Below are 55,555 nucleotides of genomic sequence, written 5' to 3'. Positions count from 1 at the left end.
GCTCCTGCCCCGTGAACGGATCAACGAAACGCAACCCTTGAGCCAGCAGCTTTAAAGGATTCGAGTAATCATCCTCAACATCCCGAAGCACATCCGGATAAAAGGGATCATTGCAGATCCCCGCCCCAAGGGCATTCATGTGAACCCGCAACTGATGCTTCTTACCCGTAACCGGATACAAGCCGTAGCGCCACAACTCGCCGTTCCTTTCCAGCACTTCGATGGCCGTTTCGGTATTGGGCTCGCCGGGGCCTTCCTGCATCCGGAAAAACGGTTCGCCATCGATCATTCGGCTTTTATGCACCCGGGGAAAGGTCAACCCAGGCAATGCGCGGGCAATGGCCTGGTAGCGTTTTTCGATTTGTCGGGTCGGGAACAGCGATTGATACGCCGAGCGGGTGCTCGGGTTGGCCGAAAACAACACCAGCCCGGCCGTATGCCGGTCGATGCGGTGCAGGGGCACCAGATGAGGATTGTCCAGCCGCCGGATCAGCCGTCGCAACAAGGTTTGCTCGACGTATTCGCCCGCCGGAGTGACAGGCAGGAAATGCGGTTTGTCTGCCACCACCAGGTGCTCGTCGGCGTACAGGATCGACTCCAACACCGGAATCGGCTTCTCGTCTGGCACTTCGCGGAAATAATGGATACGCAGGCCTTCGCGGTACGGCAAGTCGACATGGATGGCCTTGCCCTCCCCGTCCAACACCCGACCTCGGGCAATCCGGTCCAACCACTGCTCGCGACTGATGGCGCGGAAATGCTCACACAGGCACTCCAGCACCGTCGGCCAGGAACCGGGCGGCAGATACAGCGTACTGGCCTGATGATGAGCGGCGGAAAACGATGAACCGGACATTGAAGACTCTTGGGCGTTTTTGCAGGACGGCATTATCCGACAGTCGCCCCCGTCAGCCCAGCGATGATTGCTTCATGCCGTGACTGACGTCGGCTTTGCCGCCGCTTCGGTGAACTCCTTCAACCAGCGCAGCACGTCCACCGCCTCCCAGCGGCCAGGATCGTACAGCGCGTACAGCAGGCCCTGGTAACCCACCACATCCAACTGCTTGTGATAGCCGGCGCGCTGGAACAACGCCTCGATCTCAGCGAAACAGGTGTTGAAATGAAGTTTATTGAAGGGTGTCTTGCCTTCGGTCACCAAGCCATCCAGGCGCAGTTCCAGGACCGCCTCACGCACAACGTCCGCGGACATCCGGTTTACGCTGCTTTTCAGTTGTTCGACATTGACCAAGGGAAACACTCCAGATAGCTGTATGAACATACAGTAACCGAAGCACGCCACTTTCGCCAACCGCAGTATCAGGAACCGACGGCAGTACCGCTCAACGGAGGAAGGTCACGATCTGTTCGGCCTCGAAGGGCCAATCCAGCTCGGCACCGGTATCCAGCCGACGCAGCACGGGAATACGCAACCCATAATTGTCCACCCAGCCCTCGCGCTCTGAAATGTCCACCAGCTCCACCAACAATCCATGTTCGACGAAAGGCATCAGTTCCGCTTCGGCGACTTCGCAAAGATGACACCCCAGGGTGCCGAACAACTGGCATTCAGGAAGCATGGCGGGTAGACCTGAAAAAGATAGACGGTCATTCTAGGCCCGCCTCGGAAAACCGTCGAGTCACTGGCTCGCTTCAGGGTGTTTCGGTAAAACGCTGATGCAAATCACTGAACATCAATGCTTTTCCAGCGACGCTTGTCACGTTTTCCCCTCTACGCTTTGCGTTGTAGCCTTGAACCGGAGTTCCCCTTGTTTGCCAACCTGCTGATCATCCTTGCCTCGTCCCTGGTGGTCATCGCGCTATTCAGGCGGCTGCGCCTGCCCCCCGTGCTGGGTTATCTCTGCGTCGGGCTGGCGGTCGGGCCTACCGCGCTGGACTGGATCAACGACAGCGAAGAACTGCCAGACCTGGCCGAGCTCGGGGTGGTGTTCCTGTTGTTCTCGTTGGGGCTGGAGTTTTCCCTGTCGAAAATGCTCGAACTGCGCCGGGTCGTGTTCGGTCTCGGCAGCCTGCAGGTGCTGTGCTCGGGGACGGTCCTGGCGGGATTGCTGGCCTTGGGCGGCGCGCCTGTGATCGCAGCATTGTTGCTCGGTGCCGGGCTGGCCTTGTCCTCCACTGCCATCGTCAGCAAGGAATTGTCCAGCCTGGGAGAGATCTTCAGCAGCCACGGCCAGAACGCCATCGGGGTGTTGTTGTTCCAGGACGTCGTCGCGGTGCTGTTATTGACCCTGGTACCGGTCTTCGCCGGCAGCAGCGAGCACCCGTGGTACTGGGCGCTGCCCTTGACCCTGGGCAAGACCCTGGTGTTGTTCGGGGGCCTGCTGCTGGCCAGCCGATGGCTGCTGCCACGACTGTTCCATGAGGTGGCGGCGTCCCGCTCCGCAGAACTGTTCGTGCTGCTGGCCCTGGTGATCGTGTTGCTGACGGCATGGCTGACTCACCTGCTCGGCTTGTCGCCGGCCCTGGGCGCTTTCCTGGCAGGCATGCTGCTGGGGGAAAGCCACTACCGGCATCAGATCGAGGCGGACATACGTCCATTCCGCGACATCCTGCTGGGGCTGTTCTTCGTCAGCATCGGCATGCTGATCGACCTGCAGCTGTTCCTCGATGACGGCCTGTTGATCCTGGGATTGACCCTCTGCTTGATGCTCGTCAAGGGCTGCGTGGTCGCCGCCCTGGTGAAATGGCGCGGCAGCGACGGTGAAACCGCCTGGCGCAGTGGCTTGGCCCTGGCCCAGGGCGGCGAATTCTGTTTTGCCTTGATGGCACAGATGCAGCAGAACCGCCTCATGCCCGCCGACATCAGTGGCCTGCTGCTCGCCGCGACGTTCTGTTCGATGCTGCTCACCCCGCTGTTGCTGCGCGCGGCGCCACACATCGCCGCGCGCCTGCATCGAAAGCCCAACGAAGAGGCGCAACTGGACCAGATCAGCGCACTCAATGCCGGCTTGTCGGGTCATGTGGTGATTTGCGGCTACGGGCGCGTGGGCCAGTCCATTGGGCGGTTCCTGCGTCGTGAAGGCCTGGCGTTCGTCGCCCTGGATGACGACCCGGTGATCATCCAGGAAGCCACCGTCGGGGAAAAATGCGTGCATTATGGCGATTCGCGACGAGCAGACCTGCTCGCCGCCGTTGGCTTGAGCCGCGCCAGGCTGTTGGTGATCGCGGTGGACAAGACCGACATCGCCATCACCGTGCTCAAGGCTGCCCGACAGGTCAACCAACAGGTGCCGATCCTGGTGCGCACCCGCGACGACAGCCAACTGGCCGAGTTGCAGGCGGCCGGGGCCAGCGAAGTGGTCCCGGAGCTGCTGGAATCGAGCCTGATGCTGGCCTCCCACGCCCTGATCATGCTCGGCCTGCCTGAACAGCAGGTCCGGCATCACGTGGATCAGGTCCGTCACGACCGTTATCGCCTGCTCCATGGCTTTTATCCTGGCAACCAGGACAAGGAGCCTTGATGCGTCGGTCAGTCCTGGCTGATCGCGCCGATCTTGTGAATCGACAGGTCGGCGCCGTAATACTCTTCTTCCTGGGTCAGGCGCAGTCCCAACACCGCCTTGATCGCACCATAGACCACAAGCCCACCGACCAGGGCGATGACGACACCCAGCACCGTGCCGATCATCTGGCTGATCAGGCTGACCCCACCCAGGCCACCCAAGGCATCCTGGCCGAACACGCCACAGGCGATGCCGCCCCAGACCCCACACAGCCCGTGCAGCGGCCAGACGCCGAGCACATCGTCGATCTTCCACTTGCCTTGGGCCGCCGTGAAGCACCAGACAAACAAGGCACCGGCAATGGCGCCGGTGGCCAGCGCACCCACCGGGTGCATCAGGTCGGAACCGGCACAGACCGCCACCAGCCCGGCCAGCGGACCGTTGTGCAGGAAGCCTGGGTCATTGCGCCCGACAATCAATGCCGCCACGGTACCGCCCACCATGGCCATCAACGAATTGACCGCCACCAACCCGCTCACCCCAGGCAGAGTCTGGGCACTCATCACGTTGAAACCGAACCAGCCGACAATCAGGATCCACGAGCCCAAGGCCAGGAATGGAATGCTCGAAGGGGCGAACGCCACCAGGCGACCGTCCCGGTAGCGGCCATTTCTCGGGCCGAGCAAGAGCACGGCGGCCAACGCCAGCCAGCCGCCCATGGCATGCACCACCACGGAACCGGCGAAGTCATGGAAACTGGCGCCGAACCGGGCCTGCAGCCAGGCCTGCAGGCCGAAATTGCCGTTCCACACCACGCCTTCGAAGAACGGATACACAAACGCCACGATCAACACCGTGGCGCACAACTGCGGTGCGAATCGCGCACGCTCGGCAATACCGCCGGAAATGATGGCCGGGATCGCCGCGGCAAAGGTCAGCAGGAAGAAGAACTTCACCAGGCTGTAGCCATGATCGGTGCTGAGCACCGCCGCTGGTTGCAGGAAGGTCACGCCATAGGAAATCCAATAACCAACAAAGAAATAAGCCAGGGTCGAGACCGCGAAATCACTGAGGATCTTCGACAGCGCATTGACCTGGTTCTTTTGTCGGACCGTCCCCACTTCAAGGAAGGCGAAGCCGGCATGCATGGCCAGGACCATGACTGCGCCGAGCAGGATGAACAGTGTGTTGGAGCTGTGGACGAGACTGTCCACGGCACTTTGCATATTTTCCATGGTGTTGGCAGACCTGAAAAAGTTGAAAAAAGCACCAAACCGGTTCGCTCGCGCCACCAGCGCACCAAGTTGAAACGGCTCAATGGCCGGAAACAGGCCGTTGAACTGCTTTGGTGCGCCAGAACGGGCAAGACGAAGTCCCGCTTCGAGATGCTTCGCGGGTTTTGATTATTTGAATCAAGGTTTTGCGGGCTTTCGCCCAGCTTCAGCGCACTGGCGCGGGCTGACGCACCAGTACATGGCAAAGCCTGAGCAAAAGTTGTACCAGCCACTTGCACTGAACCTTCCTGCAAGGCTCATACTCGAACGTTTCAGACGTCACTTACGGAGATTCACCCATGGCCAGAACCCAGGCAAAGACTGCTCAAGAAATCCTGATGGAAGATTTCCAGACGCTGGTCAGCGACACGGAACGCTTGCTCGATCACACCGCGACGCTGGCAGGCGATCAAGCCGATGCACTGCGCAGCCAGATCCACGAAACCCTCCTGCGCGCCCGCGAAACACTCAAGCTGACCGAAGACTCCATGCGCGAACGCGGCCAGGCGGCGGTAGTCGCCACCGAGGAATACGTACAGGCCAACCCTTGGCAATCGGTGGGCATTGCCGCAGGCGTTGGTTTTCTGATTGGTCTGTTGGCGACACGGCGCTGATCATGGGTATCGACGAATCCGGCTCTTCCGAAGCGGGCACACAACCTACAGCGCGCCGCCTGGGCGCGGCATTTCTTGGCTTGCTGCACAGCCACGTCGAATTGTTCGGCATGGAGTTGCAGGAACAGAAAGCACGTACCGTCAGTCTCCTGCTGTTCGCCGGGCTTGCGCTGGTGTTCGGCTTGCTGCTGTTGGTCGGGCTTTCAGCGTTGGTGCTGATCCTGGTGTGGGACACGTATCGCCTGTCGGGCATTATCGGCCTGTGCCTGTTTTATCTGCTGGCGGCGCTGTTCTGCGGCCTGCGGCTCAAGGCAGCGATCTACGACGAGTCCTCCCCCTTCAACGCCACCCTCGAAGAACTGGCCAATGATCGGGAGCGCCTGCTGCCATGAGCCTGCCTGATATCCCTCAAGCCCGGACACGACAGGAAATGCGCAAGGCCCTGGTGCGCCTGCGCATGGAAATGCATCGCCAGGAAATCCGTCAGGAAACCCGTCAGTTGCTGCAGCCCTTGCAACGGGTGCGCGGCCTGACGAAAAGCTGGCACGAAGGTTTCGGCATCAAGCACGCGCCCCTGTGGGGCGTCGCAGCGGTGTCTCTGCTGGGTTTCCTCACCGGCAAACGGACCCGTCATGGCGGAGGTGGCTTGACAGGCCTGATTCGCCTGGCGACGACCTTGCTGCCGTTGATCAAGCTGACCAAGGACCTGCGCAAGCCCTGAGAACCTGCGACCTGCGGTGCGGGAGCCTGCGCCCGCTGGACTGCGAAGCCGGCCTGTTTGCGTGGGCGCCTCGCACTCAAGCGGGAGCAAGCGTCCTCGCCTCGAAGGTTGTGTATCCGGTCTGTGCTGGCCTATAGGCCTTGCAGGGCGCCCCACGAACCGGGAAGCTAGGGCATCGACATCATCGAACGGAGCAACCGGCCTTGGATTGGCATACCCTGCTGACTCGCGAACGTCTCGGAAAACCACTGCACAGCCCCCAAGAGCTGGGCCGTAGCCCCTTTCACAAGGACCACGACCGCATCATCTTTTCCGGTGCCTTCCGCCGCCTCGGGCGCAAGACGCAAGTGCATCCGGTGTCCAGCAACGACCATATCCATACGCGTCTGACCCATTCCCTGGAAGTCAGTTGCGTCGGGCGCTCCCTGGGCATGCGCGTGGGGGAAACCATCCGCAACGCCCTGCCCGACTGGTGCGAGCCAAGCGACCTGGGCATGGTGGTGCAGTCGGCCTGCCTGGCCCACGACATCGGCAACCCGCCGTTCGGTCACTCCGGCGAGGATGCCATTCGCTATTGGTTCCAGCAGGCCGCCGGGCGGGGTTGGCTTGATGCCATGAGCGAAGCCGAGCGCAACGACTTCCTCAATTTCGAAGGCAATGCCCAAGGCTTCCGCGTGCTCACCCAACTTGAATACCATCAGTTCGACGGCGGAACCCGGCTGACCTATGCCACCCTCGGCACCTACCTGAAATATCCCTGGACCGCCCGCCACGCCGACTCCCTGGGCTACAAGAAGCACAAGTTCGGTTGCTACCAGAGCGAACTGCCACTGCTGGAGCAGATCGCCCACAAACTGGGCCTGCCGCAGATCGAGGACCAGCGCTGGGCACGGCATCCATTGGTGTACCTGATGGAGGCCGCCGATGACATCTGCTACGCGCTGATCGACCTGGAAGACGGCGTGGAGATGGATCTTCTGGAATACCCCCAGGTGGAATCACTGCTCCTGGACCTGGTGGGCGACGATCTTCCGGACACCTACCGGCAGCTTGGACCGCTGGACTCGCGGCGGCGCAAACTGGCAATCCTGCGGGGCAAGGCCATCGAACACCTGACCAACGCCGCCGCCCGGGCGTTCGTCGAGCAGCAGGAGGCGTTGCTTGCCGGCACGTTACCGGGGGACCTGGTGGAACACATGCATGGCCCGGCAAAACGTTGCGTGTTGAATGCCAAGGACATGGCGCGCCGCAAAATCTTCCAGGACAAGCGCAAGACCCTACATGAGATCGGCGCCTACACCACCTTGGAAATCCTGCTCAACGGCTTTTGCGGCGCCGCCCTCGAACAGCACGGCGGCCGCACGCCTTCGTTCAAGAATCGCCGTATCCTGGACCTGCTGGGGAACAACGCGCCGGATCCCGACGGCCCATTGCACGGCGCGTTTCTGCGCATGATCGATTTCATCGCCGGGATGACTGACAGCTACGCCAGCGAAATGGCCCAGGAGATGACAGGCCGCACGCGTCAATAAAAGGCACCCTTTGCAGCACCTCGAAAAAATGTGGGAGCGAGCTTGCTCGCGATGACGCAGGCACATCCAGCATCGATGTGCACAGACCCACCGCCATCGCGAGCAAGCTCGCTCCCACAGGGGGACTGGCGGTGCATGTGGGTTTTGTAGCGCCATCCACAGGAGTTTGAAGTAGATAAATACATGTATGGCTTACACAAACCTTGATTAAAACGTTTCCTTTGTTTGCACAAACAACACAGTCAAAGAAATATCCCTTCACACACCGCCAACACTTCCCCCTCTTATTGTCATTCACCGACTAAAAAACCGATTACATCGTAATATCTTGCCTCTTTTTTTGTAGGAAACTTCTGAAATTGAAGTTGCATGCCCGTCTCTTCGTATGGCCCTGGCTGTAAGTGGGCTAAGGTGCGCGCTTTATTCAAGTTCGCAGGGTATTTATTCATGAACTCCGTTTTCATTGTCGACGATCATCCGGTCATTCGCCTCGCCGTTCGCATGCTCCTTGAACATGAGGGCTACAAGGTCGTAGGAGAAACTGACAACGGCGTCGACGCGATGCAAATGGTGCGCGAATGCATGCCAGACCTGGTTATCCTCGACATCAGCATTCCCAAACTTGACGGGCTGGAGATCCTGTCGCGCTTCAACGCCATGACCACGCCGCTCAAGACACTGGTGCTCACGGCACAATCACCGACGCTCTTCGGTATCCGATGCATGCAATCCGGTGCCTCTGGTTACGTTTGTAAACAGGAAGACCTCAGCGAACTTGTCAGCGCGATCAAAGCGGTATTGTCCGGCTATAACTATTTCCCCAGCCAGGCACTGAACCCGGTACACCCGGAAGATCCGCGAAGCCTGGAGCTGGACCTTTTCAAAAGCGTCAATGATCGGGAACTGATGGTATTGCAACTTTTCGCCCAAGGCCGAACCAACAAGGAAATAGCCAAGGGGATGTTCCTCAGCAATAAAACCGTCAGTACTTATAAAAAACGCCTGATGCAGAAACTCAAGGTCAAGTCCTTGGTCGAGCTGATTGAAATGGCGAAGCGCAACGCGCTGGTGTGAGAAAACAGCATGTTCAAACGCATAACCGAATGCCTCCTGATGATCAGCGCAACGTTGTATACAGGCGTGCTCGCGGCGACACCGGATGCGCTTGGGCAATACACGCTGCTGGGGCGTTCATCCATGGCCCAGGCCGAAATCAAGCTCGATGATGTTCACCGCGCCTGGCTAAAAAGCCGGAAGGAACTGGTCCTGGGGACGTCCGCACCGGATTACCCGCCCTTCGATCTCTCCGCCAGCGGGCGCGACTACGAAGGCCTGACCGCCGACTATGCCGATATCATCGCCAAGGCCACCGGCCTGCCCATGAGAGTCCTGCGCTTCGCTTCCCGAGAGGCCGCCATGGCGGCGCTCAAGGATGGGCAAATCGATATGCTTGGCACCGCCAACGGTTTCGAGGCCCGCGACCCCGATGTTGTGCTGTCGACGCCGTACGCAGTGGATCAGCCCGTGCTCGTCACCCGAACGAATGAAAGCCGATCCCTGAATGACGATCTCAAGGGATTGCGGCTGAGCATGGTCTATCACTATCTGCCGCTTCGGGAAATCGAAAAACTCTACCCCAAGGCCATTATCACCACCTACCCTTCCTACCAGAACGCCATCAATGCCGTCGCCTTCGGCCAGGCCGATGTCTTTCTCGGCGATACCCTGTCCACCCACTACATGATCAGCAAGGGTTACTTGAGCAATATCCGCATGGCCAGCTTTGGCAAACATGAGTCCTATGGATTCGGTTTCGCCGTACGCCGAGGCGATGCCCGTCTGCTGGACATCCTCAATGCCGTACTGAACCAGGTCCCTATCGCCGAACAGGCGGCCATCTCCAAGCGCTGGAGCGCGGGCAGCGACCTCTACCTCACAGACCACCGGGTACGATTGACCGACCGCGAGCGACGCTGGCTGGCCCGGCATCCGGTGGTACGGGTGGTGGTGAACGAAACCTCCGCCCCCTTCACGTTCTTCGACTCGGACGGCGATTTTCGCGGCATCAGCGCCGACCTGCTGGAGCTGATCCGGTTGCGCACCGGCCTGCGCCTGGACATCCAGCGCCGCCAGAACGACAGTGAGATGATTGCTGCGGTCCTGAACGATCAAGCCGACATGATCGCCGCCCTGTTGCCCAGCCGGGAACGGCAACGCCAGTTGAAATTCAGCCGCCCCTATGTCGACAGCTCGTTCGTCCTGTTGACCCGCAAGTCGTCCGACACGCCCACCACACTCGATCAGTTCGGCCACGCCAGCCTGGCGATCGCCAAAGGCAATCCGATCATTGAATGGCTACGCAGCCAGTACCCAAGTATCCAGATCATCGAAACGGATGGCCCCTTGCGCGCCGTGGACATGCTTGCCCATGGCCAGGTCGACGGCAGCGTGAACTCGCAGGTGATGGCCAACTACTTCATCTCCTCCCATGCCTGGCGGGACAGGTTGCAGATCAGCAGCACGGTGGGCACCCAACAAGCCCTGTTCGCACTGGCCACGGCCAAGGACGCCAACGAGCTGAACGCCATCCTCGACAAGGCCCTGACCAGCATCGACCCCGACGAACTGGGCGTCATAAACAACCGCTGGCGCGGTTACGTCTCGCCTTCGGAACACACCTGGCGTACCTACAATCGCTTGTTCTTCCAGGTCGTCGCGGGCGTGGGTCTGTTGCTGCTGCTGTCTTTGGCGTGGAACGCCTACATGCAGCGCCAGATCAGGCAACGCCAGCGGGCGGAACTGGCCCTCAACGATCAACTGGAATTCATGCATTCACTGCTCAATGGCACCCCCCACCCCATTTACGTGAGGGATCGCAACGGCATCCTGCAAAGTTGCAACGACAGTTACCTGGAAGCCTTCAACGCCAAGCGCGAAGACGTCATTGGCAAGGACCTGATGCCAGGCTCCATGAGCAACGCCTTCGAAGCGCAGGAGTACCAGGCGGACTACCAACGCGTCATGGCCGAAGGCACCGCCCTGATCGTGGATCGCCCCTTGCACATCGGAGACCGGAAACTGACGATCTATCACTGGATCCTTCCCTACCGAAACTCCGCCGCTGAAGTACAAGGCATCATCGGCGGCTGGATCGATATCAGTGAGCGACGGCAACTGTTCGAGGAGTTGCGCGCGTCCAAGCAACGGGCCGATGACGCGAATCGCGCCAAAAGCACGTTCCTGGCCACCATGAGCCATGAAATCCGCACGCCGATGAACGCGGTGATCGGCATGCTCGAACTTGCCCTGAAACACGCCGACAAGGGCCAGGTGGACCGCTCGACCATCGAAGTCGCCTACGAATCCGCGTCCGGCATGCTTGAACTGATAGGCGATATCCTGGACATCGCCCGTATCGAATCCGGCCATCTGAGCCTGGCCCCCGAACGCGTCAATCTCAGGGCCCTGCTGCAATCGGTCATACGAGTCTTCGAGGGCGTGGCCCGGCAGAAAAGCCTGGTGTTGTCGCTGCAGTTCGACGCCGCCGAGGGCAACCCCGACGTGTTGATAGACCCCTTGCGATTCAAGCAGGTGCTGTCGAACCTGATCAGCAATGCCCTCAAATTTACCGAGCAGGGCCAGGTCGCAGTCAAGGTCCGGCTGTCGCCAACTGACCGGGACGACGTCCAGCACCTGCATCTGGAGGTCAACGACAGCGGCATCGGCATCGACCCGGCCGACCTGCAACGTCTGTTCAAGCCATTTGCCCAGGTCGACAACACCAACCGGATGGCCCGCAAAGGCGCGGGCCTGGGGCTGGTGATCAGTCGCAACCTGTGCCGGATGATGGGCGGCAGCCTGCACATGAGCAGCCAACCCGGCTCCGGCACCCGGGTCCTGGTCCACCTGCAACTGACCGTCCTGTCGACAGCGCCAGTTGACGCCCCTCTTGAACCGCTTATCGAAACGGCCCAGGCCACCTTGAACGTCCTGATCGTGGACGATCACCCGGCCAACCGCCTGCTGATGTCCCAGCAATTGGAATACCTGGGCCACCACTACCAGGTCGCCCACGATGGCGCACACGGGCTCGAGGTCTGGCAACAAGGCCATTTCGATCTGGTCATTGCCGATTGCAACATGCCCATCATGAGTGGCTACGAACTGGCCCGGTCGATTCGGCGCGAGGAGTCCCAACAGCGACGACCACCCTGCACTCTCCTGGGGTTCACCGCCAATGCACAACCGGAGGAAAAACAACGCTGCCAGGAGGCTGGAATGGATGACTGCCTGTTCAAACCGATCAGCCTGAGCGCCCTGAGCCAGTGGATCAAGACGGTCAAACCCAGCGCTCGCCCGGTGGTTTTCAGCATGCACAGCCTCCAGGCATTGACCGGCGCAGACCCTTCGTCCAACCGGCGCCTGCTGGCCGAATTACTCAGCAGCAGCCGCGCGGACCGCCAGGAGTTGCTCGACGTCGCCCAGGGGGCAAACCGCCAAGCGCTGACCGAAGCGGCGCACAAGATCAAAGGCGTCGCCCGCATCGTCCAGGCGACTTCGCTGATCCAGCGGTGCGAGGCGCTGGAGCAGGCCTGTCACCAGGCCCAGGTACCTGAACGAATCAGCGCCTGCATCGACGCCCTCGACTGCGCCATGACCGAACTGGAGCGAGCCCTGGAAATAGAGATCGCCAAGGCAAAATAATCCAGCGTTTACTATGCTATTCCCTCAGCAGTGCGTACCTGGGGGGTTCTCGATCGGTTTCCCTTGCACGCGGGAACACCCATCGAGAACACCCCTGACCCATGGAGTGACTGCAATGCCCAGCGCACCGCGTCCGGACAAACGCCGGTTCCCCCTGCACGTCCACATCAGCGTGATGTTTACCCTGCTTTTGTTGTTGACCGGGGTGGTGCTGGGTATTTTCAATTACCGGCAGACCACGCAAATCATCCTGTCGAGCAGTGAAAAACTGTTCAACCGAATTGAACAGGATGTGCGCCTGGATTTGTATGACACCTACGAACCCATCCGCCACCTGTTGAGCCTGTTGGCCGACTACCCGGCGACACGCACACCGCAGATGGCCCAACGCCTGGCCCTGCTCGTGCCCTTCAGCCAGGCATTGCGGGACAACCCGAACCTGGCGTCGTTGTACCTGGGCGATCGGCGTGGCAATTTCCTGATGGTCCGGCCGTTGCGTACCGCGACGCTGAAAACCACCCTGCAGGCACCCGCCGAGGCGGCCTATCAGGTCTGGACCGTGGAGCGCGCCGCCGAGCAAGGCCCGGTCCATTCCCAGTCGTTGTTCTACGACGAGACCCTGACGCTCATCGATCGCCGGGACATGGCCGACGAAACCTACGATCCGCGCAGCCGTGGCTGGTTTCGCAGCGCCATCGACAGTACCGAGCAGATCACCACCGAGCCCTACGTTTTTTTCTCCACCCACAACGTCGGCACCACCCTTGCCCGGCGCAGCGGCGAGCAGGCGGTGATCGGGGCCGACTTGACCCTGGCGGCCCTGTCCCAGACCCTGGCCAAGCACAAGGTAACCCCCGGCACCGAGGTCGTGTTGCTAGATCCCCAAGGCAACGCCGTGGGCTATCCCGACAGTGACCGGCTACTCGCCGACGCCCAGTCGGCGCGCCTGACCAAGGCCCGCGACCTCAGCCCGGCCATCGCCGCCGTCCTTGCCGACAACGTTGACACGACACGCCTGGAAGCGGCCGGACGCCAGTGGATCGTTTCGCGCAGCCACATGCAGGAAGGCGGTCCCCAAGGCCTGGAACTGGCGCTCCTGGTGCCTGAAGATGAGCTGCTGGACAACGCTTATCGCATGCGTTGGCAAGGCGCACTCATCACCCTCGCCACCCTGCTGCTGTGCCTGCCCCTGGGCTGGCTGACGTCCAGGATCCTGGTCAAGCCCTTGCGCGAACTGGTGCAGGAGGCCGACGCCATTCGCAGCTTTGATTTCAACTATCCGGTGTCGCGCCGCTCCCCGGTGCTGGAAGTCGACCAGTTGAGCGTCTCGATGGCGCGCATGAAAGAGACTCTGGCGAGCTTCTTTGAAATCACCGCCAGCCTGCGCGCCGAAACCCGCTTCGCCCCACTGCTGGAGCGGGTGTTGTTCGAAACCGTGAAAATCGGCCAGGCCCAGGCCGGCCTGATCTACCTGCGCGAAAACGACGACAATCGGTTCAAGCCCTATGGACTGGTGATCGATGGCACGCCCAGGGACCTCGATACCTTCAAGCTGGGCAGTCATGAGCTGCAGGCGGACGACAGCCCGCCATGGCTCCAGCAACTGGCCGCCGCGGACAATCTGGTGACCTCCCTGGGTTTCGAGCAGGCGGCCGACCTGCAGGGCATCCTGCGGGAACTGGACTCGCCTCGGGTCCACCTGATCGGCATCCGCCTGCGCAATCGCCACCAGGAAACCGTCGGCATGCTGGTGTTGCTGGTCTCCGACAGCGGCACCGAAGCCGACCTGGAAAAGCTCCAGCCCGACCGCATCGCCTTCCTGCAGGCCGTGTCCGGTGCCGCCACCGTGAGCATCGAGGGCCAGCGCCTGCAAGCCAAGCAAAAGCAACTGCTGGACGCCTTCATCCAACTGCTGGCCGGCGCGATCGATGCCAAGAGCCCCTACACCGGCGGCCATTGCCAGCGGGTGCCGGTACTGACCCTGATGCTCGCCCAGGCCGCCGCCGCCAGCCAGGCACCGGCGTTCACCGCCTATGAGCCGACGGAGGATGAATGGGAAGCCCTGCACATCGCCGCCTGGCTGCACGATTGCGGCAAGGTCACCACCCCCGAATACGTCGTCGACAAAGCCACCAAACTGGAAACCCTGAACGACCGGATCCATGAAATACGCACCCGCTTCGAAGTGCTCAAGCGCGACGCTTGGGTCGATTACTGGCAGGCCATGGCAAGCGGCGGCGAGTCGTCATCCCTGGCGCAGCGGCGCGACGCGACATTGACGGCCCTGGATGATGACTTCGCTTTCGTCGCCCGCTGCAACCTGGGCTCCGAAGCCATGGCCGAGGCCGACCTGCAACGCCTGCAACACATTGCGCAACGTCCTTGGACCCGGACCCTCGATGATCGCCTGGGCGTTTCCTGGGAAGAGAACCGGCGCCAGGCCCGCACGCCCAAGCCGACACTCCCGGTCACCGAGCCGCTGTTGGCGGACAAGCCCGAACACCTGTTCGAGCGCCACGCGGCCGAACTGATCCCGGCGGACAATCCGTGGGGCTTCCAACTTGATGTGCCGGCCTGGAAATACAACCGCGGCGAGCTCTACAACCTGAGCATCGCGCGAGGCACGCTGACCCGCGAGGAGCGCTACGTCATCAATCATCACATGGTGCAGACGATCCTGATGCTCAGCCAGTTGCCCTTCCCCAGCCACCTGGACAACGTGGCGGAGATCGCCGGCGGGCATCACGAGAAGATGGACGGCAGCGGTTATCCCAAGCGCCTCAAGCGCGAAGAGATGAGCCTGCCGGCACGCATGATGGCCATCGCCGACATTTTCGAAGCACTGACGGCAGCCGACCGTCCCTACAAAAAAGCCAAGACGCTGAGCGAGGCCATGGGCATCATGGCCGCCATGTGCCGTGACGCCCATATCGATCCCGAACTGTTCGGGCTGTTCATCGAAGAAAAGATCTACCAGCGCTACGCCGAGCAGTTCCTCGACCCGCACCAGATCGATGAAGTCGACCCCGACAGCCTGCTGGTCAAGGCCGGACTGAAGGCATGATCAGCAATCCGTCAGGCGCAGGAAGATCGCAGCCAACGCTTCAATACCGGCCTGGTCATGCTCGCTGAAACGCGCCAGTTTCGGACTGTCCAGGTCGAGCACGCCGATCAGGCGCCCGTCCTTGACCAGCGGCACCACCAGCTCGCTGTTCGAGGCGCTGTCGCAGGCGATGTGCCCGGCGAAGGCATGGACATCTTCGACGCGCTGGGTCTGCCGGGTCGCTGCCGCCGTACCGCATACGCCGCGGCCAAAGGGTATCCGCACGCAGGCGATCTGGCCCTGGAAGGGTCCAAGGACCAGCGTTTCATGGCGATTGAGGTAGAAACCGGCCCAGTTCAAATCGTCCAGCTGGCTGAACAGAAACGCCGAAAACTGCGCGGCGTTGGCGATGAAGTCACGTTCATCGGCCAGCAAGGATTCCAGTTGTGCCGATAACAACGCGTAGCCATCGAGGCCGACACCGCAGCCCTTCAAATCGATCATGCCTTGTGCTCCAACAATTTCAGGCCTACCCAATAACGGGCAAACTGATAAGCGCAACGTCCGTTGCGGTTGCCGCGACCGGTTGCCCAGCGCACCGCCAGCACATCCAGCGCTTCGTCGCGCTGCCAGGCCAGCCCGGCCTTGGCCGCCAACTCGCCGATCCAGTGTTCCACGACGTTGAGGAAATGCTCCTGGGTAAACGGATAAAACGACAGCCACAAGCCAAAGCGGTCGGACAAGGCGATCTTGTCCTCCACCGCTTCGCTGGGGTGAAGTTCGCCGTCGACCCGTTTCCAGTTCTCGTTGTCGCTTTCCTTTTCCGGCACCAGGTGACGACGGTTGGAGGTGGCATACAGCAGCACGTTGTCAGGCGCCTGCTCCAGGGAGCCATCCAACACGCTCTTGAGCACACGGTAATCGCCTTCACCAGACTCGAACGACAAGTCATCGCAGAACAACACGAAGCGCTGGGGCAGTTTCGCAACCTGCTCGACCACCCGGGGCAGATCGGCCAAGTGATCGCGTTCGATCTCGATCAACCGCAGGCCATGCTGGGCATGTTCGGCCAACAGGGCGCGTACCAGGGAAGATTTTCCGGTGCCACGCGAGCCCCAGAGCAAGGCATGGTTGGCGGGCATGCCATCGATGAACTGCCGGGTGTTGCGGCCCAGTTGTTCGACCTGGCGGTCCACGCCGATCAGGTCCGACAGACGCATGTCGAGACTGACTTGCAGCGGCAGCAGATAGCCGCTGCGCCCGTCACGCTGCCAGCGGGCGGCCAGGGTCCGGGTCCAATCGATAGCCGGCCGGGGCGCCGGCAGCAACGGCTCGATCCGGGCCAGCACGGCATCGGCGCGCTCAAGAAAAGCATTCAATCGCGAGTCCACGTCTTTTCCTCGGACAGGTTCACAGTAATGATGGCGTTCCAACAACGAAACGCCGTATCCAATGGCGGGTCTACTTCACACAAAACCAACCGGTTGCACCGGTATTCAGAGATGATCAGCTATGCTTGACCGGCGAAGGGAAACGTAAGTGGTTCATCACTCAATGGACATCAGATTCACCCAACGGCTTTCCTATAAGCAGGCCCGCCTGACCGTCCTGGTGGGCTTCGTGTTGGGCACCTTGCTCAGCCTGATGCAGATCGGCATCGATTATGCCAGCGAAGACGCATCGATCAACCGTGAAATCCTGTCGCTGCTGGAAATCAGCCACAACCCGGCCTCGCGTATCGCCTACAACATCGACGCCGAACTCGCCCAGGAGCTGTCCATGGGCCTGTTGCGCTCACCGGCCATCATCGGGGCCGAACTGATCGACAACAACAATACCGTGTTGGCCAGCGTCAAGCGGCCCGAACTGCAAAGCAGCTACCGGTTCATCAGCGATTTCCTGTTCGGCGCCCAGCGTCAGTTCGAAGACCGGCTCTACCTGGACCACTTGCCCACCGAATCCCTGGGCATACTGCGACTGGACGTCGACACCTATGCGTTCGGCAGTCGTTTCCTGCGTCGCGCCGAGGTCACCTTGCTCAACGGCTTCGCCCGCAGCCTGATCCTGACCGGCCTGCTGCTGGCGCTGTTCTACGTGATGCTGACCAAGCCCCTGGTGCGGGTCATCCGCGAGCTGAGCAGCCGCGACCCGAGCAGCAGCGAACAGAACCGCCTGGAATGCCCTTCCGGCCACCAGTACGATGAAATCGGCGTGCTGGTTTCCGTCGCCAACCAGCAGTTCGAAAATATCTCCACGGAAATCCAACAGCGACGCACGGCCGAAAATCGCCTCACCGAGTACCTGGCGCAACTGGAGAACATCGTCTCGGCACGCACCGCCGAACTCAAGGCCATCAACGCCCGCCTCAGCCAGTCCAACGAGGAGCTGGAAGTGGCCCGGCGCACCGCCCTGGACATGGCCGAAGCCCGCTCCGTGTTCCTCGCCAACATGAGCCACGAGATCCGCACGCCACTCAACGGCCTGCTGGGAATGATCGCCCTGTCCCTGGACGGTCCCCTGACGGCCGAGCAACAGCAACAGCTCTCGATTGCCCATGACTCGGGCAAGGTATTGGTCGAACTGCTCAACGACATCCTCGACCTGTCGAAATTCGACGCCGGTCAACTGGAACTCGAACGCATCCCGTTCGACCTCGGCGCGCTGGTGGAGGATACCGCCAACCTGCTTTCCCAGAACGCGGCCCCCAGTGTCGAACTGGCCTGCCTGATCGACCCTCGGTTCCCGGCGCAAGTGATCGGCGACCCCACCCGGGTGCGCCAGATCGTCAGCAACTTGTTGTCCAACGCACTGAAGTTCACACGCTTCGGTCGGGTCGACGTGAAGTTGAGCCCGTACGCGGGTGGCGTGCGAATCGAAGTCTGCGACACCGGTATCGGTATTCCCCAGGAAGCCCAGGCGAGAATCCTGCAACCGTTCACCCAGGCCGGCGCCGGGATTACCCGCCAGTTCGGGGGCACCGGGTTGGGCCTGGCATTGACCTACAACCTCTGCGAAGCCATGCTGGGCCGGTTGACGATCAGTTCCGAAGCCGGCTTTGGCAGCCAGTTCTGCGCTGACCTGCCCCTGCCCTGCCATCTTCCGGCAGCGTCGGTGGAACCGTTGCGCGGCAACGTCGTCGCCATCACCGCCAGCAGCAGCGGCCTGGCCGAGTTGCTGGGCATGCTGTTGCCGGAGTGGGGCCTTGATTATGTGCAACGCTCCATCGATGACGGATTGCTGGGGCTCAAGCCTGACGTGCTGATCACCGATTGCCCGGAATGCCTGTTCAACCTGCGGCCAACCTTCGATGCGCCGATCCTGCTGGTGACGGCCTATGGCAGCTTCATGCCCAGCGAGGAAGCCATTGCCCTCGCACCGCTGATACAACAAGCCCGACCGCTGGCACGCCATGCGCTGTACCAGATTCTGCGGCGCGCCATGCAAAGCGAGGCGACCACCATCAACGATGCACACATCGAAACCCTGGCGCCGGCCAGGCGTGGGCGGGTACTGCTGGTGGAGGACAATCCGGTCAACCAACTGGTGGCCAAGGGCATGTTGGTGAAACTGGGCTGCGAAGTCACCGTCGCGGCCCATGGCGTCGAAGCCCTGGACCAGTTGGAACAGCAAGTGTTCGATCTGGTGTTGATGGACTGCAACATGCCGGTGATGGACGGCTACGAAGCCAGCCGGCAGATTCGCCGCAGCGGGCGCTGGTCGGACCTGCCGATCGTTGCGCTGACGGCCAACGCGATGCCCGAGGAACGTGAGCGTTGCCGGGCGGCCGGCATGAACGATTACCTGTCCAAGCCGTTCCGCCGCGAAGAATTGGCGGCCGTGCTGGACCAGTGGGTGCCCACTACGTCAGCGCTTTGATCTGGCCCAGCAGATGATCGAGACCGTCTCGCAACGCGCCCAGGCGGTCCAGGTCGACACCGCTGTCGCATAACAGGCGGGCCTTGAGTGGACCGACCTGTTCGCGCAAGGCCCGCCCAGCCGCCGACAGGCTCAAGTGCACCTCCCGCTCGTCCCGGGCAGAACGCTGGCGCTGGACCAGGTCCAGCTGTTCCAGACGCTTGAGCAGTGGCGTCAGCGTGCCGGAATCCAACAGCAAACGTTCACCCAGGGCTTTGACCGTCGGCTGTTGCGGCGCCGTGTCCTGCCATTCCCACAACACCAGCATCGCCAGGTATTGCGGATAGGTCAGGCCGAGCTGATCGAGCATCGGCTTGTAGCCACGGATCACCGCACGGGAAGCGGCGTACAGCTTGAAGCACAACTGACTGTCGAGCTTCAGCGAATCGGCTGACAGGTCACTCATTTGAGCAGCGCTTCGATCTCGCCGGTCAGGTCCTGGGGTTTGGTGGTCGGGGCAAACCGCTTGACCACTTGACCGTCCTTGCCGATCAGGAACTTGGTGAAATTCCACTTGATACCTTTGGACCCCAGCACACCGGGGGCCCGCTGTTTAAGCTGGATGAACAACGGATGGGCATTGGCACCGTTGACATCGATTTTCTTGAACAGCGGAAAACTCACGCCGAAGTTCAGTTCGCAGAACTCGGTGATCGCCCCTTCGTCGCCCGGCTCCTGCTTGCCGAACTGGTTGCAGGGAAAGCCCAGTACCACCAGGCCCTGGTCCTTGTAGGTCTGCCACAATGCCTCAAGTCCCTTGTACTGTGGGGTGAACCCGCACTGGCTGGCAGTGTTGACCACCAGCACGGCCTTGCCGGCGAAATCGGCGAGGGTCTTTTGCTCCCCCTTGATGGTGGTGCACGGGATGCTCAGCAGGGTGTCGCTCATGGCAAGGCTCCGAAGAATGGGACTGGCGTGCAAGATAGCGATCAATTCAATTGTGTGCAATTTAAATTATCGAGCGAACTAATGCTGGATGTGGCAAAAAATCGTGGCGAGGGGATTTATCCCCGTTGGGCCGCGAAGCGACCCCAGATGGTTGGATACGATCAGCCGGATACACCGAAGCGATAGCTATTGGGCTGCTGCGCACCCCAGCGGGGATAAATCCCCTCGCCACGGAGGACCGCGTCGGCTTTATCCGCGGGGAACGAGATCCAGGCATACCGAGTTGATGCAGTAGCGCAAACCCGTGGGCGGCGGGCCGTCAGGGAAGACGTGGCCCAGGTGGGCGTCACATTTGGCGCAGACCACCTCGGTGCGAATCATGCCGTGGCTGACGTCCCGCACCTCCACCACCGCGCTACCCTCGATCGGCGCGTAGAAGCTCGGCCAACCACAGCCCGAATCGAATTTGGTCTGCGAATCGAACAGCGGCTCGTTGCAGCAGATGCAGTGGTACACACCGTCGGTCTTGGTGGTGTTGTATTGACCGGAGAATGGCCGCTCGGTGCCCTTCAACCGACAGACGTTGTATTGCTCCGGGTCGAGCATGGAGCGCCATTCTTCAAGGGTTTTTTCCAACTTTTCCATCGTCCCACCTCGGCAATTGAAAAAGCCCGATCCGACGCTTTTCCGCAGATCGGGCGGCACGTATGATTGCGCCTCGTCAGACGCCAGTCTGGCAGTCACGTCACGCGCATTCAAACGGATTGTGGCGCCTACACCGCGTCAGGCCTGGGCACAGACGCAGGATTCCCAGTACGGTAGTTCATACGCCGCCTGGATCGTTCATTTTCGGGAACACATCGCCATGCAGGTCAGCAAATCGAACAAGCTCGCCAACGTCTGCTACGACATTCGCGGCCCGGTGCTCAAGCACGCCAAACGCCTGGAAGAGGAAGGTCATCGCATCCTCAAGCTGAACATCGGCAACCCGGCCCCCTTTGGTTTCGAAGCGCCCGATGAAATCCTCCAGGATGTCATCCGCAACCTGCCGACCGCCCAGGGCTACAGCGACTCCAAGGGCCTGTTCAGTGCGCGCAAGGCCGTGATGCAGTATTACCAGCAGAAGCAGGTCGAAGGGGTCGGCATCGAAGACATTTACCTGGGCAACGGTGTGTCCGAACTGATCGTGATGTCCATGCAGGCCCTGCTCAACAACGGCGACGAGGTATTGGTGCCGGCACCGGACTATCCGCTGTGGACCGCTGCCGTGAGCCTGTCCGGCGGCAACCCGGTGCATTACCTGTGCGACGAACAGGCCAACTGGTTTCCCGACCTGGCGGACATCAAGGCCAAGATCACCCCGAACACCAAGGCCCTGGTGATCATCAACCCGAACAACCCCACCGGCGCCGTGTATTCCAGGGAAGTGCTGCTGGGCATGCTGGAACTGGCCCGCCAGCACAACCTGGTGGTGTTCTCCGACGAGATCTACGACAAGATCCTCTACGACGACGCCGTTCACGTGTGCACCGCATCCCTGGCGCCGGACCTGCTGTGCCTGACCTTCAACGGTCTGTCCAAGTCCTACCGGGTGGCCGGTTTCCGCTCCGGCTGGATCGCCATCTCCGGGCCCAAGCACCATGCCCAGAGCTACATCGAAGGCATCGACATGCTCGCCAACATGCGCCTGTGTGCCAACGTACCGAGCCAGCATGCGATCCAGACGGCGCTGGGCGGCTACCAGAGCATCAACGACCTGGTCCTGCCCCAGGGCCGCTTGCTGGAGCAACGCAATCGCACCTGGGAATTGCTCAACGACATTCCCGGCGTCAGTTGTGTCAAGCCGATGGGTGCGCTGTATGCCTTCCCGCGGATCGACCCGAAGGTCTGCCCGATCCACAACGATGAAAAATTCGTCCTCGACCTGCTGCTGTCCGAGAAGCTGCTGGTGGTTCAGGGCACGGCGTTCAACTGGCCGTGGCCCGACCACTTCCGCGTCGTGACCCTGCCACGGGTCGATGACCTCGACCAGGCCATTGGCCGGATCGGCAACTTCCTCAAGTCCTACCGTCAATAGTCAGTCTGCGTGCGAGGCGTCCTCACCTCGCACGCTGTTTGATTCAGCAACATATCCGTTCGGTCGACTCCGTCGGGCCTTCTACACTAGGCACTGGACGGCCAACGCGCATCTGGGCTCAACGTTCACGGGGGGCAGGCACCGCATTTCTTTTCCCTGGTCACTTTCAGAAATGTCTTTCAAACATTTAGGACGCCTGTAGGACACAGTTTGAAATAGTCGGCGAGTTGAATCGCCTGCGGCAGCACCTTATATACCCCGCATAACGCTACATCTTTAGCATGAGGAGATTTTCACCACCATGATGCGCATCCTGCTGTTCTTGGCCACTAACCTGGCGGTCGTGCTGATTGCCAGCATCACCCTGAGCCTCTTTGGCTTCAACGGGTTCATGGCGGCCAATGGGGTTGACCTCAACCTCAATCAGCTGCTGATCTTCTGTGCGGTGTTCGGTTTTGCCGGTTCCCTGTTCTCGCTGTTCATCTCCAAGTGGATGGCGAAGATGAGCACCGGCACCCAGATCATCAGCCAGCCGCGCACGCGTCACGAACAATGGCTGCTGCAGACCGTCGAGCAGTTGTCCCGCGAAGCCGGTATCAAGATGCCGGAAGTCGGTATCTTCCCCGCCTACGAGGCCAACGCGTTCGCCACCGGCTGGAACAAGAACGACGCCCTGGTCGCCGTCAGCCAGGGCTTGCTCGAGCGGTTCTCGCCCGATGAAGTCAAGGCCGTACTGGCCCACGAGATCGGCCACGTTGCCAACGGCGACATGGTGACCCTGGCCTTGATCCAGGGCGTGGTGAACACCTTCGTGATGTTCTTCGCCCGGATCATCGGTAATTTCGTCGACAAGGTGATCTTCAAGAACGAAGAAGGCCAGGGCATCGCCTACTACGTGGCGACCATCTTCGCCGAGCTGGTACTGGGCATCCTCGCCAGCGCCATCGTCATGTGGTTCTCGCGCAAACGCGAGTTCCGCGCCGACGACGCCGGTGCACGCCTGGCCGGCACCAGCGCCATGATCGGTGCCCTGCAACGCCTGCGCGCCGAGCAAGGCCTGCCGGTGCACATGCCCGATACCCTGAATGCCTTTGGCATCAACGGTGGCATCAAGCAGGGCCTGGCACGCATGTTCATGAGCCACCCGCCGCTGGAAGAGCGTATCGACGCACTGCGTCGTCGCGGCTGACCATCAGCACCTCAGAAGCCCGCAGCGATGCGGGCTTTTTTTGTCTGCAGGTTTATGAGCTGTCAGGTCTGGCGTCATCGCGAGCAAGCTCGCTCCCACAGGAATCTTCGGTGGACGCAGACCCTTTATTCACTGCCGATCAACTGTGGGAGCGAGCTTGCTCGCGATGGCGCCAGCATAGACGCACAGCATCAACGACTGGAAATCCGATACACCCGCTCATCCAGCCGGGTCACCCCGGCCTGGAGGAATTTCCAGCTCTCCCCCAACACATCCTGTTCCTGCAAGACCTCCAACTGCCAGGCATCTCCCAGCAGCCGCCGCACCTCATCATCTCCCACGGAGAACGGCGGGCCAGGCATTTCATCCTGGTGATAATCGAGGGTAATCAACAAGCCGACGCCGCTGGGCAAGATCCTCTGCAGGTGAGCTGCGTACCGTTCCCGCATCGGCACCGGCAAGGCGATCAGCGCCGCGCGGTCGTACAACGCCGTGCAATCGGCCACGTCCTCTCGATCCAAGGCAAAGAAATCACCGCAGCGGATCTCGATATCGGCGGCACGAAAGACCTTGAAGACGCCCTCCTCGCTCACGCTCGGCTCAAGCTGATGCTCAAGGAAAAAATCGGTGGCGGCTTTTTCCGACAACTCCACGCCCAGCACCGAGTGGCCCTGATGGGCAAGCCACAGTAGATCCAGGCTTTTGCCACACAACGGCACCAGCACCCGACTGCCCCGGGCCAACCCCAGTTGCGGCCAGAAACGTTGCAGGTAGGGGTTCACCTCCGGCAGGTGAAAACCGATCTGGTTCGATGACCAGCGCTTGTGCCAAAACTCGGGCTCCATGACTTACTCCAAAAATTCGATCAAAACGGGCTAAAACTTATATTAGATTTAGATCATTGACCTGACGGAAGATGACCCATCTTAACGCTCAGGAGTCCGTCATGCTGCCCAGCCTGTTTATCTCCCATGGCTCACCGATGCTCGCCCTGGAGCCCGGCGACAGCGGTCCGGCATTGGCTCGCCTGGCCGCTCAATTGCCCAAGCCCAAGGCCATCGTCATCGTGTCCGCCCACTGGGAAAGCAACGAATTGCTGGTCAGCGCCAATCCGCAGCCGCGCACCTGGCACGACTTCGGCGGCTTTCCACCAGCCTTGTATGAGGTGCAGTACCCCGCGCCTGGCGATCCTCGACTGCCGGCACAAGTAGCCAGCATGCTCAACGCCGCGCACCTGCCGGCCCGCCTCGACCCTCAACGGCCGTCCGACCATGGCGTCTGGGTGCCATTGTCGTTGATGTACCCCGAGGCCAACATCCCGGTGGTGCAGGTTTCCCTGCCCAGCCGTCAAGGACCGGTGTTGCAGACCCAGGTCGGCCGGGCCCTGGCGAGCCTGCGCCAGGAGGGCGTCCTGCTGATCGGCTCCGGCAGCATCACCCATAACCTGCGCGACCTGGACTGGAACGCCGGCCCTGACAGCATCGAACCCTGGGCCAAGGCCTTTCGCGATTGGATGGTCGAGCAGTTGGCCGCCAACGACGAGGCTGCACTGCATGATTACCGCCACTTGGCGCCCAATGCCGTACACAGCCACCCCAGCGACGAGCACTTGTTGCCGCTGTATTTTGCCCGGGGTGCCGGCGGGACATTCAATGTGGCCCATGCGGGGTTCACGATGGGGACGCTGGGGATGGACATCTATCGGTTCGACTGATGCACCGAGTCGCTAGACAAAAAAAAATCCCCGAACCAGTCGGGGATTTTTCATGCTCGATCAATCAGCCCGAGAGCCGATCAATCTTCGCGATAGCGACGCAGCTTGAGCTGCTTGCCCGCTACACGCGTGTCTTTGAGCTTGGTCAGCAACTTCTCCAGACCATCTTCCGGCAGCTCTACCAGGCTGAAGCTGTCACGCACCTGGATGCGGCCGATCGCTTCGCGGGCCAGGCCGCCTTCGTTGAGGATGGCACCCAGCAGGTTCTTGGCCGCGATGCCGTCACGGGCACCGAGTGCAGTACGGCAGCGCGCACGGCCTTCGGCCAGCGGGATCGGCGCACGACGCTCGCGATCACCACGATCCGGACGATCACCGGTGCGCTCAGGACGATCGCCACGGGGTGCATTGTTCGGCACCAGGGGACGTTCCTTCTCGATTGCAGCCAGGTTCAGCGCTTGGCCATTGGTGGCCTTGCGCAGCAGTGCGGCAGCCAGGGCGCGCGGGGTGCAACCGATGTCGGCGGTCAGGCGATCGAGCAGATCACCGTGGGTCGATTCGGCGTCCGCCACCAGGGGCGACAGGCTGTTGGTCAGTTTCTTGATGCGAGCATCGAGAACAGCCTGGGCGTCCGGCAGGCGAACTTCGGCCACCTTCTGGCCAGTCACGCGCTCGATCACTTGCAGCATGCGACGCTCACGCGGGGTGACCAGCAGCAGCGCGCGGCCTTCGCGACCGGCACGGCCGGTACGGCCGATACGGTGAACGTAGGATTCCGGATCGTACGGCATGTCTACGTTGAACACGTGGGTGATGCGCGGAACGTCCAGGCCACGGGCAGCGACGTCGGTGGCCACAACGATGTCCAGGCGGCCATCCTTGAGGGAGTCGATCACGCGCTCACGCTGGTTCTGGGCAATGTCACCGTTCAGCGCAGCGGCTTTGTAGCCTTTGGCTTCCAGGGCGCTGGCCAGGTCCAGGGTCGCTTGCTTGGTGCGCACGAACATGATCAGGGCGTCGAAGTCTTCCACTTCCAGCAGGCTGAGAACGGCGGAAGTCTTCTGGTCAGCGTGCACCAGCAGGTGAGCCTGCTCGATCGCGGTAACGGTCTGGGTCTTGCTCTGGATCTTCACGTGCTTCGGATCGCGCAGATGGCGCTCGGCGATGGCACGGATCGATTGTGGCAAGGTGGCCGAGAACAGGACGGTCTGGCGGGTTTCCGGCATGGCCTTGAAGATGACTTCCAGGTCGTCCATGAAGCCCAGCTTGAGCATCTCGTCCGCTTCATCGAGCACCAGGTGGTTCACGGTGGCGAGGACTTTTTCGTCGCGACGCAAGTGGTCGCACAGACGGCCCGGGGTGGCGACAACGATCTGTGCGCCATTACGGATTGCTTTCAGTTGTGGGCCCATCGGCGCGCCGCCGTAGACAGCCACGACCGTCACGCCTGGCATTTGCTTGGCGTAGGTTTCGAAAGCGGTTGCAACTTGTAGCGCCAACTCACGAGTTGGGGCCAGGATCAGAGCTTGCGGCTCGCGCTTGGACGGATCAATGCGGTGCAGGATCGGCAGTGCGAACGCGGCGGTCTTACCCGTACCGGTTTGCGCCTGACCAATCATATCGTGACCGGCGAGAATGATCGGGATCGACTGCTGCTGAATGGCCGAAGGCTCTTCATAGCCGGTAGCGACTACTGCAGCGACAATATTGGGATGAAGTTCAAGAGCGGCGAAGCCGCCGATTTCCTGGGTCATGGGTCTGCCTCTAAGTGCATCCGCAAAGACCCATGCTCCAAAGCTGCGCATGCCGTGTTGAGACTCAAGAGTCGCCCTGGCAGCTTTGTCGGCGGGGATTTGCGAAAACGAATGAATGAAAAAGAACGTCGTGGAAGCATCCGTTGTGCGGACATGCAACCGAAGCTGGCTTCGGGGAATTGCGCTACCTTGACGCGGCCCGGCTAAAGGCCGGCGCGCACTATACCGGAATTCGCCCAAAAAGGGAGCTTTTTTTATTGCCAAACCCCGTTATGGGGCTCGCTGTCACAAGGCCTTGGGCAGCCAGCTAAAACGGTTCACTTGCGCACGACACAAACTTCATTGTGGCGAGGGGATTTATCCCCGCTGGACTGCGAAGCGGCCCCCCGACTTATCTGAGACATTTGCGAATGACTCAACCTCGATAGGGCCGCTGCGCGCCCCAGCGGGTATAAATCCCCTCACCACAGGATCTTCGTCGTGCTTTGGGTTGGTGTCATGTCGCCGGGCGAATGGCCTTGATCAATGACTGCAACGAATAGCCCAACCGTGGCGCCAGTCCTTCGGCCCTGGCGACCAGGCCTTGCATGTCCAGCGCCTGATCCAGATCCGCTGGCACGATCAGGATCACGTTGCCTTCTTTCACCGGCAGCTCCCAATAATGCCGGTGGTACAAGCCGCGCAAGAGCGCTGCGCCCAGCGGCTTGCCGTCGTCGGTGGCCCACTGGTTGATCACCAGCCAGCCACCGGGGTTGAGACGCTTCTGGCAGTTCTCCAGGAACCCCCAGGCCAAGTGCCCGACGCCCGGACCGACATCGGTGTAGAGGTCGACGAAAACAAGATCCGCCGGCTCCGCCGTTTCAAGCAATTGCAAGGCATCGCCCACACGAATGTACAAACGGGGATCGTCTTCCAGCCCCAGGTATTCCATGGCCAGGCGCGGCACGTCGGGACGCAGCTCGATGGCTTCGACATCTTCCAGCGGCAGGAACTTGAGGCAGGCCTGGGTCAGCGTACCGGCGCCCAACCCCAGGAACAGCGCGCTTTCCGGCTGCTCGTGACACAACGCACCGATGAGCATGGCACGGGTGTAGTCATATTCGAGCCAGCTCGGATCAGCCGTGAACACGCAGCTCTGCTCGATGGCATCGCCAAATTCGAGAAACCGGTAATCGGCCACTTCGAACACGCGAATCATGCCGAACTCGTCGTGCACCTCGGCGAGCAAATGCTCGACGCGCTCCTCTGTCATTTCAGCTCCTGATGGTTGCCATGCCGGCTTGGGCCCGCGAATACGGGGCAAAGGCGCGATTGTCCGCGAAGCAACCGGAACAGGTCACGCACTAATTTGCTGATAACATGGTCGTCCGAGCGTAAATCACCTAGAGATCATGATGAGCCAACCCTGGAGCCCTGACAGCTGGCGCGCCCTGCCGATCCAGCAACAACCCCGCTACCCCGACGCCGCGCACCTGTTGCAGGTGGAGCAGACCCTGGCCAGTTATCCGCCACTGGTGTTTGCCGGTGAAGCCCGGGAGTTGCGCCGTCAGTTCGCCGAGGTGACCCAGGGCCGGGCGTTCCTGCTGCAAGGCGGCGACTGCGCCGAAAGCTTTGCCGAATTCTCGGCGGCCAAGATCCGCGACACGTTCAAGGTGTTGCTGCAGATGGCGATCGTCATGACGTTTGCCGCCGGCTGCCCGGTGGTCAAGGTCGGCCGCATGGCCGGTCAATTCGCCAAGCCGCGTTCGGCCAACGACGAAACCATTGGCGGCGTGACCCTGCCGGCCTATCGGGGCGACATCGTCAACGGTATCGGTTTCGACGAAAAAAGCCGTGTACCGGACCCGGAGCGGTTGCTGCAGTCCTATCACCAGTCCACCGCCACCTTGAACCTGCTGCGTGCCTTCGCCCAAGGCGGGTTCGCCGACCTGCACCAGGTGCACAAGTGGAACCTGGACTTCATCGCCAACTCGGCCCTGGCGGAAAAATACAGCCACCTGGCCGACCGCATCGATGAAACCCTGGCGTTCATGCGCGCCTGCGGCATGGACAGCTCGCCGCAATTACGCGAAACCAGTTTCTTCACCGCCCACGAAGCGCTGCTGCTCAATTACGAAGAAGCCTTCGTGCGCCGTGACAGCCTGACCAACGACTATTACGACTGCTCGGCCCACATGCTGTGGATCGGCGACCGCACCCGGCAGCTGGATGGCGCCCATGTGGAATTCCTGCGCGGGGTGAACAACCCGATCGGGGTCAAGGTCGGCCCGAGCATGGACCCGGACGACCTGATCCGCCTGATCGACGTGCTCAACCCGGACAACGACCCCGGCCGGCTGAACCTGATTGCGCGGATGGGCGCCAACAAGGTCGGCGAGCACTTGCCGCCACTGTTGCGCGCCGTGCAGCGTGAAGGCAAGCAGGTGCTGTGGAGCTCCGACCCGATGCACGGCAACACCATCAAGGCCAGCAGCGGCTACAAGACCCGGGACTTCGCACAGATCCTCGGTGAAGTGAAGCAGTTCTTCCAGGCCCACGAAGCCGAAGGCACCTACGCCGGCGGGATCCACATCGAGATGACCGGACAAAACGTCACCGAATGCATCGGCGGCGCACGGCCGATTACCGAAGACGGGCTGTCGGACCGCTACCACACCCACTGCGACCCGCGGATGAATGCCGATCAGTCGTTGGAGCTGGCGTTTTTGATTGCCGAGACGTTGAAGCAGGTTCGGCGGTGAGTCAGTAAGGCATTCGAAGCCTGCTGGATTGCTTCGCGAGCAAGCTCGCTCCCACATTGGACCGGCGGTGAACACAAAACCTGTGGTCACCCAAAATCCCTTGTGGGAGCGAGCTTGCTCGCGATGGCGATGCCTCAGTCACTCATCGGTCTGAGCCAATGCCACCGCCAACCGAGCGCCACTCACTCGCTGGCAATTGAGCTGAACCCGCTCCAACCCCAACCACCGGGCCATGCGCCTCAAGCTCAACGCCAGGGCCTGCATTCCCTCCTCGTCCAGCCCCGGCGCTTCTTCGTGCACCGCATGCACCGCCAACCGCCCCAAGGCCCGCTCCGCCCGCAAGTCCACTCGCGCGGCAATGCGTTCATGGTGCAAAAACGGCAACACGTAGTAGCCGTAAACACGCTTGTGCACGGGGGTGTAGATTTCGAGGCGATAACGAAAGTCGAACAACCGCTCGGTACGGCCGCGCTCCCAGACCAGGGAATCGAACGGCGACAGCAAGGCACTGGCGGCGACCTTGCGAGGGATTTTTGCCACGGGTCGACACCAGCCCGGGTGCTTCCAGCCTTGCACCTGGCAGCGCAGCAGTTCTCCGGCCTCCTCCAGCTCAGCCAGCCGCGCCCGACTGTCCGCCGGGTCGAGGCGAAAGTAGTCGCGCAGGTCTTTCTCGGTCGCAATGCCCAGGGCTTCGGCGGCATGCATCAGCAAGGCGCGTTGGGCCTGGGCTTCATCCGGCAACGGTTGCTGCAGGATCGAAGCCGGCAGCACCCGCTCCGGCAGGTCGTAGAGCCGCTCGAAACCGCGCCGCCCCGCCACCGTGACTTCGCCCGCCGCGAACAGCCATTCCAGCGCATGTTTCTCTGCGCTCCAGTCCCACCAAGGCCCGGCTTTTTCCTGGCGCGTGGACAAACTGCCTGCACCCAGGGCGCCCTGCTCCCGGACCGCCGCCAGGACGCGGCGGATGACATCCTGGCGTTCCTGGCCGAAACGCGCCAATTGCTGGTAGATCCCCTCGCCCCCCGCTGCCCGATCCATGCGCCAGCGCATCAGCGGATACATCGACATCGGCAACAGGGACGCTTCATGGCCCCAGTATTCGAACAGCGTACGACGTCGCCCCTGGCTCCAGGCTGCTTGATCGAGCAAATCGCGATTGTAGTGACCGAGGCGGGAGAACAGCGGGAGGTAATGCGAGCGCACCAGCGCATTGACCGAGTCGATCTGCAGGACGCCGAGGCGTTCGATCAGACGGTTGAGGCGCGAAGGTTGCACCGAAGCTGGCGGCGACCGCCCATCGAATCCTTGGGCGGCCAACGCCAGACGCCGGGCCTGTTTGAGGGTAAAGGACACAGTCGCGGGCATGGAGATCTCCTTGTCTGCTCGCAACCTACCTCACCAATAAGGGGTTTGTGTAGGAAAGGATGGCTCATTTGTGCATTGGGTCATCCCAGAATGGCCGAACCACTTCCTGCTCCACGTCGGCACGACTCACGCCGATGTCCTTGAGCGCCTCGTCGCTCATTCCGGCCAGCAGTTCGCGCTCGTGGTGCAATTCGTACCAGCGACTAAACTTGTGCAGCAAGGCGCTGATGGAAAAGCCGTGGGAGAGTTTGTCTATCAGTAGATAACCTTTTTGACCTTTCATCGTGATGTCCTCCGTTGGGGATGGCTCAAGTCTCGCGCTACCGCTAAGATCAATCCAACGAATGTTTCTTATGCAATACATCTCGGAGATTGATCAATTGTCGAGTTACCCGAGCATCGATACGGAAGTGCTGCGTACCTTTGTCGCCATCGCCGACCAGGGCGGTTTCACCCGGGCCGGGGAGTTGGTCAATCGCACCCAGTCAGCCGTGAGCATGCAGATGAAGCGGCTCGAAGAAGACGTATTGCAGCGACGGCTGTTCGAGCGCGACGGGCGCCAGGTCAAGCTCACCGCCGAAGGCCAGGTGCTGCTGGGTTACGCCCGGCGGATCCTCAAGCTGCACAGCGAGGTGTTCAATACCCTGCGCGAGCCGCACATGGTCGGCACGGTGCGCATCGGCACGCCGGACGATTACGTGATGCGCTTCCTGCCGGGCATCCTGCAACGTTTCGCCCAGTTCTATCCCCTGATCGAAATCGAAGTGCACTGCGAATCGTCCAAGCAGTTGCTGTTGCGCCAGGACCTGGACCTGTCCATCGTCACCCGCAAGCCGGGGGACGAAATCGGCCAGTTGCTGCGCAAGGAGCGCTTTGTCTGGGCCGAAGCCGCCTGCTTCAATGTCCATGAGCAAACACCGCTGCCACTGGCGATGTTCAACAGTGACTGTTTCTGCCGGCAATGGGCCTGCAATGCGCTGGACGCCATGGGCCGTGATTATCGAGTGGCGTACAACAGCTCGAGCCTGTCGGCGCTCATGGCAGTGGTGGGCGCCGGCCTGGCAATCACGGCGCAACTGGAAAGCCTGCTGACCCCGGACATGCGCGTACTGGGCGAGGCCGAAGACCTGCCGGAACTGCCCGAGGCCAGCATCATGCTGATCCGCAACCTGCACAACCCGTCGCCGATCACCGAGTGCCTGGCCGAACACATCGTCGAAGGTTTCAAACTTTAAAGGCGAGCAACACCGCGCACAGCACCAGGAAACCGCAGAACAACCCGCGCAACAGCCGCTCCGGCAAGGCGTGGGCCACTTTCACACCCCAACTGATGCTCAGCAGGCCACCAACGGCCAGCGGCAGGCCGATGCTCCAGTCCACTTCGTGATGAAACGCATACGTGGCGAGGGTCACGCCGGTACTGGGCAAGGCCAGCGCCAGGGACAAGCCTTGGGCGACCACCTGGCTGGTGCCAAAAATGCTGGTCAGGATCGGCGTGGCGACAACGGCCCCGCCGACACCAAACAGACCGCCCATGGTGCCGGATGCGGCTCCCAGCACGCCGAGCCATGGCCAGCCATGACGCATTTGCGCAGAAGCCGGTACGCTGGCGGCGAACATCCGGACCAGGTTGTAGAGCGTCAGCGCGATCAGGAACGCCACGAAACCGATCCGCATGCTGTCCGCGTCGATGCCTACGGCCCAGATCGAACCGAGCCAGGCAAAGCAGAAACCCATGGAAGCCAACGGCAGGACATGGCGCAATTCGATGCGATTGCGCTGATGATAGCGCCACAACGCAAGCATGACGTTGGGCACCACCATGACCAGCGCCGTGCCCTGGGCCAGTTGCTGGTCCAGGCCGAACCAGACGCCCAGCACCGGAATGGCAATCAAGCCGCCACCGATCCCGAACAATCCCCCCAAGGTGCCCAACACGGCACCGAACACCAAAAACAGTGCAAACTCGAACACAGGCGATTCCCCCTTCCTCAGGGCGCTTATCCTACGCAGTCGGCGCCAGCGGGGAAACGGAACATCTGTCAAAACGCCAGAATTATCTAGCGCATTAAAGGTTCGCCCGCTAGATTTGTAACCCTCATTGATTGAAGGTTTTGCCATGAGCCCCCAACGCGACACCCCCGAAGCCTGCGAAGCCCTGTTGCTCGACAACCAGGTGTGTTTCGCCCTGCACTCCACCTCACTGCTGATGACCAAAGTCTATAAGCCGCTGCTTCAGGCCCTGGGCCTGACGTATCCGCAGTACCTGGCCATGATGGTGCTATGGGAAAAGGACGGATTGACCGTAGGTGAAATCAGTACACGTTTGCTCACCGATCCCGGCTCGCTGACGCCATTGCTCAAGCGCCTGGAGGCCGAAGGCCTGTTGAGCCGCACCCGCAGCCGTGAGGACGAACGTGTCGTGATTGTCGAACTCACCGAACAAGGCCGTGCCCTGCGGGAAAAAGCCCTCGACATCCCCCAATGCATCCTCGCCGCCAGCGGCCAGACCCTGGAACAGCTGAAAAAACTGCAACTCGACCTCCAGGCACTGCGCGGCCACCTGCAAGACAGCCTATAGCCCACCAGGACCTCTGGTGGGAGCGAACCCACTCAGTTCCCAATCGCTGACACACCGCTTTCGCGAGCAGGCTCGCTCCCACAGGGGATTTACGGCCAACCGAGATCAAGGGTGGGAGCGAGCCTGCTCGCGAAAGCACCCACCCAGCCGCCCAAAATCCTCCAGCCCAAAAAAATTTAAACCCCCCGAACAGCTCTAAATCAATACGCTCAGCTCGACGAAGCGTTCTCTATCAAAATTTCTCGAAAAATTATCTTGCGCACAAAATATTTGCGCTATACATTCCTTTCACACCTACTTAGCGCGCAAATATTTAGCGCGAAAACACCACCTGAAACGAGGCTATCACCCATGAACACGCTCAGCAAAGCCCTGACCGGCACCCTTCTCGCCCTCAGCATCAGCAGTGCCTACGCCGACGGCATCGTCGAACACAACACCCAGGCGTTTCTCGACGTGTTGAATGCCGGCACCGGCAAGCCACTGGAACAGCTGTTGCCCAAGGACGCCCGTGCTGTATTGGTGGGGGCCCAGGCGGGGGTGAAACTGACCTTGCCCAAGGCCGACATCAGCGAGAAAACCATCCAGGTCGATGGCCAGCCGATCAGCCTGACCGTCGTGCGCCCCGCCGGGGTCAAGGGTGAATTGCCCGTGTTCATGTTCTTCCATGGCGGTGGCTGGGTGCTGGGCGACTTCCCGACCCACGAACGGTTGGTTCGGGATCTGGTAGCGGGATCGGGTGCTGTCGCGGTGTTCGTCAACTACACGCCTTCACCCGAGGCGCATTACCCGGTGGCGATCAACCAGGCCTACGCCGCCACGAAATGGGTGGCCGAACACGGCAAGCAAATCAACGTCGACGGCAAGCGGCTGGCCGTGGTGGGCAACAGCGTCGGCGGTAACATGGCAGCGGTCGTGGCGCTGATGGCGAAGGACAAGGGCACGCCGGCGATCCGTTTCCAGGCCCTGCTGTGGCCGGTGACCGATGCCAGCTTCGAGACGGCGTCCTACAACCAGTTCGCCGAAGGGCACTTCCTCAGTAAAAACATGATGAAGTGGTTCTGGGACAACTACACCACCGATGCCGGGCAACGCGCCGAGATCTATGCCTCGCCGTTACGCGCCAGCACCGCACAACTCAAGGGCCTGCCGCCTGCGCTCGTACAGACTGCCGAGGCCGATGTCTTGCGCGATGAAGGCGAGGCCTATGCCCGCAAGCTGGACGCAGCCGGTGTGGCCGTCACGGCGGTGCGCTACAACGGCATGATCCATGACTACGGCTTGCTCAACGTGGTCAGCCAGGTGCCAGCGGTGCGTTCGGCAATGTTGCAGGTGTCCGAAGAGCTCAAGCAGCATCTGAAGTGATTTGTGATGAAACACTGTGGGAGCAAGGCTTGCCCGCGATGAAAACAGCGCGGTGTCTCTGGAACCGAGGCGTCTGTATCGCGAGCAAGCTTAGCTCCCACAGGGCAAGGATCAGTCCCCTGCCGCAGTCCCTATCCGGTCCCTCGATCTGAACATGATCCGCACGCATAAAAAAGCCCGACTCAATGGTCGGGCTTTTTCATACACAAGGCTTCGCTTATTTAGCGCGGCCTTTGTAGGAACCGCCTTCGCGGGTATCGATCTCGATCATGTCGCCGATTTCGATGAAGTCAGCGACCGACAGCTCGGTACCGTTCTTCAGTTTGGCAGGCTTCATGACCTTGCCGGAAGTGTCGCCGCGAGCGGAGCCTTCGGTGTAGTCAACCTGACGCACGATGGTGGTCGGCAGTTCTACGGAAACCAGGCGCTCTTCGAAGAACACGGCTTCGCAGACGTCGGTCATGCCTTCTTCGATGAACGGCAGAACGCTTTCGATGTCTTCGGCGTTCAGCTCGTACATGGTGTAGTCAGTGGTGTCCATGAACGTGTAGGTGTCGCCGCTGATGAAGGACAGGGTCGCTTCTTTGCGGTCGAGGATCACGTCGTCCAGTTTGTCGTCGGCGCTGTAGACGATCTCGGTCTTGTAACCGGTCAGCAGGTTCTTCAGCTTGGTCTTCATGATCGCGCTGTTACGACCCGACTTGGTGAACTCAGCTTTCTGAACCAGCCAAGGATCGTTTTCGAGACGGATCACGGTCCCGGGTTTCAGTTCTTTACCAGTTTTCATTGCGAATATCCGAATTTGGATGGGATTTACAAAAATCTAGGCCGCGTATCATATCCAATTTCCATAAAACTTCACCAGCGCTGCGGCAAGATCGGGTCGCGAGGCCTGTTCCAGACACCACGCCTGGGCGTGATCGGCCAGTTCCTGTTGGTGTTGGCAGGTGGATTTCCAGTGCTCGGTCATGTCCTGGCCGGCATTCCAGGCTCGCCAAAGACCGCTGATCGCTTTTTCTGCCGCCTGCGAAAGCCCTCGGCTGTAGAGCCTGAGGAACGCCTCGAGCTTTTCCAGATGAACGTCTTCTTCCTGCTGGTAGATGTGCCAGAGCAGTGGTCGACCGGCCCATTGCGCACGTACGAAGGAATCTTCGCCACGCACGGCGTTGAAATCACAGCACCACAGCAATTTGTCGTACTGATCCTGGCGGACGAAAGGCAGCACCTGCACCGTCAGCGCGCCCCGTCGATGCAGCGCCTCCACCGTCAGGCCTTCGACACCGAGCCAACGCTCGACATCGCCCAACACTCGCCCCTCGGGAACCAACACATGAAATGCCCGGGCATCGGCTGCCATCGCGTCAAACCAGCTCGCCAACCCGGCGTTCTCGTAGGCAAACAGCGAGATCAGGCAGGCCTCTGGTGCCCGCTTGACGCCCAATCCTTGCAGGAAAATGCGCTGTGCCTCGGCATCCTGCTGAAATTTCCGACGCTCATCCAGCAGCCCCGTCTCACGCAGCAAGCCACCCGTTCCCTCCCGAAAGCCCGGGAAAAAGAAGTATTTCTGCACGTGCTTGTATTTGACCGACGGTAAGCCGTGGCAGCCGATCACCCAGTCTTCGGCACTCAAATAATCGAGGTTCATCCACAAGGGCGTTGTCTGGCGCTCGGCCATCGCCTCCATGTAGGCACCCGGCAACTGGCAGGCAAACGCGGCGATCACCACCTCGGCGGCCTCGGTGGCCGGCCAGTCCGCGGGCCAGTGGCGCACTTGCACACCCTGGTGCCATTGCTCGGACAGGGTGACGTCGATTTGCGGACACAACCGCTCGAAGGCACGCAGGTCGTCGACCCATAGCCGCACCGCACATGCGTGCTCGGCCACCAATTGCCGAGCCAGGCGCCAAGTGACACCGATATCGCCATAGTTATCGACGACGGTGCAAAAAATATCCCAGCGCACGGCCATTCCCGACTCCCAGTGACAAAGGCCTGATTGTCCCGAATAAACCGATCGCGCAGAAGGGCCGACGGCGATTAATCTTCATGCGACAATCACTGCCTGCCCATGACCCTGCCAGGAAGCAGCCATGCCTGATCACCCGCCCGCCCCACGTCTTCGCGCCTTGCAATTGACTGTCAGTATTGCCCTGGGCTTGTGGCTGGGGTTTCTCGCCATCGTCCTGACAGGCTGGCTGCTGTCGAAATTCCTGTTCGACGAACAACTGGCGCCCGTGGCCGCCGCGGTCCATCAACTGGCGCAACCGCCGGCGGTGCCACCGGCCCCAGAGCCGCCTACGCCAATGTTCGAGCAATATCAGCAAAACCTGCAAAGGAACGAACAACGCCAGGCGCTTGATCAGGCCCGCAGCAATCCTCGCAACCTGTCCAACCCCAAGTGCCAGTTCTGGTTGCAGCAGGACCAGAATGCGCCCAGTGAAAAAAGCCGCGCCAACGTGCTGCAATTCTGCGAATGACATGAACAAACAGACCGTCCACCAGTTGATTCTCGACAAACTCAAGATTGATCTCGACATCGCCGAACGCGCTGCGCAGACCGCCTACGAAACCGCGACCCACGAAGAAAACATCGCGGAGAACAAGTACGACACCCTGGGCCTTGAAGCCTCTTACCTCGCGGCCGGACAAGCCAGGCGCGTGGAAGAGATCCGCCAGGCCCTCACCCTCTGCCAGAACCTGGCGTTGAGACCTTACGACGAACAGCGCGGCATTCAGGTCGGCACGTTGATCGGCCTGGAAGATGAAGACGGCCGCCAGCAATGGCTCTTCCTGGGGCCGGATGCGGCGGGCTTGAAGGTCTCGCTGGTGGGCCAGCCGATCACGGTCATCACCCCTCGTTCACCGCTGGGCAGAGGCCTGCTGGGCAAGTTCGAAGGGGATGAGGTGGAGATCGTGGTCGCGGGCGCCCGGCAACAGTTCGCTGTCACCGAGGCGATCTAGGAAGATAACGTTTTTTAGTGCACTGGCAGTTCGACGCCGTCGAACAACTCTTCGAGTTCCTGCTTGTTATGGCACTGGATGGCCTTGGCCATGACTTCCCGGGTCAGGTGCGGCGCGAACTTCTCGATGAAGTCACACATGAAACCCCGCAGGAATGTGCCACGACGGAAACCGATCTTGGTCACGCTGGACTCGAACAACTCGCTGGCATCCAGCACCACCAGGTCACTGTCGAGCTTGGTATCGACGGCCATTTTCGCCACGATGCCCACGCCCAGTCCCAAACGAACGTAAGTCTTGATCACGTCGGCGTCGGCGGCGGTGAACACCACTTTCGGCGTCAGGCCACGATGACTGAAGGCTTCGTCGAGCTTGGAACGACCGGTAAAGCCAAAGACGTAGGTCACGATCGGGTATTCGGCCAAGGCTTCGAGGGTCAGCTTCGGCAGCTTGGTCAACGGATGGCCCTGGGGCACGACCACGCAGCGGTTCCAGCGGTAGCACGGCATCATCACCAGGTCCCCGAACAACTCCAGGGCTTCGGTGGCAATGGCGAAATCCACCGTGCCGTCGGCGGCCATCTCGGCGATCTGCATCGGCGACCCCTGGTGCATGTGCAGCGCCACGTCGGGGTATTGCTTGATGAAGTTGCTGATCACAGGCGGCAGCGCGTAACGGGCCTGGGTGTGGGTGGTGGCGATCGAGAGGGTGCCTTTTTTCTCGTTGGAAAATTCCTGGGCGATCTGCTTGATGCTTTCGACCTTGCGCAGGATTTCGCCAGCCGTGGTGATGATGCGCTCGCCGGCCGGGGTCACACGGGTCAGGTGCTTGCCGCTGCGGGCAAAGACTTCGACGCCCAGTTCATCTTCCAACAGGCGGATCTGCTTGCTGATGCCGGGTTGCGACGTGTAGAGGCTTTGGGCAGTAGCGGAAACGTTGAGGTCGTGGTGCGCCACTTCCCAGATGTAGCGCAGTTGTTGAAGCTTCATATGTATCCCTCAAAGCAGTTGGACGCCACGGGCATCAGCGACGGTATATAACTATATGGAAGGTTTCGACAATAAATCTAGAACTTTTTATAAAAACGCCATCATTTAGCCTCAGGCCTCACCCTGGCGTCGACGCTGCACCAGCGGTACCAGGTAGACCGGCACCCGGGATAACTGCAATACCCGTGCGGCGGTCCGACCCAAGGGGGTTTCACCGCTCGCGCCTTGGCAATGACTGCCTACGATCAGCAGATCCACGGAGAGTTTCGCAGCCTGCTCCAGGATGACCTGGGAAGGATCGCCCTGGTACACCCTGACCGACTTGATCAGTTTCAAGTCCTGTTGCCCTTCCCCCAATTCCTCGCGAAAACTGTCGAGCACCCGCTGTTCGATATTGGCCATCACCGTATTCAGACCTTGGCGATGGAATTCGTTCAGCGCCTGCTCGTCGAGATAGCTTTGCAACACCGATTCGGCAAACAGCCCCATCGGTTCTACCGCATGCACTACATACAACTCGGCTTCAAACGTCCGTGCCAGCGCCAAGGCATGCTGCATCACATAAGGGGCATAAAGACCCAGGTCTGTGGCGTACAGCATCGAACGAATCATGTGACCTCCTCGCGTGCCAGAATGGCGGAGATTGATTCAGCTTAGCAGCGCCTTGGAGACTGCGACGTGCGGCCTGACGTCCCGGTCCCGGGTGGTCAGGGCTTTATTTCGTTACTGATGCCATGGGGCACGTGTCCGGTGGCGACCACCTCCCGGGCCAGTTCGCAATGACCGGTCTGGTCATCGAAGAACACATCGGCGGCGAAGGCCTCCAGGAACGCCGATTTCGTCAGGCCACCCAGAAACAACGACTCGTCCAGACGGATATCCCATTCACGCAAGGTCCGGATGACTCGCTCGTGAGCTGGCGCCGAACGGGCCGTCACCAGCGCCGTACGGATGGGGCAGGCGTCCTCGGGAAACTCGCGTTGCAGCGCATTGAGCGCCGCCAGGAAACCCTTGAACGGCCCGCCCCGCAGCGGCTCGCGGGCAGCTTGTCGCTCGCTGGCCTGGAAGGCTTCCAGGCCATCGGCCTGATAGACACGCTCAGACTCATCGGAAAACAACACGGCATCACCGTCGAAGGCGATGCGCAATTCCCCGCTGGCGGCGCGACTGGCCCCACCCGACAGGATGGTCGCCGCGGCAAAGCCGGCATCCAGGGCGCTGCGCACGTCTTCAGCGTGGGTGGACAAGAACAGGTCGCAGCCGAAAGCCTTGAGGTAGGGATAGGGACTGCGACCGCCGACGAAGGCCGCCCGCGAAATCGCCAGCCCATAATGATGAATGGAGTTGAACACTCGAAGGCCGGTGTCCGCGCTGTTGCGCGACACCAGGATCACCTCGACCCGGGCACGTCCCAGGTGTTCGTTGAGGTCCAGCAGTTTCTGCACGAGGGCGAAGGCGTCACCGGGTGCCAGGACTTCGTCTTCATGCTCGATCTGGTATTGCCGATAAGCCTCGACGCCACTCGACAGGTACACCTTGTGGCTTTCCCTCAGGTCGAATAGCGCCCGCGAGGAAATCGCCAGCACCAGCTTGTCGTCGATGTTGTTTGCCATGCCGCCTCCCTTTCGCCTGCTCAGCGGTTGTTTCGATCCATGAACGCCAACGCCTGATACAAGGCTTCGATTCTTGGCAGCTCGCACCCTGCCGCTTTCGCCGCTGCCAGTGGCCGACCATAGATTGCGTCCAGTTCCAGCGCCCGCTTATGGGAATAATCGTGGTACATGCTCGGCCAGTAGTCGGGCATCTTCTCGGTCATCGCGAACAGATACTCGGCATAACCCGGCGCGATGTGATGCCCGCAGGCTTGCGCACCACGGACCACCTCCCCCATCAACGCCTGGATCAACTCGCGACTATGACCGTTGGCCATCAAAGGCGTGGTGCTGGCGCCCAGCAGAACCGAAAGACCGTTGTACGGCACATTCCACACCAGCTTCTGCCAGCGGGCCTGTTGCAGGCCAGCCATGGCCTGGGCGTCGATGCCGGCGCTGCGGAACAACATCGCCGTCTCTTCGACGATCGCCATGCGTTGCGCCTGATCGGCGCTGGGCCCACTGTGATAGCCGACGTTGACCGCGCCGAGCGCCTGGTGGGCGATGACGCCAGGGCCGACGCGATGCACGCAGATCAGGCACAGGCCACCCAGCAGATGCAACGAGTCAGGCAGCAACGGTCGAAGATCGTCCTCGACATCCAGGCCGTTCTGCAGCAGCAGGACTTTTGCGCCGTCAGCGGCGGCCTGGGCAATGGCCGGGGCCAGGTCGGCATTGCTGGTGGTCTTGGCGCCGACCAGCAGCCAGTCGCAGGGCGGCATGTCGGCTGCCGAACGGTAGGCATGGACGGGGTTGAGGGCCAGCGCGCCGTGGACCGCGCTGTCGACTCGCAAACCGGCTTCGGCCACGGCGGCAAACTCGCTGCGCAGTAGAAAGTGCACGTCAAAACCGGCACGCGCCAGCATCACACCGTAGAACCCGCCAATCGCCCCGGTGCCGATCATCCCGATCCGCGGTTTAGCGCCTGCCTGCATCGTTGCAACTCCCCTGGTAAAAAACCTCTGCACATCATTACACAGGACCCGCCCCCCGTGGCGAGGGCACGTGCCGGCGCCTGGCCGGTGGGCGCCCGGCGCAATTAAACCGGGCCCTGCCCATTGTCGAGCAGCCTCGTAACGCGATAAGGTTCGACTCCCCGACGCGCTTAAAATCCGCTGTGCACCGCCGCGCGGGGATCGCTGGCGGCCGGCACCCGTGACCTGACGAGTAACACGATGGCTGATTTACCGATCAATGACCTTAACGTCGCCTCCAACGAGACCCTCATCACGCCTGACCAGCTCAAGCGCGATATTCCCCTGAGCGACGCTGCCCTGCGCACCGTGACCAAGGGCCGGGAAGTCATTCGCAACATCCTGGACGGCACCGACCATCGCCTGTTCGTGGTGATCGGGCCCTGCTCGATCCATGACATCAAGGCCGCCCACGAATACGCCGAGCGCCTGAAAGTGCTGGCTGCGGAAGTCTCCGACACCTTGTACCTGGTCATGCGCGTGTATTTCGAGAAACCTCGGACCACCGTCGGCTGGAAAGGCCTGATCAACGACCCGTACCTGGATGACTCCTTCAAGATCCAGGACGGCCTGCACATCGGCCGCCAGTTGCTGCTGGACCTGGCTGAAATGGGCCTGCCCACCGCCACCGAAGCCCTGGACCCGATCTCGCCGCAGTACTTGCAGGACTTGATCAGCTGGTCGGCCATCGGCGCACGCACCACCGAATCCCAGACCCACCGCGAAATGGCCTCCGGCCTGTCGTCGGCGGTGGGCTTCAAGAATGGCACCGACGGCGGTCTCACCGTGGCGATCAACGCCTTGCAGTCGGTTTCCAGCCCCCACCGTTTCCTGGGCATCAACCAGGAAGGCGGCGTGTCGATCGTCACCACCAAGGGCAACGCCTACGGTCACGTGGTGCTGCGCGGTGGCAACGGCAAGCCGAACTACGACTCGGTCAGCGTCGCCTTGTGCGAGCAGGCGCTGAACAAAGCCAAGATCAAGCCGAACATCATGGTCGATTGCAGCCACGCCAACTCCAACAAGGACCCGGCCCTGCAACCGCTGGTGATGGAGAACGTCGCCAACCAGATCCTGGAAGGCAACCAGTCGATTATCGGCCTGATGGTCGAAAGCCACTTGAACTGGGGCTGCCAGGCGATCCCCAAAGACCTCGCCGACTTGCAGTATGGCGTCTCCATCACCGATGCCTGCATCGACTGGAGCGCAACCGAGAACACCCTGCGCAGCATGCACGCCAAACTCAAGGATGTGCTGCCGAAGCGTCAGCGCAGTTGATCGATTTGCTTCAACCCATGAAAAGCAAAGCATAAAAAAACGCCGGACTGTTCAGTCCGGCGTTTTTTTTGGAATTCGTTTTCTCAGAGCTTCGCCGCGTGTCGCTGGTGACGTTCCATGTAGCGCTCCACGTAGGAGCAGGACGGGATCACCGTGTAGCCCATTTCTTCTGCGTACTGCAGCGCCCTTTCGGTCAGCGCCGCCGCGATGCCCCGGCCGCGCAAGGCGTTAGGGACGAAGGTGCGATAAATGTCCAGGGTCTGCTTGCCCAGGTCCATATAGGTCAGATAGGCACGATGACCGTCCACATTGGTCTCGAACTGATGACCAGCCTGGTCATGGTGGATGGTAACCGCCTCGCTCATCACTACTCCTCGCGGGTCTGAATGCCGACCCCTACCTTACCGATGTTTTTCCGGCGAAGGAACATCTACGCCACCCCGTGCCTTCCTGGTCACCGAGCGCCAAAACCGATCCGCTCAAACCCGAGCACGTCGTGAATAGTAGGCACCAATGACGCAAATGCTCAAGGCACGCCTGTCATCGAGGGGTAAACCCGGTGGGTTTATCGATTGAGCGCCATCGTCGCGCTGTAGTCGGTCACGGTGCAATAGTTGAACATCGCCAGTTGTTGAGTCTTGAGACGAGCGCGCGTAGTTAAAGTCACCGCCAATACCAATAAAGATGCCTGGGGCGCTGCACAAAAAATGTACAAAAGTGTAGGTGAATCAATAAACAACGACGTTAGCAAGGCCTGCAAGAGTTTCCCCGGAGCTGCGGAACTTTTCTTCGTTGACGCGCTCCAGCCAAGGGCTTGAGGCTGTATATTTTTCAACAACCCTTGGAAAAGTTGCTCAAAAAAGAATCACCGCCTACAATTTTTTTGCTTCTTGCGCTACGTCAGTTTACTTACTACAAGTAATGGGTAGTATGTACGCCGGCTAACTCCTCAGTCTGGGGAGACAGTCACTAATAGAAAGTCCTTGAAGGGGAAACCGATGAACAACGTTCTGAAATTCTCTGCTCTGGCCCTGGCCGCAGTTCTGGCTACCGGTTGCAGCAGCGCATCGAAAGAAACCGAAGCACGTCTGACTGCTACCGAAGACGCAGCAGCTCGCTCCCAGGCTCGTGCAGACGAAGCATACCGTAAAGCTGATGAAGCTCTGGCTGCTGCTCAAAAAGCACAACAGACTGCTGACGAAGCTAACGAGCGTGCTCTGCGCATGCTGGAAAAAGCTAGCCGCAAGTAATAGTCCTTCGGGATTGTTATCGAGCCGACCCATTCTTGGGTCGGCTTTTTTATTGCCTGGTATTTACCAGGCAATAAAAAAGCCGCCGACATCGCGAAACGTCGGCGGGTTGCTTTCGAGGTTTTTACTGTTGTAGATCGATCGGCGCGCTCGAGATCATCGGTGCCGAGGCATTGGGAACGGCGATTTCCACCGGCAGGCCATCTTCGGCCGCCACCACGTCCCGCACCACGTCCCAGTCCATGCGCAGGTTGCTGGTGATGTCTTCGCGCTTGAGCATCGCGTTGATCACCGCGGTGTGCTTGTCCACCACCGACGGGTTGCCCTTGTCGTCCAGCGGCGTATGCGCTTCCAGGTACACCTTGCCACCGCTCAAGCCCAGCTTGTAAGGGTCGTTGATGATCCGCACCGACGTGCCCACCGGCACCATGCCGGCCATTTCCAGTACGTTGTTGTTGAACATCCGGAAGCAGCCGTGGCTGGTCCGCATGCCAATGCCGAACTTCTTGTTCGAACCGTGGATCAGGTAGCCCGGGGTGCCCAGGGTGAACTTGAAAGGGCCCAGGGGGTTATCAGGGCCGGCGGGCACGACATTCGGCAACGGGTCGCCGTCGGCGGCGTGTTCGGCCTTGATCGATGCAGGCGGAGTCCAGGTCGGGTTAGGTGTCTTGGCGATGATGCTGGTGTGGGCGATCGGCGAGCCCCAGCCCTCACGCCCAATCCCCAGCGGGAAGGTGTAGACCACGTTCCGCCCCTTGGGGAAATAGTAGAGGCGGTACTCGGCCAGGTTGATCACGATGCCCTCGCGGGGCCCCGGCGGCAGGATGAAGCGAGTGGGCAGCACGATCTCCGTGCCCGCCCCTGGCAACCAGGGGTCGACGCCCGGGTTGGCGGCGACCATCTCGGTGTAGCCCAGGTCATAGGCCGTGCCCAGGTCGGCGAAGGTATCTTCGTACTTGGCCTTGATGACCTGCACCTGGCCGACGATGTCTTCACCCGGCGGTGGCAGAGGCAGCTCCAGGGCGGCAACGGGGCCTGCCACACACAGGGCGGCAAGAGACAGGCAGCGGGCGACGGCAGGCAAGCGCGGCAACATCCGGGAAATCCTTCGCAGATCGAACAGGGTATGAAAACGGCGATTGTACACTGCCACCCGTTATTTCGGGGAGAGCGGCAATCAAGCGTCCGATGTGCAACAGGTTAGAGGGCTTTGCAAGACCCTTGTGGGAGCGAGCTTGCTCGCGATAGCGGTGGGTCGGCCGGCACCGATGTTGAATGTGCCGCCGTCATCGCGAGCAAGCTCGCTCCCACAAGGGCAACCTGGAATCCGAGGATTACAACTCGAACCGCAGCTCCGGCCAGATCGGCGAGGTGCCGCGCTTCTGGGATTCCAGGATCGCCCGGCACAGCGAGCACAGGCGATGATCCTGGAAAATCCTGCGATCGACGCTCGACCAGCGCGGCTGGGCCGGTAGCAGGCTGCCGCAGAGGGTCCGGTCGGCCGAGCCCCCGAGTTCCAACTGCCGGGTCACCAAGTGCACCCGTACTTCCTGGCAGGCGAACAGATCCAGCTGCTCGTCAGGCTCGATCAGTTGGTAGGCAAACAAGGACCAGGCGGGACGCGGCATCGGGGGCTCCAAATCGGGGGCGCCACATTAGCCGAAAGCCCGCCGGTAGAAAAGCGTCAAAGCAGCGGTTTCAGCGTCGGCCAGACATTTTCCAGCAACTTGCCCTGGGCCGCGACGGACGGGTGCAGTCCGTCGCCCTGCATCATGGTCGGAACACCCCCCACGTCCTTGAGGAAAAACGGCACCAGCGGGACTTTTTTCTCCTCGGCCAGGGTGCTGTAGACCCGGGCAAACGCATCGGTGTAGCGCCGCCCGTAATTGGGGGGCAATTGCATGCCCAGCAAAAGCACCTCGGCACCGCTGGCGCGGGCACTGTCGATCATCGCTGCAAGGTTTTGTTGCAATTGTGTTGGCGGCTGTCCGCGCAAGCCATCGTTGCCACCCAGCTCCAGGATCACCAGGTCCGGTTTATGGGCTGCAAGCAGCGCCGGCAGCCGCGCCTGGCCTCCGGCGCTGGTATCGCCACTGATGGAAGCATTGACCACTTTATCGTCAAAACCCTCGGCCTTGAGCCGTTGTTCGAGCAGCGACACCCACCCTTGCCGGGTATCCAGGCCGAAAGCCGCGCTGATACTATCGCCAACGATCAGGACTGTACCCGCCGCTGCGTTCTGGGCCATGCACATCAAGGCCAGGCCGGCACTCAAAAACCACACACGCATCGGATTCTCCATGGGCTCAAGCATTCTCACCGCGACGGACCTTAGCAAAGTGGTCGCCAGCGCGGAAGGTGAACTGACCATCCTGCATGAACTCAGCCTGGAACTGAACAAAGGCGACAGCCTGGCCATCGTCGGCGCGTCCGGTTCCGGCAAATCCACCCTCCTGGGCCTGCTGGCCGGCCTTGACCTGCCCAGCAGCGGCGAGGTGACCCTCGCCGGCCAGGCCCTCAGCGCACTGGATGAAGACCAGCGGGCGCGGATCCGCGCCGAGCATGTCGGTTTCGTCTTCCAGTCGTTCCAGTTGCTCGACAGCCTCAATGCATTGGAAAACGTGATGTTGCCGCTGGAACTGGACGGCCGCAAGGATGCCCGCGAACGCGCCACGCAACTGTTGCAGCGCGTTGGCCTGGGCCAGCGCCTGACCCACTCGCCACGCCAGCTCTCCGGTGGCGAACAGCAACGAGTGGCGATTGCCCGCGCCTTTGCCGCCGAACCCGACGTGCTGTTTGCCGACGAACCCACCGGCAACCTCGACAGCCACACCGGCGAGCGCATCAGCGACCTGTTGTTCGAACTGAACAAGGAACGCGGCACGACCCTGGTGCTGGTCACCCATGATGAACGCCTGGCCCATCGCTGCCGGCGCCTGATCCGACTTGAAGCCGGCGAGATGGTCGCCCCTCTGGAGCCTTGATGGCACGCTTGCCGCTGTTGCGCCTGTTCAGTCTCTCTGTTCGTCAATTGCTTCGCGATGCCCGCGCCGGTGAATTGCGGGTGCTGTTCTTCGCCCTGCTGGTGGCGGTGGCGGCGAGCACCGCCATCGGGTACTTCGGCGCCCGCCTCAACGGCGCGATGATGATGCGCGCCACCGAATTCCTCGGCGCCGACCTGTTGCTCGAGGGCAGCTCACCGGCTCGCCCGGAGCAGATCCGCAGCGGCACCGAACTGGGGCTGGAACATGCCCGGGTGGTGGAGTTTTCCAGTGTCGTGGCCACCGACAACGGCATCCAGCTGTCCAGCGTCAAGGCCGCCGGTGACAACTACCCATTGCGCGGCGAGCTGAAAAGCACCCCTGCCCCGTTCGCCCCGGAAGAAACCGGCGGACGCCCGAAACCTGGCGAAGCCTGGGTCGAGGCACGGCTGCTGACCGCACTGGACCTGAAGATCGGCGACAGCATCGACGTCGGCAATCAAACCCTGCTGTTGGCCCGGGTGTTGACGTATGAACCGGATCGCGCCGGCAACTTCTACAGCCTCACCCCACGGGTACTGATCAACCTCAAGGACCTGGAGGCCACTGGCGTGGTGCAACCAGGCAGCCGCGTCAGCTATCGCGACCTGTGGCGCGGTCCGGCAACGGCCCTGCAAACCTACCGCGACCTGGTCGAGCCTGGCCTCGAAGCCAACCAGCGCCTGCAGGATGCCCGCGACGGCAACCGGCAGATCGGCGGCGCCCTGGGCAAGGCCGAGCGCTACCTGAACATGGCCAGCCTGGTGGCGGTGCTGCTGTCCGGCGTCGCCGTCGCGCTCTCGGCCAACCGCTTTGCCACTCGCCGCTTCGATGCCAGCGCCCTGCTGCGCTGCCTGGGCCTGTCACGCCGGGAAACCATGGTGCTGTTCAGTCTGCAACTGACGGTGCTGGGCCTGCTCGCCAGTATCAGTGGCGCCCTGCTCGGCTGGATCGCCCAACTGGGCCTGTTCGCCCTGCTGCATGACCTGCTGCCCACCACCGTTCCGCCCGGCGGCCTGCTGCCGGCGATCGCCGGGATCGGCACCGGGCTGGTGGCATTGGCGGGGTTCGCCCTGCCGCCACTGGCTGCGCTGGGGCGGGTACCGCCGTTGCGCGTGCTGCGCCGGGACATGCTGCCGATCCCCTCCAGCTCCTGGGTGATCTACGGTGCCGCACTGGGTGCCCTGGGCCTGATCATGTGGCGCCTGAGCCTGGACCTGGCCCTCACCTTCGCCCTGTTGGGGGGTGGCGTCGTTGCCGCGCTGGTGCTCGGTGGCTTGTTGTTGCTGCTGCTCCAGAGCCTGCGTCGCCTGCTGGCTCGTGCCGCCCTGCCCTGGCGGCTGGGCCTCGGTCAATTGCTGCGTCATCCCCTGGCGGCGGCCGGCCAGGCCCTGGCATTCGGCCTGATCCTGTTGTCCATGGCGTTGATCGCGCTGCTGCGCGGTGAGTTGCTGGACACCTGGCAAAACCAGCTACCCCAAAATGCGCCGAACTATTTCGCCCTGAACATCCTGCCCAACGACAAGCAGGCGTTCACCGACAAGCTGCTGGAATTGTCCGCGCAATCGGCTCCGCTCTACCCTGTGGTACCCGGGCGTCTCATCAGCATCAATGGCGAGCCGGCCACGGAGTTCGTCACCAAGGACTCGGCGGGTGACCGGGCGCTGCAACGCGACCTGAGCCTGACCTGGGCCGCGGACCTGCCGGCGGGCAACGTTGTCACCGCAGGGACCTGGTGGCCGCAGCAGCCACCGGACGATATCCCGGGGGTTTCGGTGGAAGGCAAAGTGGCCGAGAACCTCAAGATCAAGCTGGGCGACCGCCTGGTCTTCAGCGTGGGCGGCGCCAACCGTGAAGCGAAGGTCACCAGTCTGCGGGAAATCAACTGGGACAATTTCCAACCCAACTTCTTCATGATCTTCCAGCCGGGCACATTGAAAGACCTGCCGGCCACGTACCTCACCAGTTTCTATCTGGCGGCGGGCCACGACCAGCAGATCGTCGACCTGTCCCGGGCCTTCCCGGCGGTGACGATCCTGCAAGTCGAGGCCCTGCTCGAACAACTGCGCAGCATCCTGGCCCAGGTGACCCTGGCCGTGGAGTACGTGTTGCTGTTTGTGTTGGCAGCAGGGATGGCGGTGCTGTTTTCCGGCCTGCAGGCGACACTCGACGAACGGATTCGCCAAGGTGCGCTGTTGCGTGCACTGGGTGCTGAACGGCCTTTGCTGGTCAAGGCCCGGCGCATCGAGTTCGGCCTGCTGGGCGCGGTCAGTGGCCTGCTGGCGGCCCTGGGTTCGGAACTGGTGAGCCTGGTGCTTTATCGGTACGCCTTCGACCTGCCGTGGCACCCGCATCCATGGCTATTGGTATTGCCGTTGCTGGGGGCCTTGTTGATCGGCGCGGCCGGGGTGTTTGGCACCCGTCGGGCGCTCAACGCCAGCCCGCTGACAGTCTTGCGCGAGGGTTGATAGACTCCCGGCTTCGCTATCACAAGAAGTTGCCATGAGCCGTTATCGCCCACCCCGCACCGCCGGCACCGCGCTGATCACCCCCGAGGGTGAAGCGCGGATGCGCGCTGAATTCCATGAGCTCTGGCACGTGCGCCGTCCCCAGGTGACCCAGGCGGTCAGCGAGGCGGCGGCCCAGGGCGATCGCTCGGAAAATGCCGAATACACCTACGGCAAGAAAATGCTGCGGGAAATCGACAGCCGCGTGCGCTTCCTCACCAAGCGCCTCGAGGCGCTCAAAGTGGTCAGTGAAAAACCCAGCGATCCGAACAAGGTGTATTTCGGCGCCTGGGTGACGGTTGAAGATGAGGACGGCAAGGAATCGCGCTATCGCATCGTCGGCCCGGACGAGCTGGATCTGAAACAGAACCTGATCAGCATCGACTCGCCGTTGGCCCGGGCGCTGATCGGCAAGGCCCTGGACGCCGAGGTCAGCGTCCAGACGCCCACCGGCGAGAAGCGGGTCTACATCGTCGACATCACGTACCCGTAATCGCGCCTCAGCGGCGCGTGATCAAACCCTGCCGTGCGACACGGGTCAGTTGCCGGATCATTTCAGGAGCGTCTTCTGCGCTGGGGGACTGGATGACAGCCAGGTCGAAGCTGTCATTGGCAAAACGCGCCAGTGACTCATTGTCTTCGACAAACTGGATCAGGAAGGCAGCGGGCCCGTGGTTGCGACGCGGCCAACCGTCGAGATAGCGCAAGAGCGTTGGCTGGTGGGTGCCGCCCAGGAGAATTTTCGGGTTGCGCTGCACAAGGTTCGCCGTGATCGGCGCAAGACGTACAAGGGGACTGGGTGCGTTCATCGTGTCGTGTCTCTGCCTCAAAAGTCTGCATGGCAGGTGAGAGGCAACACCGAACCAGCGCTTTAGCGGTATTTCGAAACCGTGTCTTTCCGGTTTCTATCGGCGACGGGATGAGTCACCTGGCGCCCCGCAAGTAGCTGTTTAAATCGGCGCATGAGCGGCATCCTAGAGAAGCTGACCGGCCAGTGTCAAGAATCAGCCCCCACAAAAAAGGCCCGTACAAGACGGGCCTTGGGTTCCAATCGTTCGCTCAACCCGCGATGGCGCGATCGACCGACAGCTTGCCCGCCCCTTCGATCAGCACGGCAATACTGCCCGCCAGCAACGCCAGGGCAAACTCATAACCGTTGTTGGCCATGAACAAGCCGTTACCGATGTGCACGGAGAAAATCGCCACCAGCGACAGGAAGGCCAGGCCCAGTGCAGCAGGACGCGCCAGCAGGCCGATGATCAGCGCCAGTCCGGCAAAAAACTCGGTACCGCCCGCCAGTGTCGCCATCACATAGCCCGGAGTCAGGCCGATGCTTTCCATCCACTGTGCCGTGCCTGCCAAGCCGTAGCCACCGAACAGACCGAAGAGTTTCTGCGCGCCGTGGGCGGCAAATATGACACCAACGGCGATGCGCAGGACCGTCAAGCCATAGCCGGCGCGGGTGAACAGGACTTTGTTGATTAAAGTGCTCATAAGGTCATTCCTTGGGGTCGTAGAGAGTTGGTCGCTATATTAATCAGCAAAACAAATGTTAAAAGCGGAATTATTCCGTAATACCAATCAATTTATTCGATCACTTACGCAATGCCACCTTTTGCGTCTTCGGCTCCAAGGACTCCCGTTCACGATCAAATGCCAAGTAGTACTTATTCACACTATTAACATAGCTGACGGCGCCCATTCCCACCTGCTCCATGGCAATGCGTTCGACCTGGAAAAACCATTGGTTGGGGTTCAGCCCCCGCCGCCGGGCCTCGGCTCGCATGCCCTGGACGCGCTCGGGGCCCATGTTGTAGGCCGCCAGGACGAAGGCCATGCGTTCGCGCTCGTTGAGCTTGGGGCTGGCAAAGAACTTGCGGCGGATGAGGGCCAGGTACTTGGCGCCGGCTTGCACATTGGCGTCCAGGTTCTGGATGTTATCGACCCCGACCCGCTGGGCCGCCGCCGGGGTGATCTGCATCAGGCCGGTGGGGCCTGAGCCGCTGCGGGCGTTGGGTTGCAGGGCAGATTCCTTGAAGGCCAGGGCCGCCAGGTTGAGCCAGTCCATGCCTTGGGCATCGGCGTGCTTTTGCAGCACTGGGCGCAACTTTTCCAGGCGTTGGCGATTGGCCCGGGCCAGCGGATAGTGGACCTGGTACAAACGCCGATAGATGCGCAGGAATGCCGCGTCCTGGTTGGCGGGCACCTTGTAGGTCGCCAGGAATCGGTCGATGCTCGCCCGCAGCATGGCGGCGTCACGGCGAACGAACCAATACTCGTCACCTGGCTCGCCAATCAGCACCTGACGATCAAAGCGCAGCTTGGACAGGATCTTGCCCCAGCGCTCGGCGATGGGCTGTTCGACAATGGTCAAGTGGAAAATCCCACCCTGGACCATCTCCAGGACATCCTCTACGGCCAGGGAGGGATCGACCCACTCGATCTTCACCGGCGGCAGCTTGAGCAGCGCCAGCTTCTGGTTGATCTGGCTCACGGCATCCCCCGCCGCGCTGCCGTTGGGCAGGGCCAGGGTCTTGCCGGAAAGTTGCTCCACCCGTGTGTAACGCTTCTCGCCCTTGATGCCCACCAGCAGCAAAGGCACGTCGGTACGAATCGGGTTACTGGCGCTGACGGCATGGCCGGCCTGGGGTTCAAGCAGCTCACCCGGCGCGACGAGGTCGCCCTCCCCGCGCTGCAAGGCACCGAGGAGTTGGTCCTTGGCCTTGGGAATGATCTTGAGGGTGATTTCCTGGCCATCCCGGGCGTGGCCATTGAGGTATTGCTCGAAGGCACGCAGCCGATGGTATTCGACGCCAATGGGTTGCCCCTGGACTTCGCCGGAGCTGTTGCGGCTCTGGTTGACCAGCACCTTCAACACACGGCTGCCGCGGATTTGCGCCAGGTCGCGCACCGTGCCCGGCGCCACCGCCTGCACCGGCCCAGGCAGCCGCGCTTCGGCCGGCATCGGCAACAGCAGCGAACAACACAGCAGTAACAATACCTGGGGACGTGTCATCCACTCTCCGGAAGGAATACTGCGGACCGCCCCCCGGTGAAGAACGAGGCTAAGTCGACAGAAACAGAGCGCCTGAAGCGCTGAAAAAGTGCGGAAGACTGGCACAGTGATGGCTTTTATACCAATCCGATGTGTCTCGCGGCCTCAACAGACAGCCTCAACTCGTTGTAGTTCTTGGCTTTTCTTATAAATCTACAGCTCTGATATGCTTTCCGGCCTTTGGGCCGAGGTAGCACCATGCAACTCATCGATATCGGCGTCAACCTGACCAACCCCAGTTTCGCCGACAAACATCAGGCGGTGCTTGAGCGTGCCTACGCATCCGGGGTCTGCCAACTGGTCTTGACCGGCACCAGCCTCGAGGGCAGCGAACAGGCCCTGGAGCTGTGCCAACAGCTCGACGACACGGGCGAACGGCTGTTTTCCACCGCCGGCATTCACCCCCACAGCGCCAGCGAATGGACCACCGACAGCGCCCGGCACCTCAAGGACCTGCTGATGCACAGCCGCGTGCGCGCGGTGGGGGAATGCGGGCTGGATTTCAACCGGGACTTCTCTCCCCGCCCCCAGCAGGAAAAGGTCCTGGAGGAACACCTCGCCCTGGCGGTCCAGTTGCAATTACCGGTCTTCCTTCACGAGCGCGACGCCGACCAGCGCTTGCTGGACATCCTCCGGGATTTTCGCGATCAGTTGCCGGCGGCCGTGGTGCACTGCTTCACCGGTGAAAAAAAGTCGCTGTTCAGCTACTTGGACCTGGACCTGCACATCGGCATCACCGGCTGGATCTGCGACGAACGCCGAGGCCTGCACCTGCACCCGTTGGTCCGCGAAATACCCCGTGGGCGGCTGATGCTCGAAAGCGACGCGCCCTACCTGCTGCCCCGCACGCTGCGACCCAAACCCAAGAACGGGCGCAACGAGCCGGCCTACCTGACGGAGGTCCTGCGGGAAGTCGCCCTTCACCGGGGCGAATCCCAGGAAGACCTGGCAGCCCACAGCACCGCTTGCGCCCGGGCGTTTTTCGGGCTGCCCGTCATTTCCGAATAAACACACATCCTCTGTGGAAGCGGGCTTGCTCGCGAATGCGTTGAGTCAGTCACTATTGTATTTGCTGATTCACCGCATTCGCGAGCAAGCCCGCTCCCACAAGGGGGATCTGGTTGTCTGTGGGCCCACACCAAAACCCAAGGATCGGTGTTGTCTGTTGACCCACATCAAAATCCCGGCACCTGAATAGCGGCAAAATAATGGCACCTTGCCAATGCTGTTTCCGCTATCAGAGAAAACCTTCCATGGGTGCCTGGCTTAGCAATATCTCGTTGAAATACAAATTCTGGGCGGTCAATGCGGTCGCCTTTGTCACCACGTTACTGCTGGTGCTCTATGCGGTGCACCTCGAACAGCAGACGCGTAACCACATGGCCCGGGCGAATGCCCAGGCCCAGGCACAGCTGCTCAATGCCTGGCCTGCCGGGCAAGCCTTGCCCAAGGCCGACAACCTCTTGGCATTGCAGCGCGACCAGGTCCCGGTGTTCAACGAACGACCGTTACCCTCGCTGGTGCAGGCCGATGGTTGGGTCGAACTCGATGCCGAGCCGCTATTGGGCGACGATCCGCTGCTGGGTGCCCAAGTGATCCGTCGAAAAGACGGCCAGCCACTTGCGGTGGTGGCCGCTGGTGCAAGCCTCGCCCAGGTGTTCGGTGAACGCTTCAGCCAATACGCCGTGGCCGTGTTCGTGTTGATGCTGGCGATGTTGGGCGCCTCGCAACTGTTGATCCGTTTTTTACTCAGCCAGCTCAACACACTCAAAGACGTGATGTTGCACGTAGAAAAAACCGGCGACCTGTCCGCCCGCGTGCCCCTGGCCTGCAAGGACGAAGTGGGCCAGATGGCGGCGGCGTTCAATGCCATGCAAGCCGGTTATCAACGGGTGGTCGACACCGTTGCCAGCACTGCCCGGCAGTTGGACAGTGGTGCGGCTCGCCTGGCGTCGAGCATGAACGATGTGCGCCACGGCATGCTCGGCCAGCAAAGCGAAACCGATCAGGCGGCCACGGCGATCAATGAAATGTCCGCCACGGTTTATCACATCGCTCAACACGCCGGCGCCACCCGCGACCTGTCGAAAACCGCCGACACCTTGGCTGGCAACGGTCACGAGGTGGTCGGCCGGGTGCAACAGTCGATCACCGGGCTGTCTTCGGGTGTGCAGCAGACCGCCGAGATGATCCAGCGCCTGGCCGAGGACAGCCAGAAGATCAACAGCGTGGTCAATGTGATCCACAGCATTGCCGAACAAACCAATCTGCTGGCTCTGAACGCAGCCATCGAAGCGGCACGGGCCGGAGAAATGGGCCGGGGGTTTGCCGTGGTGGCCGACGAGGTGCGCAACCTGGCCAAGCGGGTACAGGCCTCCACGGATGAAATCACCACCATGGTTTCGGCCCTGCAAGCCGGGACCCGGGACGCAGTGGACTTCATGCAGGAGAGCTCGCTCAAGGCCGACGATTGCGTGCAACAGGCCCGCGAGGCCGGCGACGCGCTGGCCCACATCACCGCCGCAGTGGCGCAAATGCGCGAGAGCAACACCCAGATCGCGGTGGCGGCCGAACAGCAAAGTCACGTTGCCGAGGAAATGAACCGGGCAGTGGTGAGCATTCGCGACGTGACCGAAAACACCGTGCGCCAGACGGTGGATTCAGCCACCACGAGCGATGAGTTGGCCACATTGGCGGGTGAATTGAGCAAGGCGATCGGGCAGCTCAAACTTTGAGGACGCCTTCGCGAGCAAGCTCGCTCCCACATCGGATCGAGTCGGACACAAAAGTTTGTGAACCCGACAGACCCCATGTGGGAGCGAGCTCGCTCGCGAAGAGGCCAGTACAGTCAACCCAAATGTAATCTTTGAAACTCTATCGCCCCGATAACCAACCTCGATTCGCAGGCGCCCTGGCAGGCACCTATTCTTC

At 61.3% G+C, this 55,555-nt stretch carries 53 protein-coding genes and 1 pseudogene (1 of these 54 running past the window's edge); 26 read left to right on the top strand and 28 right to left on the bottom strand.

Annotated elements, in window-relative coordinates; translation table 11 throughout:
• The 3 genes from ACMTA2_RS09845 to ACMTA2_RS09835 form a co-directional block, all read right to left on the bottom strand.
• Window positions 1–856, bottom strand: partial view of a pseudouridine synthase gene (locus ACMTA2_RS09845; RefSeq protein ID WP_413794682.1) — the 5' portion only. The gene continues 35 nt to the left of window position 1, outside the view; only the first 856 of its 891 coding nucleotides appear in the window; it begins with the start codon at window positions 854–856; its stop codon lies off the left edge, out of view.
• 72 nt (window positions 857–928) lie between these two features.
• A complete protein-coding gene (locus ACMTA2_RS09840) occupies window positions 929–1,249 on the bottom strand; it encodes a transcriptional regulator (protein WP_413794681.1) in 321 nt (106 codons plus the stop codon).
• Window positions 1,250–1,340: 91 nt separating this feature from the next.
• Entirely contained in the window at window positions 1,341–1,577 is a 237-nt protein-coding gene (locus tag ACMTA2_RS09835) for a glutaredoxin family protein (protein ID WP_413794680.1), read from the bottom strand.
• Window positions 1,578–1,766: 189 nt separating this feature from the next.
• On the opposite strand from ACMTA2_RS09835, the gene ACMTA2_RS09830 reads away from it, so the two are divergent.
• The gene (locus ACMTA2_RS09830; protein ID WP_413794679.1) at window positions 1,767–3,479 is read left to right on the top strand and encodes a cation:proton antiporter; all 1,713 of its coding nucleotides are present in this window, start codon (window positions 1,767–1,769) and stop codon (window positions 3,477–3,479) included.
• Between the two features lie 8 nt (window positions 3,480–3,487).
• Here the strand turns inward: ACMTA2_RS09830 and ACMTA2_RS09825 are convergent, their stop codons facing one another.
• Window positions 3,488–4,696, bottom strand: a complete 1,209-nt coding sequence (locus ACMTA2_RS09825; protein WP_413794678.1) for an ammonium transporter — start codon at window positions 4,694–4,696, stop codon at window positions 3,488–3,490.
• A 338-nt stretch (window positions 4,697–5,034) separates the two neighbouring features.
• Here ACMTA2_RS09825 and ACMTA2_RS09820 point away from each other — a divergent pair, with 338 nt between their 5' ends.
• The 7 genes from ACMTA2_RS09820 (at window position 5,035) to ACMTA2_RS09790 (ending at window position 15,370) form a co-directional block, all read left to right on the top strand.
• Window positions 5,035–5,349, top strand: coding sequence for an ElaB/YgaM/YqjD family protein (locus ACMTA2_RS09820; RefSeq protein ID WP_092166820.1), 315 nt, complete (start codon window positions 5,035–5,037; stop codon window positions 5,347–5,349).
• 2 nt (window positions 5,350–5,351) lie between these two features.
• A complete protein-coding gene (locus ACMTA2_RS09815; protein WP_060738527.1) occupies window positions 5,352–5,741 on the top strand; it encodes a phage holin family protein in 390 nt (129 codons plus the stop codon).
• Window positions 5,738–6,070: a hypothetical protein gene (locus ACMTA2_RS09810; RefSeq protein ID WP_413794677.1), complete on the top strand. Its 333-nt coding sequence runs from the start codon at window positions 5,738–5,740 to the stop codon at window positions 6,068–6,070. Before ACMTA2_RS09815 ends, ACMTA2_RS09810 begins: the two co-directional genes overlap by 4 nt.
• Window positions 6,071–6,273: 203 nt before the next feature.
• Window positions 6,274–7,602: a deoxyguanosinetriphosphate triphosphohydrolase gene (locus tag ACMTA2_RS09805; RefSeq protein ID WP_413794676.1), complete on the top strand. Its 1,329-nt coding sequence runs from the start codon at window positions 6,274–6,276 to the stop codon at window positions 7,600–7,602.
• A gap of 447 nt (window positions 7,603–8,049) precedes the next feature.
• Window positions 8,050–8,676 carry a response regulator gene (locus tag ACMTA2_RS09800; RefSeq protein ID WP_413795624.1) on the top strand — a complete coding sequence of 209 codons (627 nt, stop codon included), beginning with the start codon at window positions 8,050–8,052 and terminating at the stop codon, window positions 8,674–8,676.
• A gap of 9 nt (window positions 8,677–8,685) precedes the next feature.
• Entirely contained in the window at window positions 8,686–12,306 is a 3,621-nt protein-coding gene (locus ACMTA2_RS09795; protein ID WP_413794675.1) for a transporter substrate-binding domain-containing protein, read from the top strand.
• Window positions 12,307–12,421: 115 nt separating this feature from the next.
• Window positions 12,422–15,370, top strand: coding sequence for an HD domain-containing phosphohydrolase (locus ACMTA2_RS09790; protein WP_413794674.1), 2,949 nt, complete (start codon window positions 12,422–12,424; stop codon window positions 15,368–15,370).
• Here the strand turns inward: ACMTA2_RS09790 and ACMTA2_RS09785 are convergent, their stop codons facing one another.
• Both ACMTA2_RS09785 and ACMTA2_RS09780 read right to left on the bottom strand, forming a co-directional pair.
• Window positions 15,371–15,853, bottom strand: a complete 483-nt coding sequence (locus ACMTA2_RS09785; RefSeq protein WP_413794673.1) for a GAF domain-containing protein — start codon at window positions 15,851–15,853, stop codon at window positions 15,371–15,373.
• A complete protein-coding gene (locus ACMTA2_RS09780; RefSeq protein WP_413794672.1) occupies window positions 15,850–16,740 on the bottom strand; it encodes an ATP-binding protein in 891 nt (296 codons plus the stop codon). Before ACMTA2_RS09780 ends, ACMTA2_RS09785 begins: the two co-directional genes overlap by 4 nt.
• A 163-nt stretch (window positions 16,741–16,903) precedes the next feature.
• On the opposite strand from ACMTA2_RS09780, the gene ACMTA2_RS09775 reads away from it, so the two are divergent.
• A complete protein-coding gene (locus ACMTA2_RS09775) occupies window positions 16,904–19,225 on the top strand; it encodes a hybrid sensor histidine kinase/response regulator (protein ID WP_413794671.1) in 2,322 nt (773 codons plus the stop codon).
• On the opposite strand, the gene ACMTA2_RS09770 is transcribed toward ACMTA2_RS09775, so the two are convergent.
• The 3 genes from ACMTA2_RS09770 to msrB all read right to left on the bottom strand — a co-directional run bounded on the left by ACMTA2_RS09770 (window position 19,209) and on the right by msrB (window position 20,797).
• Window positions 19,209–19,670: a MarR family winged helix-turn-helix transcriptional regulator gene (locus tag ACMTA2_RS09770; RefSeq protein WP_413794670.1), complete on the bottom strand. Its 462-nt coding sequence runs from the start codon at window positions 19,668–19,670 to the stop codon at window positions 19,209–19,211. The two genes, ACMTA2_RS09775 and ACMTA2_RS09770, sit on opposite strands and share 17 nt — an antisense overlap.
• Entirely contained in the window at window positions 19,667–20,152 is a 486-nt protein-coding gene (locus ACMTA2_RS09765; protein ID WP_413794669.1) for a glutathione peroxidase, read from the bottom strand. The genes ACMTA2_RS09770 and ACMTA2_RS09765 overlap by 4 nt, the downstream gene beginning before the upstream one ends.
• Before the next feature lie 249 nt (window positions 20,153–20,401).
• Window positions 20,402–20,797, bottom strand: coding sequence for a peptide-methionine (R)-S-oxide reductase MsrB (gene msrB, locus ACMTA2_RS09760; RefSeq protein WP_413794668.1), 396 nt, complete (start codon window positions 20,795–20,797; stop codon window positions 20,402–20,404).
• Between the two features lie 220 nt (window positions 20,798–21,017).
• Here msrB and ACMTA2_RS09755 point away from each other — a divergent pair, with 220 nt between their 5' ends.
• Both ACMTA2_RS09755 and htpX read left to right on the top strand, forming a co-directional pair.
• Window positions 21,018–22,229 (top strand): pyridoxal phosphate-dependent aminotransferase, encoded by a 1,212-nt coding sequence (locus ACMTA2_RS09755; RefSeq protein ID WP_095963474.1) that lies wholly within the window; start codon window positions 21,018–21,020, stop codon window positions 22,227–22,229.
• 301 nt (window positions 22,230–22,530) lie between these two features.
• Window positions 22,531–23,418, top strand: a complete 888-nt coding sequence (gene htpX / locus ACMTA2_RS09750) for a protease HtpX (protein ID WP_003183732.1) — start codon at window positions 22,531–22,533, stop codon at window positions 23,416–23,418.
• A 191-nt stretch (window positions 23,419–23,609) separates the two neighbouring features.
• Here htpX and ACMTA2_RS09745 read toward each other — a convergent pair whose 3' ends face one another.
• Window positions 23,610–24,263, bottom strand: a complete 654-nt coding sequence (locus ACMTA2_RS09745) for a thiopurine S-methyltransferase (RefSeq protein ID WP_413794667.1) — start codon at window positions 24,261–24,263, stop codon at window positions 23,610–23,612.
• A 101-nt stretch (window positions 24,264–24,364) separates the two neighbouring features.
• On the opposite strand from ACMTA2_RS09745, the gene ACMTA2_RS09740 reads away from it, so the two are divergent.
• A complete protein-coding gene (locus ACMTA2_RS09740; RefSeq protein WP_413794666.1) occupies window positions 24,365–25,132 on the top strand; it encodes a DODA-type extradiol aromatic ring-opening family dioxygenase in 768 nt (255 codons plus the stop codon).
• Between the two features lie 80 nt (window positions 25,133–25,212).
• Here ACMTA2_RS09740 and ACMTA2_RS09735 read toward each other — a convergent pair whose 3' ends face one another.
• Both ACMTA2_RS09735 and ACMTA2_RS09730 read right to left on the bottom strand, forming a co-directional pair.
• Complete coding sequence (locus ACMTA2_RS09735; protein WP_181288894.1) at window positions 25,213–26,886, bottom strand: DEAD/DEAH box helicase; 1,674 nt, start codon at window positions 26,884–26,886, stop codon at window positions 25,213–25,215.
• A gap of 496 nt (window positions 26,887–27,382) precedes the next feature.
• On the bottom strand, window positions 27,383–28,138 hold the full coding sequence (locus ACMTA2_RS09730) for a spermidine synthase (protein WP_413794665.1): 756 nt from the start codon (window positions 28,136–28,138) through the stop codon (window positions 27,383–27,385).
• Between the two features lie 142 nt (window positions 28,139–28,280).
• Here ACMTA2_RS09730 and ACMTA2_RS09725 point away from each other — a divergent pair, with 142 nt between their 5' ends.
• A complete protein-coding gene (locus ACMTA2_RS09725; protein ID WP_413794664.1) occupies window positions 28,281–29,627 on the top strand; it encodes a class II 3-deoxy-7-phosphoheptulonate synthase in 1,347 nt (448 codons plus the stop codon).
• Between the two features lie 138 nt (window positions 29,628–29,765).
• Here ACMTA2_RS09725 and ACMTA2_RS09720 read toward each other — a convergent pair whose 3' ends face one another.
• Window positions 29,766–30,992 (bottom strand): winged helix-turn-helix domain-containing protein, encoded by a 1,227-nt coding sequence (locus ACMTA2_RS09720; protein WP_413794663.1) that lies wholly within the window; start codon window positions 30,990–30,992, stop codon window positions 29,766–29,768.
• A gap of 64 nt (window positions 30,993–31,056) precedes the next feature.
• Window positions 31,057–31,275, bottom strand: a complete 219-nt coding sequence (locus tag ACMTA2_RS09715) for a DUF1127 domain-containing protein (protein ID WP_053120494.1) — start codon at window positions 31,273–31,275, stop codon at window positions 31,057–31,059.
• A gap of 97 nt (window positions 31,276–31,372) precedes the next feature.
• Between ACMTA2_RS09715 and ACMTA2_RS09710 the strand changes: the two genes are divergently transcribed.
• Window positions 31,373–32,227, top strand: coding sequence for a LysR substrate-binding domain-containing protein (locus tag ACMTA2_RS09710; protein WP_027912697.1), 855 nt, complete (start codon window positions 31,373–31,375; stop codon window positions 32,225–32,227).
• Here the strand turns inward: ACMTA2_RS09710 and ACMTA2_RS09705 are convergent.
• Window positions 32,217–32,966 (bottom strand): sulfite exporter TauE/SafE family protein, encoded by a 750-nt coding sequence (locus ACMTA2_RS09705; RefSeq protein WP_413794662.1) that lies wholly within the window; start codon window positions 32,964–32,966, stop codon window positions 32,217–32,219. The genes ACMTA2_RS09710 and ACMTA2_RS09705 overlap by 11 nt on opposite strands.
• A 145-nt stretch (window positions 32,967–33,111) precedes the next feature.
• Between ACMTA2_RS09705 and ACMTA2_RS09700 the strand changes: the two genes are divergently transcribed.
• Both ACMTA2_RS09700 and ACMTA2_RS09695 read left to right on the top strand, forming a co-directional pair.
• Window positions 33,112–33,573 (top strand): MarR family winged helix-turn-helix transcriptional regulator, encoded by a 462-nt coding sequence (locus ACMTA2_RS09700; RefSeq protein ID WP_413794661.1) that lies wholly within the window; start codon window positions 33,112–33,114, stop codon window positions 33,571–33,573.
• Between the two features lie 351 nt (window positions 33,574–33,924).
• On the top strand, window positions 33,925–34,938 hold the full coding sequence (locus ACMTA2_RS09695) for an alpha/beta hydrolase (protein WP_413794660.1): 1,014 nt from the start codon (window positions 33,925–33,927) through the stop codon (window positions 34,936–34,938).
• Between the two features lie 217 nt (window positions 34,939–35,155).
• On the opposite strand, the gene ACMTA2_RS09690 is transcribed toward ACMTA2_RS09695, so the two are convergent.
• The gene (locus tag ACMTA2_RS09690; protein WP_003199385.1) at window positions 35,156–35,725 is read right to left on the bottom strand and encodes an elongation factor P; all 570 of its coding nucleotides are present in this window, start codon (window positions 35,723–35,725) and stop codon (window positions 35,156–35,158) included.
• A gap of 48 nt (window positions 35,726–35,773) precedes the next feature.
• Entirely contained in the window at window positions 35,774–36,907 is a 1,134-nt protein-coding gene (gene earP / locus ACMTA2_RS09685; protein ID WP_413794659.1) for an elongation factor P maturation arginine rhamnosyltransferase EarP, read from the bottom strand.
• Between the two features lie 121 nt (window positions 36,908–37,028).
• Here earP and ACMTA2_RS09680 point away from each other — a divergent pair, with 121 nt between their 5' ends.
• A complete protein-coding gene (locus ACMTA2_RS09680; protein ID WP_413794658.1) occupies window positions 37,029–37,415 on the top strand; it encodes a cytochrome b/b6 domain-containing protein in 387 nt (128 codons plus the stop codon).
• A 1-nt stretch (window position 37,416) separates the two neighbouring features.
• The gene (locus ACMTA2_RS09675) at window positions 37,417–37,899 is read left to right on the top strand and encodes a GreA/GreB family elongation factor (protein WP_122568548.1); all 483 of its coding nucleotides are present in this window, start codon (window positions 37,417–37,419) and stop codon (window positions 37,897–37,899) included.
• Between the two features lie 14 nt (window positions 37,900–37,913).
• Here ACMTA2_RS09675 and cysB read toward each other — a convergent pair whose 3' ends face one another.
• From cysB to ACMTA2_RS09655, 4 genes are all read right to left on the bottom strand, one after another.
• Window positions 37,914–38,888 (bottom strand): HTH-type transcriptional regulator CysB, encoded by a 975-nt coding sequence (gene cysB / locus ACMTA2_RS09670; RefSeq protein ID WP_003199376.1) that lies wholly within the window; start codon window positions 38,886–38,888, stop codon window positions 37,914–37,916.
• A 111-nt stretch (window positions 38,889–38,999) separates the two neighbouring features.
• Complete coding sequence (locus tag ACMTA2_RS09665; protein WP_014337270.1) at window positions 39,000–39,500, bottom strand: universal stress protein; 501 nt, start codon at window positions 39,498–39,500, stop codon at window positions 39,000–39,002.
• A 95-nt stretch (window positions 39,501–39,595) separates the two neighbouring features.
• Window positions 39,596–40,501: a 5'-nucleotidase gene (locus ACMTA2_RS09660; protein WP_413794657.1), complete on the bottom strand. Its 906-nt coding sequence runs from the start codon at window positions 40,499–40,501 to the stop codon at window positions 39,596–39,598.
• Window positions 40,502–40,521: 20 nt separating this feature from the next.
• Entirely contained in the window at window positions 40,522–41,475 is a 954-nt protein-coding gene (locus ACMTA2_RS09655; RefSeq protein ID WP_413794656.1) for a putative 2-dehydropantoate 2-reductase, read from the bottom strand.
• A gap of 240 nt (window positions 41,476–41,715) precedes the next feature.
• Here ACMTA2_RS09655 and ACMTA2_RS09650 point away from each other — a divergent pair, with 240 nt between their 5' ends.
• Window positions 41,716–42,792 carry a 3-deoxy-7-phosphoheptulonate synthase gene (locus ACMTA2_RS09650; RefSeq protein WP_003183777.1) on the top strand — a complete coding sequence of 359 codons (1,077 nt, stop codon included), beginning with the start codon at window positions 41,716–41,718 and terminating at the stop codon, window positions 42,790–42,792.
• An 83-nt stretch (window positions 42,793–42,875) separates the two neighbouring features.
• On the opposite strand, the gene ACMTA2_RS09645 is transcribed toward ACMTA2_RS09650, so the two are convergent.
• Entirely contained in the window at window positions 42,876–43,157 is a 282-nt protein-coding gene (locus tag ACMTA2_RS09645) for a GNAT family N-acetyltransferase (protein ID WP_053120470.1), read from the bottom strand.
• A 633-nt stretch (window positions 43,158–43,790) separates the two neighbouring features.
• Between ACMTA2_RS09645 and oprI the strand changes: the two genes are divergently transcribed.
• The gene (gene oprI / locus ACMTA2_RS09640) at window positions 43,791–44,042 is read left to right on the top strand and encodes an outer membrane lipoprotei OprI (protein WP_003183784.1); all 252 of its coding nucleotides are present in this window, start codon (window positions 43,791–43,793) and stop codon (window positions 44,040–44,042) included.
• A 124-nt stretch (window positions 44,043–44,166) separates the two neighbouring features.
• On the opposite strand, the gene ACMTA2_RS09635 is transcribed toward oprI, so the two are convergent.
• The 3 genes from ACMTA2_RS09635 to ACMTA2_RS09625 form a co-directional block, all read right to left on the bottom strand.
• On the bottom strand, window positions 44,167–45,138 hold the full coding sequence (locus ACMTA2_RS09635; RefSeq protein ID WP_413794655.1) for a L,D-transpeptidase family protein: 972 nt from the start codon (window positions 45,136–45,138) through the stop codon (window positions 44,167–44,169).
• Between the two features lie 238 nt (window positions 45,139–45,376).
• Window positions 45,377–45,670, bottom strand: a complete 294-nt coding sequence (locus ACMTA2_RS09630; protein WP_042728326.1) for a hypothetical protein — start codon at window positions 45,668–45,670, stop codon at window positions 45,377–45,379.
• Window positions 45,671–45,726: 56 nt separating this feature from the next.
• Complete coding sequence (locus ACMTA2_RS09625; protein ID WP_060738552.1) at window positions 45,727–46,332, bottom strand: arylesterase; 606 nt, start codon at window positions 46,330–46,332, stop codon at window positions 45,727–45,729.
• A gap of 10 nt (window positions 46,333–46,342) precedes the next feature.
• On the opposite strand from ACMTA2_RS09625, the gene ACMTA2_RS09620 reads away from it, so the two are divergent.
• Genes ACMTA2_RS09620 through greB form a run of 3 tightly spaced genes read left to right on the top strand, consistent with a single transcriptional unit; the run spans window position 46,343 to window position 50,062 of the window.
• Window positions 46,343–47,026 carry an ABC transporter ATP-binding protein gene (locus tag ACMTA2_RS09620; protein WP_060738553.1) on the top strand — a complete coding sequence of 228 codons (684 nt, stop codon included), beginning with the start codon at window positions 46,343–46,345 and terminating at the stop codon, window positions 47,024–47,026.
• Window positions 47,026–49,530: an ABC transporter permease gene (locus tag ACMTA2_RS09615; RefSeq protein ID WP_413794654.1), complete on the top strand. Its 2,505-nt coding sequence runs from the start codon at window positions 47,026–47,028 to the stop codon at window positions 49,528–49,530. Before ACMTA2_RS09620 ends, ACMTA2_RS09615 begins: the two co-directional genes overlap by 1 nt.
• A gap of 34 nt (window positions 49,531–49,564) precedes the next feature.
• Complete coding sequence (gene greB / locus ACMTA2_RS09610; RefSeq protein ID WP_003183796.1) at window positions 49,565–50,062, top strand: transcription elongation factor GreB; 498 nt, start codon at window positions 49,565–49,567, stop codon at window positions 50,060–50,062.
• A 7-nt stretch (window positions 50,063–50,069) separates the two neighbouring features.
• On the opposite strand, the gene ACMTA2_RS09605 is transcribed toward greB, so the two are convergent.
• The 3 genes from ACMTA2_RS09605 to ACMTA2_RS09595 all read right to left on the bottom strand — a co-directional run bounded on the left by ACMTA2_RS09605 (window position 50,070) and on the right by ACMTA2_RS09595 (window position 52,585).
• Entirely contained in the window at window positions 50,070–50,378 is a 309-nt protein-coding gene (locus ACMTA2_RS09605; protein ID WP_413794653.1) for a class I SAM-dependent methyltransferase, read from the bottom strand.
• A 250-nt stretch (window positions 50,379–50,628) separates the two neighbouring features.
• A complete protein-coding gene (locus tag ACMTA2_RS09600; protein ID WP_413794652.1) occupies window positions 50,629–51,063 on the bottom strand; it encodes a DoxX family protein in 435 nt (144 codons plus the stop codon).
• 100 nt (window positions 51,064–51,163) lie between these two features.
• Window positions 51,164–52,585 (bottom strand): MltF family protein, encoded by a 1,422-nt coding sequence (locus ACMTA2_RS09595; protein WP_413794651.1) that lies wholly within the window; start codon window positions 52,583–52,585, stop codon window positions 51,164–51,166.
• Window positions 52,586–52,822: 237 nt separating this feature from the next.
• Between ACMTA2_RS09595 and ACMTA2_RS09590 the strand changes: the two genes are divergently transcribed.
• The 3 genes and pseudogenes from ACMTA2_RS09590 (at window position 52,823) to ACMTA2_RS09580 (ending at window position 55,359) form a co-directional block, all read left to right on the top strand.
• Window positions 52,823–53,632 carry a TatD family hydrolase gene (locus tag ACMTA2_RS09590; protein ID WP_413794650.1) on the top strand — a complete coding sequence of 270 codons (810 nt, stop codon included), beginning with the start codon at window positions 52,823–52,825 and terminating at the stop codon, window positions 53,630–53,632.
• Between the two features lie 200 nt (window positions 53,633–53,832).
• Window positions 53,833–54,489 (top strand): annotated as a pseudogene (locus ACMTA2_RS09585) (HAMP domain-containing protein); the annotation flags it as partial.
• Between the two features lie 321 nt (window positions 54,490–54,810).
• On the top strand, window positions 54,811–55,359 hold the full coding sequence (locus tag ACMTA2_RS09580) for a methyl-accepting chemotaxis protein (RefSeq protein WP_413795623.1): 549 nt from the start codon (window positions 54,811–54,813) through the stop codon (window positions 55,357–55,359).
• Window positions 55,360–55,555 lie beyond the last annotated feature (196 nt).

It is taken from the genome of Pseudomonas medicaginis (genome assembly GCF_965119365.1).
Classification (GTDB): Bacteria; Pseudomonadota; Gammaproteobacteria; order Pseudomonadales; family Pseudomonadaceae; genus Aquipseudomonas.
The sequence above is the reverse complement of the archived record's forward strand: the minus strand, read 5'-3'. Positions and strand labels throughout refer to the sequence as shown.

What these genes read in the sequence shown, in the direction of transcription:
- ACMTA2_RS09835 (WP_413794680.1), bottom strand. Translation starts at nt 1,577, where the DNA reads ATGCTTCCTGAATGCCAGTTGTTCGGCACCCTGGGGTGTCATCTTTGC.
- ACMTA2_RS09825 (WP_413794678.1), bottom strand. Translation starts at nt 4,696, where the DNA reads ATGGAAAATATGCAAAGTGCCGTGGACAGTCTCGTCCACAGCTCCAAC.
- ACMTA2_RS09820 (WP_092166820.1), top strand. Translation starts at nt 5,035, where the DNA reads ATGGCCAGAACCCAGGCAAAGACTGCTCAAGAAATCCTGATGGAAGAT.
- ACMTA2_RS09815 (WP_060738527.1), top strand. Translation starts at nt 5,352, where the DNA reads ATGGGTATCGACGAATCCGGCTCTTCCGAAGCGGGCACACAACCTACA.
- ACMTA2_RS09810 (WP_413794677.1), top strand. Translation starts at nt 5,738, where the DNA reads ATGAGCCTGCCTGATATCCCTCAAGCCCGGACACGACAGGAAATGCGC.
- ACMTA2_RS09800 (WP_413795624.1), top strand. Translation starts at nt 8,050, where the DNA reads ATGAACTCCGTTTTCATTGTCGACGATCATCCGGTCATTCGCCTCGCC.
- ACMTA2_RS09795 (WP_413794675.1), top strand. Translation starts at nt 8,686, where the DNA reads ATGTTCAAACGCATAACCGAATGCCTCCTGATGATCAGCGCAACGTTG.
- ACMTA2_RS09790 (WP_413794674.1), top strand. Translation starts at nt 12,422, where the DNA reads ATGCCCAGCGCACCGCGTCCGGACAAACGCCGGTTCCCCCTGCACGTC.
- ACMTA2_RS09785 (WP_413794673.1), bottom strand. Translation starts at nt 15,853, where the DNA reads ATGATCGATTTGAAGGGCTGCGGTGTCGGCCTCGATGGCTACGCGTTG.
- ACMTA2_RS09775 (WP_413794671.1), top strand. Translation starts at nt 16,904, where the DNA reads ATGGACATCAGATTCACCCAACGGCTTTCCTATAAGCAGGCCCGCCTG.
- ACMTA2_RS09770 (WP_413794670.1), bottom strand. Translation starts at nt 19,670, where the DNA reads ATGAGTGACCTGTCAGCCGATTCGCTGAAGCTCGACAGTCAGTTGTGC.
- ACMTA2_RS09765 (WP_413794669.1), bottom strand. Translation starts at nt 20,152, where the DNA reads ATGAGCGACACCCTGCTGAGCATCCCGTGCACCACCATCAAGGGGGAG.
- msrB (WP_413794668.1), bottom strand. Translation starts at nt 20,797, where the DNA reads ATGGAAAAGTTGGAAAAAACCCTTGAAGAATGGCGCTCCATGCTCGAC.
- ACMTA2_RS09755 (WP_095963474.1), top strand. Translation starts at nt 21,018, where the DNA reads ATGCAGGTCAGCAAATCGAACAAGCTCGCCAACGTCTGCTACGACATT.
- htpX (WP_003183732.1), top strand. Translation starts at nt 22,531, where the DNA reads ATGATGCGCATCCTGCTGTTCTTGGCCACTAACCTGGCGGTCGTGCTG.
- ACMTA2_RS09745 (WP_413794667.1), bottom strand. Translation starts at nt 24,263, where the DNA reads ATGGAGCCCGAGTTTTGGCACAAGCGCTGGTCATCGAACCAGATCGGT.
- ACMTA2_RS09740 (WP_413794666.1), top strand. Translation starts at nt 24,365, where the DNA reads ATGCTGCCCAGCCTGTTTATCTCCCATGGCTCACCGATGCTCGCCCTG.
- ACMTA2_RS09735 (WP_181288894.1), bottom strand. Translation starts at nt 26,886, where the DNA reads ATGACCCAGGAAATCGGCGGCTTCGCCGCTCTTGAACTTCATCCCAAT.
- ACMTA2_RS09730 (WP_413794665.1), bottom strand. Translation starts at nt 28,138, where the DNA reads ATGACAGAGGAGCGCGTCGAGCATTTGCTCGCCGAGGTGCACGACGAG.
- ACMTA2_RS09725 (WP_413794664.1), top strand. Translation starts at nt 28,281, where the DNA reads ATGAGCCAACCCTGGAGCCCTGACAGCTGGCGCGCCCTGCCGATCCAG.
- ACMTA2_RS09720 (WP_413794663.1), bottom strand. Translation starts at nt 30,992, where the DNA reads ATGCCCGCGACTGTGTCCTTTACCCTCAAACAGGCCCGGCGTCTGGCG.
- ACMTA2_RS09715 (WP_053120494.1), bottom strand. Translation starts at nt 31,275, where the DNA reads ATGAAAGGTCAAAAAGGTTATCTACTGATAGACAAACTCTCCCACGGC.
- ACMTA2_RS09700 (WP_413794661.1), top strand. Translation starts at nt 33,112, where the DNA reads ATGAGCCCCCAACGCGACACCCCCGAAGCCTGCGAAGCCCTGTTGCTC.
- ACMTA2_RS09695 (WP_413794660.1), top strand. Translation starts at nt 33,925, where the DNA reads ATGAACACGCTCAGCAAAGCCCTGACCGGCACCCTTCTCGCCCTCAGC.
- ACMTA2_RS09690 (WP_003199385.1), bottom strand. Translation starts at nt 35,725, where the DNA reads ATGAAAACTGGTAAAGAACTGAAACCCGGGACCGTGATCCGTCTCGAA.
- earP (WP_413794659.1), bottom strand. Translation starts at nt 36,907, where the DNA reads ATGGCCGTGCGCTGGGATATTTTTTGCACCGTCGTCGATAACTATGGC.
- ACMTA2_RS09680 (WP_413794658.1), top strand. Translation starts at nt 37,029, where the DNA reads ATGCCTGATCACCCGCCCGCCCCACGTCTTCGCGCCTTGCAATTGACT.
- ACMTA2_RS09675 (WP_122568548.1), top strand. Translation starts at nt 37,417, where the DNA reads ATGAACAAACAGACCGTCCACCAGTTGATTCTCGACAAACTCAAGATT.
- cysB (WP_003199376.1), bottom strand. Translation starts at nt 38,888, where the DNA reads ATGAAGCTTCAACAACTGCGCTACATCTGGGAAGTGGCGCACCACGAC.
- ACMTA2_RS09665 (WP_014337270.1), bottom strand. Translation starts at nt 39,500, where the DNA reads ATGATTCGTTCGATGCTGTACGCCACAGACCTGGGTCTTTATGCCCCT.
- ACMTA2_RS09660 (WP_413794657.1), bottom strand. Translation starts at nt 40,501, where the DNA reads ATGGCAAACAACATCGACGACAAGCTGGTGCTGGCGATTTCCTCGCGG.
- ACMTA2_RS09655 (WP_413794656.1), bottom strand. Translation starts at nt 41,475, where the DNA reads ATGCAGGCAGGCGCTAAACCGCGGATCGGGATGATCGGCACCGGGGCG.
- ACMTA2_RS09650 (WP_003183777.1), top strand. Translation starts at nt 41,716, where the DNA reads ATGGCTGATTTACCGATCAATGACCTTAACGTCGCCTCCAACGAGACC.
- ACMTA2_RS09645 (WP_053120470.1), bottom strand. Translation starts at nt 43,157, where the DNA reads ATGAGCGAGGCGGTTACCATCCACCATGACCAGGCTGGTCATCAGTTC.
- oprI (WP_003183784.1), top strand. Translation starts at nt 43,791, where the DNA reads ATGAACAACGTTCTGAAATTCTCTGCTCTGGCCCTGGCCGCAGTTCTG.
- ACMTA2_RS09635 (WP_413794655.1), bottom strand. Translation starts at nt 45,138, where the DNA reads ATGTTGCCGCGCTTGCCTGCCGTCGCCCGCTGCCTGTCTCTTGCCGCC.
- ACMTA2_RS09630 (WP_042728326.1), bottom strand. Translation starts at nt 45,670, where the DNA reads ATGCCGCGTCCCGCCTGGTCCTTGTTTGCCTACCAACTGATCGAGCCT.
- ACMTA2_RS09625 (WP_060738552.1), bottom strand. Translation starts at nt 46,332, where the DNA reads ATGCGTGTGTGGTTTTTGAGTGCCGGCCTGGCCTTGATGTGCATGGCC.
- ACMTA2_RS09620 (WP_060738553.1), top strand. Translation starts at nt 46,343, where the DNA reads ATGGGCTCAAGCATTCTCACCGCGACGGACCTTAGCAAAGTGGTCGCC.
- ACMTA2_RS09615 (WP_413794654.1), top strand. Translation starts at nt 47,026, where the DNA reads ATGGCACGCTTGCCGCTGTTGCGCCTGTTCAGTCTCTCTGTTCGTCAA.
- greB (WP_003183796.1), top strand. Translation starts at nt 49,565, where the DNA reads ATGAGCCGTTATCGCCCACCCCGCACCGCCGGCACCGCGCTGATCACC.
- ACMTA2_RS09605 (WP_413794653.1), bottom strand. Translation starts at nt 50,378, where the DNA reads ATGAACGCACCCAGTCCCCTTGTACGTCTTGCGCCGATCACGGCGAAC.
- ACMTA2_RS09600 (WP_413794652.1), bottom strand. Translation starts at nt 51,063, where the DNA reads ATGAGCACTTTAATCAACAAAGTCCTGTTCACCCGCGCCGGCTATGGC.
- ACMTA2_RS09595 (WP_413794651.1), bottom strand. Translation starts at nt 52,585, where the DNA reads ATGACACGTCCCCAGGTATTGTTACTGCTGTGTTGTTCGCTGCTGTTG.
- ACMTA2_RS09590 (WP_413794650.1), top strand. Translation starts at nt 52,823, where the DNA reads ATGCAACTCATCGATATCGGCGTCAACCTGACCAACCCCAGTTTCGCC.
- ACMTA2_RS09580 (WP_413795623.1), top strand. Translation starts at nt 54,811, where the DNA reads ATGATCCAGCGCCTGGCCGAGGACAGCCAGAAGATCAACAGCGTGGTC.